Genomic DNA, 57671 nt, shown 5'->3' on the forward strand with positions numbered 1-57671 from the left:
ATGATTTAGCCATAGACTACGCCTCAAAAGCACAAAGCGTACAAAAATAAAAGTGAAACTCATCTCATAACAAAAAGATTAATGGGTGAATTATTGAGGTTTGAATAAGCCAAAGAAAAAGCCACTCAAATGAGTGGCTTAACAATATTAGAAATTAAAGCTTAAGCGCGACGACGCCAACCTAACAGTGCCAATAACATGAGCGCCCAGTAAGAGACACTACCGCCGCTATCAGAGCTTTCGAAGCTCACACTGTTAACTGAAGCAACCACCGAGACATTCACTGACCCTGTCGCAGTGCCACCATTACCGTCAGACACGGTGTACTGCAGTTGTACATTTGTCACACCCTCTTCAGGGGCTTGGTAAAGAACCTTGCCGTTAACCACACTGGCAGTACCCACGCCAGATGGATTGTTCACCGACTGAAGTGTTAGAGAGTCGTTGTTGAAGTCATAATCATTCGATAATACATCAATGGTGATGCTCTTCCCTTCCTCCACGCTTGCCACATCTTGAGTGGTGATTGGGGCGGTATTGACCACTTCGACGTCCACATTAGCGGTTGAAGACAAACCGCTTGGGTCTTTGACCGTGACTTGGAATGTCAGAACCTCACCAGCTTTGGTGCCCTGTGCAACCGTAAAGCTCGCCTCTGCGGTGTTTGCGTCAGAAAGCGTCGCATCCGTACCTGCGGTTTGCTGCCAAGCGTATTCAAGCGCATCACCATCAGGGTCAGTGCTTGATGCCGCAGACAGGCTTCCTTGGCCATTGGTACTCATGCTGCTCGTGTCAGCTTCCACACTTGCGGTTGGTGCGTCGTTTTGTCCATTCACCGTCACTTGAACCGTAACAGGTTGAGACGAGAGAGAGCCATCCGAAGACACCAAACGATACTGGAAGCTATCACTGCCTACGAAGTTAGTTTTAGGCACATATTGATCATCATTGATGGTGCCATGTGTCGGTTTTTGCGTGTACTCAACGCTAAACTGATAGCCTGGTGCGATAAAGTCGTTGGACATCAGGTTAAGCTCGGCAGCCACGTTCTTGTCGGTTTCAATCGCATCCGATTTTGCTTCAACAATGCTGCTGGCATCGATATCAAACAGTGCCGCGAAAGGAACAAAAGAGAACCCTTGTCGTGATAAGCCAGAAGAGTAAATATCACTGCTACTGCCAGCCCACATGGTTGGCAGAGGTGAAATCTCCGTCGCTAGCTCACTGTCAAAGTTGAAGTTGGTTTCGAAGATACCGCCCTCAATTTCAACGAGAAGAAGGTGTTTACCCGCACTTAACTGACTTGGCTGATCAAAGATAATGCGTGAAGCCGAATCGAACGTCCCCTCTTGCAGCAATTGAGCGTCGCTTTCTTGTAACGACAAACGGTAATTTTCAAATGCAGGCGCAGGGAAACGCCATACTTTGTAGCTCATCGTATTGCTCCAAATATTGGTTGAAGCAAATAGCTGTAAACCATCCAGTTCTGAGTCAACGCCAAGGTCGACAGTAATCGCTAATGCATCATCAGAGCCCGGGTAGATAAAACCACGGGAAAATGAGTTCTTCCATGCCGATTTATTTGGCTCGCTTGGCATCTCTAAAGAGAAAGCCGCATCGGTGGCATTACTTACAAAGTTCAAAATGGCTACATCAGTATTGAAACCAGCAATGTCATAAAAACCCGGATTAGTGCTGTCTGTAATGAACATGCCTCCGTTCGGATACAAGTCACCACTCTCACTGGTTCCCCAACGGCTTTCTAGCTCACCATAGCCATCTGCCTGCATGATTTGAACTTGCATCTCGCCCGTGTCATTGAAGCGGTTCATGATGTTGACAGATGTAACCAACATACCTTCGCCAGCAAGCGCTCGGTCGTAACCAGAATAAGTTCGGTTCTCAAGATAAACTCGAGGGCCGTGCTCTTTTAAATATGGGTCGAGATAAACCAGCTTCACTTCGCCATTTTTGATCGATGAAAAAGGTTCGTTACCATGAGCCACCTGAGGAACAACAAAGCCAGCCGCATGTTTGCTCCAAGCACTCATGTTTACAGGCGTATCACCCGCGTAGCTATCACCAGGCTTCATTGCCCATGAACCGCCGCCCATGACACCCCATTCGCCAATAGAGCCTGAGCCACTGTATGAATACAAGTCAGGTAGTCCCAGCATTAAGTGGCCAAGCTCGTGCACTATCACACCCAGTGTCGATTGGTGCGTTAGCTGAAAATCAGCAAATACGCAGTAGTCTCTGATGACAGTGCCATCAATCGTCACGTCATCATGGGAAAACTTATGCGGCCAAATAGAAGGACGATCGACTTGGTTAGCGGCTAAATCACCACCTGCAAAAATAAACATCACTGACAGCTCTGTTGGATCAACACTACCGCTGTTGTTCGTGTCGTATTGCGCCAAGTTGATGTATTGATCGAGCTTTTGATATGCCTCGGCAAAAACTGCGTTGGTTTTTACGTCACACGCGTCACCACGACTATTACTGTTACAGTCCGGGTGGTTTTGATTCACAGTAACGCTAATCACACCATCATTTGTCGTACCGTAGTTCTCGTTTGCTGGCACAACTCGGTACTGACCTTTTGAGTTTTTATCGTAGAAATCCACGACACTTTGGCGGTTCTCGCCAAATACAAGCTGTTGAAAATCATGCACCATTCTCTGGTCATTGAAAGAGACTTCAACCACCAACAGAGGTTGCTCTGTCACGCCTGACGAGCTCATTGCTCGGTAACCTTGGGCTTGTTGACGCATCAGGTTTGCACGCGCTCTTGGCTCAATCGTTCTCAACGAAGACAAAGCAGGCTTAACCAACACACTCGGACGAAGCTGTGAAGCTTCTGGTGCTGACGTTGATTGTGTTTTCTCTACACCCGTTGAAACCAAAATTGGAGAATCGGATTCACGTTTAATCTCGGCAAAGAACCAATGTCCATCTTTTTTGATCAGGGCATTGCCTTGCTTGTCTTCATGCCAGTGAAATGCAGCGGTTCCGCGTAAAATAATATCACTGGATGTTCCATCGCTGAGGGTAACGGGTTGCCAAACAGGAGAAGGGGGTGTGGTTGCCATGCTTTGACCAGAGATGACAGTGGCCAGCATGGTGAGTGCTAGAGTCTTGAACTTCAAACTACGGCTCCATGAGTTCGATGCGCGATTACGCATTCCATACGCAAGTAAATTACCACCTTCTAAAGAAGGTGGCTTTGTGTGAGCCCCCTAAAAGGGGGCCTTTGTTTAATCCAACGCCAACTGGTGCTGCTCTACTCGCTCTTGCTTCTCTTGATGTCTTACATATCGGCGTATGATTTCTTCATTGATTCCAACACTATCGACAAAATAGCCTCTTTGCCAAAAGTGATTACCCCAAAGCCTGTTCTTCCTAAGATGAGGGAACTTACTAAATAGCTTTAAGGCTATTTTGCCTTTCAATACCCCCATCAACTTGGATATCGATAGCTTTGGTGGAATCTTTACTACTAAATGCACGTGGTCAACTTGTATGTTTAACTCTACTACTTCACATCCAAGTTGATTACAGTAAACATAAATACATCGATAAACTTCTTTACCTATATTGTTCTTCAAGATCCTAAATCGATACTTTGGAGTCCACACTATATGGTATTGACATCGCCAAAATACGTGGGAAGCTTGATTGTATCTACTCATGTTATTTGTCCTCTTTGACTTCTGGAAAAATCAAAGACGCATTTAGCATGAGTAGTTTTACAGGCAAAGCCGAAACGGATGATAACCACCTACTGAAGTAGGTGGTTTAGGGCTGAAAATAAAAACAACAAGTTGTATATGAAAGAACTATGGGATAGTACAGAAATCGTTAAAGATTGAAATACTGCGATCGCAAATAAATCGAAATTATTCTCATTTTGCTGATGTATTTATAAAAAACGCGAGCAGCGGTTTAACCGTCATACTCGCGTAATCGTTTGCTGATAATAGATCTATTATTAGCCAGTTAAGACATTGTCTTCTGGGTACTTGATCAACGTTGGTTCAGGACGCGCTAGCATATACGCCAACGTCAAAGGCCCGATACGTCCGATGATCATCACCACAATCATGATGTATTTACCCGGCTCAGACAGTTCTGCCGTCAGACCCGCAGTCAAGCCTACAGTTGCAAAAGCAGAGATGGTTTCAAACATCACCTTATCAAAGGCCGCTTTCTCAGTGATCATCAGTAAGAACATCGCGGTCGTTAAGATAGCGCCACTGACCACAATGATCGCCAACGATTTAGTCACCGTCTGCCAATTCACAGTGCGTTTGAAGATCACCACATGTTTCTTCTGACGCAAGAATGCCCACGTTGCCATGAATGCCACAGCAAAGGTCGAAACCTTAATACCACCACCGGTTGAGGTAGAACCCGCACCGATAAGCATCAATACAATCATCACGAGTAACGCTGGTTGAGTGAACTGTGCCAAATCGACACTATTGAAACCCGCTGTACGCGCACTCGCTGATTGGAAGAAGGCGGCGAGCCACTGCCCTGCAACTGGTAGAGACTCCATCGTATTCGGATTATGTCTTTCCAATAGCCAGAACATGATTGTGCCCACAGCGAGCAATGCAGGTGTGGCAATCAGCATGATTTTGGTGTGCAGGTGCAAGAAGTGGAAACCTCTGCGCCAATGCAACCATAAATCACCGATGACCGTAAAACCCAAACCGCCGAAGATGAACAAGCCCGCTAGTGTAAAGATAACCACTGGATCATTCACAAAACTCATCATGCTATCGGAGAAGAGCGCAAAACCCGCGTTGTTGAAGGCTGAGATAGAGTGGAACAGCGCATAGAACATACCTGTTTGCCAACCCATTTCAGGAACCCAACGGAACGATAGGAAGATAAAGCCAATTGCCTCTGCAATCAGGGCGAAGATGACAATTTTCTTCACCAGTTTACGCAAGTTCACTTGGCGATCTTGGCCTAATGCATCCTTCGCGAGTGCTTGTTGGCGCAGACTTAACCGCACACCAAACATGTACAGCAAAACGGCTGAAAGGGTCATTTGCCCTAACCCACCGACTTGCATCAAAAACATCAACAGGATTTTACCCGCCAATGTGAAGTGTTGGCCCGTATCGACCACGCCAAGCCCCGTCACACTGATGGCAGACGTTGCAGTAAACAACGCATCCGTCAGTGATAAGCCAGTAACAGAAAATACAGGCAAAGTAAGCAGTACAGCAGAAGGCAATAACACACCGAGAAAGCTCAGCAATATAATGCGCGGCTCACCGCCTTTCGCTTTATCTCGTTTGCCATCTGGGACGTAAAAAACGCCTCTCTGATGAAATTGCTTCATAGTGATTTCAACTTGCTCGCAAGTTTGTCTTGAGGACCAACGACAATGATGAGGTCGCCGATTTCTAGCGTTGAATTGAGATCAGGTGCTTTAGTGATTTCCGGGCCGCGCTTAAAGCCAAGCACCTGTACGCCTTCGACTTTACACAAAGCCAAATCGCCCAAGGTTTTTCCCATCCAACGAGAGCCGATAACAAACTCTGTCATCGCTAAGCCGCTGCCTAGTGGGTGAAACTCAAGAACACGTTTATCGAGCATCTTACGTGCAACACGAATACCCATATCACGCTCAGGCATGATGATGTGGTCTGCACCGATTTTTTGCAGCACTCGGGCTTGGAAGCGATCGTTCGCTTTTACCCAAACCGATTTCACACCCGCCTCTTTTGCGATCAGCGTTGCGAGGATGCTGGCATTCACATCGGCACCAATGGCGATCATGACCATGTCATAATCGTCGAGTTTTAATTCAGCTACCGTATCTTCTTGAGTACAGTTCGCCACGATGGCTTGGCTAACAAATCCTGCCGCTTCTTTCACACGGTCTTCATTAACGTCTACCGCCAAAACTTGTGAACCGGAATCCTGCAGTTCTTTACAAACGGCTAAGCCAAAACGACCCAAGCCAATTACAGCAAATTGCTTATCACCAGTTTTCATTCGTGCCTCATTTATGCGTTGAATAGCAGGCGCGAAAGTCTGCGCCTATTCCTCATCATCTGCAAACAAGACGACAAAAAATTGACAAAACCCTAACTCAAACCTTCGCGTACGATCTGTGTAAAGCGTAAGACACATCTCTCAAGTTTTCCTGATTATTGGCAATTAAATCAAAAGAATAGCCACGGACTTCACACTTCACCTATAGACAAATTTATCGATGCATTTTTTTGACAAATGATTTGTACAGCTTGCTTATCCACACCAAAAATTATTTCGTGTTCTTTGCTTTTTATATGCATAAAAACTGACATTACTGATCTATTAATCAGCAAATTAGCCATTTAATCTGAGTTTTGTTATAGTGCGCGCCGACAAATTAGTTTGTACTCTAAGTAGTTTGAGAGGGATGATGTCTACAACTAAGGATAAGTACAGTATCGAGAATACTGACTATACGGTCGGCCAAGACAACGTACAGAAATGGGGATTTGATGTTCACAACCCTGTTTTTGGTACTAGCGCGGGTCTGATCATCGTTTTTTTAATCGCACTTCTTTTAGTCGATCCTGCCACAGCAAAAGCCGCTCTTGATGGCGTCAAATGGCAGATCATCGGTTCTTTTGATGATCTCTTCATGTGGGCTGGCAATATCTTTCTGATCTTCTGTATCGGCCTTGTTTTTTCTCCTTTTGGTAAGATCCGTATTGGCGGTGAAGATGCCAAACCTGAGCACTCGAACATCTCGTGGATTGCGATGTTGTTTGCCGCGGGCATGGGTATCGGTTTGATGTTTTGGGGCGTCGCAGAACCAGTAGCCTACTTCACTGGTTGGTATGAAACGCCACTTGGTGTAACGCCATTTACCGAAGAAGCCAAACAAGTCGCGTTAGGCGCAACCATGTTCCACTGGGGTCTACACCCTTGGGCAATTTACGCAGTAGTTGCACTTTCTATGGCCTTCTTCGCCTTTAACAAAGGTTTGCCGCTGTCTATTCGCTCTGTGTTCTACCCTATTTTAGGCGATCGCACTTGGGGTTGGTTTGGTCACGTGATCGATGTGTTGGCCGTACTAGCAACCTTGTTCGGCCTTGCGACTTCTCTTGGTCTGGGTGCACAGCAAGCAGCAAGTGGTTTAGGCCATGTATTTGGTATCGAAAGTGGCTTGGGTATGCAGTTGGCGGTCATTGCCTTCGTAACCACTCTGGCAATTTTCTCTGTTGTGCGCGGAATTGATGGCGGCGTGAAGGTATTGAGTAACATCAACCTCACTGTTGCATTTGCTCTGCTTGTGTTCGTGATTCTGGCTGGCCTTGCCGCAGCGTTGAGCACGATCCCAACCACATTGATGGGATACGTAGAAAACATTCTTCCACTGAGTAACCCTTACGGTCGTGAAGACGAAGCTTGGATGCACGGCTGGACGGTATTCTACTGGGCATGGTGGATTTCATGGTCACCATGTGTCGGTATGTTTATTGCGCGCGTATCTAAAGGTCGTACCGTTCGCGAGTTCATTACCGCAGTTATCTTGATTCCAACCACTATTACTCTGATTTGGATGTCAGCATTTGGCGGCATCGCGATTGAGCAAGTCATGAATAAAGTCGGTGAGCTTGGCACAAACGGCCTAACGGACATTACGCTGTCTCTGTTCTACGCATACGAAGCGATGCCAATGAGCACTGTGCTGTCGGTTATCTCTATCGTTTTGATCATGGTGTTCTTTATCACGTCTTCAGATTCAGCATCACTGGTTGTTGATAGTATTACCGCTGGCGGTAAAGTCGATGCACCCGTTCCACAACGTATTTTCTGGGCAAGCGTAGAAGGTGCAATTGCAGCGGTTCTACTCTGGATTGGCGGGACAGAAGCGATTCAAGCTCTGCAAGCAGGTACAATTTCAACCGGCTTACCTTTCACCATCATTCTATTAGTGATGTGTGTGAGCTTGGTGATGGGCATGCGCACTGAGCCTCAATATGTTCAGCAACGTTTAGCCAAAGCTAAGGCGAGTTAAACTGAACTGCACTAAATACTAAAGCGAAAAACAAAGAAGCCGCATTCAAATGCGGCTTCTTTTTTATTCAAGTTTATACGTCAGGGTTCACACGTAATTACTTCGCGTTGCGCTTATCACCGGCGTCATGACGAGGACGCTGATCTTGCGGTTTACGCTTGTTCTTCGGCACGTAGTTCAAGATAGAAATTGGCACTGGTTTTCTTGGTGCGAAACCTTCAATCTCTACACGCTCTAACAAATGACCAAGACGGCTTTCAATCATGCATAGGTTTTTGAAGTCATCTTTCGATACCAATGAGATCGCTTCACCCTGCGCGCCAGCACGGCCAGTACGGCCAATGCGGTGTACATATTCATCTGCTGGGAACGGCAAATCGTAGTTGATAACTACTGGCAAGTTGTCGATATCGATACCGCGTGCCGCAACACCCGTGGCAACCAAATATTGGATTTCACCCGCTTTAAACTGTTCAATCAGTTCTTGGCGAACGCGTTGGTTACGACCACTGTGGAACGCTTCTGCCACAATGCCGCGCTTCTCTAACTGAGTAACCAGCTTCGCTGCGCCGTGCTTGGTTTCGATGAAGACCAACACTTGTGACCAGTCGTTCTCGTTCAGCATGTGGCTTAATAGTGAAGACTTCATGTCTTTATCGACTGTAGTGATCCACTGCTTGATGTTTGATTTCGATGCACTGTGTTTCGCGATCGAAATTTCTTCAGGATCGACAATCGCGTTCTTCGCCAAATCACGCACTGGGTTAGATAGCGTTGCAGAGAACAACAAGCTTTGAATGTCTTCTGGCATGCAATCGACGATCTTATCGATTGAATCGATGAAGCCCATATCCAACATTTTGTCGGCTTCGTCCAGAACCAGCATTTCTACTTCATCAAAATGGATCGCGCGTTGGCCGTATAGGTCAATCAAACGTCCTGGTGTGCTCACCACAATGTCGACACCTTCGATCAACGCTTGTTTTTGCGGTGCGTAATCCACACCACCAAACATCGCCATTGAACGCAAAGGCAAGTTCTTACCGTAAGCTTCAATGCTTTGGTGTACTTGAAGTGCAAGCTCGCGTGTTGGCGTTAGGATGATCGCACGTGCACGCTTTTTACGTTGCGTTTCACCTTGGCTCAGTTTTTCTAAGATTGGCAATACAAAGCTGGCAGTTTTACCCGTACCGGTTTGTGCTGCGGCAATTAGGTTGCTACCACGCAGAACAATTGGAATGGCTTTTTGTTGGATAGAAGTCGGTTTTTCATAACCCAGCGCCTTCACAGCATCTGTGATAGGAGCGCTTAAACCAAGCTTAGAAAATGGCATAGAAACGTCTCAACGAAGAAATGGGCGCGTAGTGTATCAGAATCCGCCCTAAGTAACAGAATCAATCATCGCGCAAGCAACAGCGGGTTCGATAATCAAATTCTATCCTTTTCATCACGCATTTCATTGTTACAGCGTGATGAATTATTCGCCACTTCACGTTTCTCTCCTGCAAAGCTCGTTATGCTGCTAGCGTGTGCATCACTGGAAAACTTCATGGACATTTTATTACTGGTTGGATTAATCGCTCTCAATGGCGTGTTTGCTATGTCTGAGATTGCGTTAGTCACCGCCAAAAGCGGCCGACTGAAAAAGTTTGCCGAACACAGCGCTTCTGCCCGCCTCGCTCTACAACTGAAAAACAATCCCACGCAATTCCTCTCAACTATTCAAATCGGCATCACAGTGATCGGTATCCTTAGCGGTATCTTTGGTGAAGCTACGCTTTCGGTTCCGTTTGAACACTGGCTCGTGACTCAAGGTATTGAGCGCGAAGTTGCCACCGCACTCGCCACCGCGATTGTCGTTGTCGTCATCACCTACTTCGCCATTGTGATAGGCGAATTGGTTCCAAAACGCTTTGCTCAAAATAATGCCGAGCGCATTGCCGTTATCGTTGCCTACCCTATTCATTGGTTAGCCAAACTGACCACGCCGTTTGTTCTACTGCTGACCTTATCGACCGATGCTTTACTCAAGCTATTGCGTCAGAACAACACAGGGGAAGTCGTCACAGAGGAAGACATTTTTGCCGTGATGAGCGAAGGGTCTGAATGCGGTGCTATCGAACCGCAAGAACAGCTGATGATTCGTAATTTACTGCACCTTAATGATCGCCTTGCGCTTTCGCTGATGACGCCTCGCTGCGATATGCATTACCTCGACCTCGATTTACCCCTTGAAGAAACGCTCAGAAACTTGCGCCAAACGCAGCATTCCGTTTGGCCAGTGTGTAAAGGCGGGCTGGATAACATCATCGGTACGATTTCTTCCAAGGTCTTGTTGGATGAATATGACGAGCTGTCGATTTCTCGCTTGGCCAAGTTGCTCAAACGTTCACGCTTTGTACCAGAGTCGATGAAAGGCTTACCGCTGCTCAATTACATGCAGCAAACCAGCACTGAGATGGTCTTCATTGTCGATGAATATGGTGATGTACAAGGCTTGGTGACACACCACGATTTACTCAAATCCATCGCTGGTGAATTAGGTATGGCTCCTCAGCATGTCTGGGCGAAAAAGCAAAAAGATAACAGTTGGTTGATGGATGCGCTTATCCCGCTTAACGAGCTGAAATACAAACTTGAACTCAACACCATTGAAGGCGAAGAGAGCGAAGGTTTTCAAACCTTAAACGGCTTTTTGACGTGGTTAATCGGACGGGTGCCAACTCAAGGCGAAACTGTTGAGTATCAGCATTGGCGATTCGAAATACTACATGTGAAGAGCAATCGTATCGTTCAGGTCAAAGTAACCGAAATGGCCACTGCACTCGAAGCCGAGTGCTAGAGGTCATTCGCTAGAAACGAAAAAATAGCCTCTATACGGAGGCTATTTTTAACTCATTACATTTAAGAGCTCAGTTAGAACAGGTACGTTGCACTTACGTAAGCGCTGCGACCTTTCTCTGAGTATCCGTAGTAATCGTCTTCGTCATCCAATTCAACATCAAAGATATTGTTCAAACCCGCTTTCAGGTTTAGCTGTTGGAAGTCATAAGCCACACCCAGACCGACTAGCGTGTAACCATCGACTGTTACGTTTTCACGGCTTTGGTTCGTGATCACCTGTTCGCCAATGTAGTTTACGCGAGCAAAGGTGGTGAATGAATCAAACACTTCCCAGTTAACATCAAGATTCGCCAAATGCTCTGGAGTTTGCGTTAGCGTATCACCCGTGCTCTTGTCTTTTGCATCTGTGTAGGTGTAGTTACCTTTTAGATTGATGCTATCGGTAATATCGTACCAACCTTCTAGCTCAATACCTTTAATTTCTGCTTTACCGATGTTTTGGTAAGTGAAGATAGGCATTGGGCCATCCATACCAACAACCTGAGTTAGGTCACGTTCGATCTTGTTCTTCAAGTCTGTGTAGTAGTACATCAAACCCAAGCCCATAGACGTCGATTCGTACGCGAGGCCAGCTTCGTAGCTTTCTGACTCTTCCGGTTTCAAATCATCATTACCGGTTAACCAACAACGGTTACCACAGCTGATCACGCGAACTTGGTCACTGCTTTCCATCATGCCCGGAGCACGGAAACCGCCACCAGCACCGCCTTTCAAGACAAACTCATCAGTAAAGCTGTAAACCGCGTAAGCACGTGGGCTGAAGTGGCTACCATACACTTCATGGAAGTCTTGACGACCACCCAGTGTCAACGCCAACTTATCTAGGTCAAACTCCCCTTGAACGAACACCGCACCTTGGTAGTTATCGATGTCGCCAGAAGGCACGTCACGACTGTTTTTAAGTTCTGATGTACGGTATTCACCACCGAATACCCACTCGTGCGAGTCACGCCACAAACCAGAAAGTTTAAAATCAAGTGTGTTATTTTGTAGCTCAACGTCTGCTGCGCCGTTGGTATACGCCGTACTTGCGTCATCCAGCTGCATGTTTTCGCCGTATAGACGCACTTGTGAATCAACCGTATCCCAAGCACCTTCATGAGTCAGGCCGTAATTCCAACGAGTTGAGTCTTGAGTGTTCGTTTGTGGGCCTGAACGAGGGTGAACCCAATCCGCTTCACGCTCATCGTTGGTGTAAATCACATCCGCGATCAGACGTTGTTCTTCTGTCAGTTGCCAAGCAAGCTCACCAAAAACATTGGTGGTGTCTTTCTGCTCTAATGCATCGAAATCTGGGTTAGTGTCGGTACGCCAAGGGTCACGCGCAGAGCTTTCAACAATGATGCTGCCTTCGACATTTTCCGTCAGCGTGCCACTTGCGTAGGCGTGACCTTTCAAACCATCACCGCCATCACCTTCAAGAATGCTTTCGTATTCAAGGCCAACCGAGCCGGATAGCTCTTCGGTTGGTGACTTCAGAATCACGTTCACCACGCCACCCATCGCTTCTGAACCATACAGAGACGATACCGGGCCACGCACGACTTCAATACGTTGAATCGCGGTAAGAGGAATACTCGATAGATCGAAATCGTTACCTCGGATCAGCGCATCTTGAGAGTTGATACGGCGACCATTAATGAGAACCAAGGTGTGCTTAGAATCCAGACCACGAATACGAATGGTGTTACGGCCATAAGCGGTGCTGCTCAATACACTGACACCCGTCGCACTACGTACCGCTTCTGAGATGTCTTTTACTGGCATCTTCGCAATATCTTCTGCGGTAATGACCGACACCGATGCGGGTGCAGTCAACTCCGAGTGTTGAGTAAGAGACGCGGTTACCACCATGCGCTCCATTGCTACGACTTCTTCTTTGTCGTCTGCAATTGCCTGACCGCTAAGCGCTGTCAAAAGTGCACCTGTCAGCACAGAGGGCATAAACGTGGGCTTGTTAACTAAACTTTTCACTGCATTTCCTTATATCTATTTTATAAATAATTTGAGCTCGCAAACTGTAAAGAATGAATATATAAATAACAATTATTATTATTCGCATTAACATTCAATTTTGAGCTAAGTTATATTTTTGAACTGCAACTCATTGCAAAGTGACGCCATTGAAAAACAAAGAGCTAGGTAATTCCCTTCCCCCTGTCTGTCTTCACTTAGAAGGTCTAAGTCCAAAGGTTTACATCGTGAAAGCCACTGCGGACATGTATTGCCAAAACGGCTTTCCCGAGGAAGAAAAACTCATCCAAAAGGCGGTAACGAAACGCCAACAAGAATTCAGAGCAGGTCGCCATGCTGCCCGCTCCGCGATCAAGAAACTCATCCCATCAACCAGCAATGATGCGAATGTGCCGATTTTGTCTGGCAATGCCAGAGAGCCTCTATTTCCCGCGACCATCAGTGGTAGCATCAGTCACACGGATAACATTTGCCTTGCGGCTTGCGCGCTAAGAAGCAACATCGCGAGCTTGGGCATCGATATTGAAACCAACAAGCCGCTTGCCACTCACCTTTTTTCAACGGTCTACACCCGTGATGAGCAACAATTGCTTGCAAGCACGAGCAACATCCCCGATACGCTTATCTTCAGCATCAAAGAAAGCCTTTTTAAGTGTTGCTATCCTTTTGTTCAGATGTACTTCGACTTTCTTGATGCACAAATTACGTTAGAGCCAGCGACCGAATATTCGGGGCAATTTCGTTTTGAGCTGATTGGCCGCAACCAAGCCGCATTACGCGAAAAATTACCGAATCTCGGGTTTCATGGTTACTACTGCTTTGACCAGCAGTACGTTTTCTCGCTGTGCTACTTTTCCTGATGAATCTTTTTATGTTTTTTGTTCGATGACCTTTTTGATCACCATCTGCTGCCGCTCGTTGACCAGCGGCAGTCGCTGTTCCAAGCGTGATTTCCACATTTGCGGCACACTCACACCTTGTGCATCGAGCTGACGGCTTTGTGGTCCTAAATACCAATAAGCATCCACCAGTTTATCCAGTGAGATAAATGCGTAAGGATTGACTGGTGGCTTCTTAGGAATCAAATCAAGGAACGATTTTTTACTCAGTTGCGGTTGAGTGGTGACATAGATTCCATGCTCCGTCTCATCGAGGTCAGTCGGTAAAATGTGGGGCCACACGGACACGTAGCGATCTGCGAACTTCTGTTTCGCCATGTCACCAAATGTCTTGTGTTTAGACATAAAACCTAACGTAGGAGACCGCTTTAGGATGTGTCTCGCACCAACTAAAACCACAACTCCCTGCTCGTTCTTAGCAAACTGCTTTTCGACCCCTTCGACTAACGCTTGATCACGCTGTGCATTGAGCTTGACCAACTCTCCGGCATGGGTAATGTCTTGCCAGTGGAAAGAACGCTCCGTCAACACGACTTTGATCGGGACTTTACGTTGTGCGTTCGCCACTCTTAACCGTTTGAAGAAATCACCGTAACAAGGATGCATCCAAGCTGGGAACGCAACAGAATCCAGCCAGACAGCGGCCAACTCAGCGTCGGTCACCGCTTCCCCCATCAAATAATTGTTGAGTAATGCCTGATGCTTCGCATTGCCAAACTCAATGAATAAGTGGGAGAAGACTCCGTCTAACTCTGGATTGAGCAGAGTGTTGGTCATTTGTTCGAACAGCTCGGCGTACCAATGCGCCTCACCAATCGCTACAACGCAGCCAGAGGCCAGCTTGGTTTTAAGGAAAGTCAGAGGGGAAATCATCCCCTCCAACTGAGTGTTCGATTTAGCTTGAGTGGATGAATCAAACATCGAATCTCTCTCTTAACTCTTCAACCATGTGAGTGCCAATCAGACGAAGCATATCCGGGCGCATCATGTCGCGGTGAATACAGGCCACATCCACTACTTTGAGATCGCCATCCATGTATTTGAACCAACCATTGCGGTCAAGGAAGGCCTCTTCCGGCGGCTTCTCTGCATTGAAGAACAACACGTCACCTTGGTATTGGTAATCCACAGCATCGCGCACACGCTGGTTGTTGTTGATCACAACCTCGATCATAGCCGTAATGGTCTCGGTACTCAGGTGCGCCATGGACGAACCCGCATCTTGCAGGATATCGATCACCTCTGGCTTGGTGATGCTTGAATGCGCAGCTTCATCAAACTCAACACCAGCCATACGTATAAGTGCACCGAGCGCTTGCTCTTCTCCCGGTGGATGGATGGTTTGCCATTGCTCAGCAGGGTAAGAATCCAGCAGCGTCACTAGACCTACTTCTTGGCCTTGCTCTTGTAAGATGCCCGCCATCAAGTGAACAATCATGCCGCCAATCGACCAACCTAGAAGATGGTAAGGACCGAAGGGTTGCTCTTCACGAATGGCAGCCACGTAGTCTTCTGCCATTTCTTTCATGCTCTTCGGCAGTGGTGTAGAAGGGTCGCCAAGATTACGAGCCTGCACACCATAGAGCGGAACATTGGATGGGATGATTGGCGTCAGCGCCGCATAACACCAACTTAGACCACCAGCAGGGTGAACACAGAAGATCGCCGCTTTACCTTCACGCTTGCGCAGCGGTAACAGAATGCTCAGTGCATCATCACTCTCACTGCCGTTTAACTTGGCAGCAATGCCAGAAACGGTTGGCGACTCAAACACTGCGGCCAGTGACAGTTCAACACCCATGCTCTCTTTCACATGCGCAATCAACTGAGCAGCTAACAATGAGTGGCCACCGAGTTCAAAGAAGTTGTCTTCTACACCAACGGCAGGCAGTTCCAGCAACTGGCAGAACAGCTTACATAAGCGCTCTTCCACCAAGTTGCTTGGCCCTTTCGTACCGACTTGGCCAGATAAATCAGGCTTAGGCAGCGCATTACGATCCAACTTGCCGTTCGGCGTTAGCGGGAAGGTTTCAAGCTCAACAAAGTAACTCGGCACCATGTACTCTGGCAGTGGTTCTGCAAGGTATTTTTGTAGAGCGTTACTATCAATACCCTGCTCTGCATCCTCTGCGGCAACGTAAGCGACCAGACGCTTGTCGCCATCACTGTATTCCTGAGCCAGTACGGCAACTTGGGCAACACTTGGATGGTTGGCTAAGGCGTTCTCGATCTCTTCCAGTTCAATACGGAAGCCTCGGATCTTGACCTGAAAATCGCTTCGACCGCAGTATTCAATCGCCCCATCTTCGCGCCAACGAGCCAAATCACCCGATAGATACATACGACTGCCTTGCGGACCAAATGGATTGTCGATAAAGCGCTCTGCCGTTAGCGCTTCTTGCCCGTGGTAGCCTTGTGCTAACTGTCGACCCGCAATGTATAGGTGCCCTACCACACCCGGTGGTACTGGGTTAAGCGCATCATCAAGAATATAGATTTGTGTGTTCCATACCGGACGACCGATAGGTATCGAGTTACCTTCGGTATTGGCTTCACTCGGCCAGTAAGTCACATCCACGGCGGCTTCTGTTGGGCCATACAAGTTATGTAGCGGAGCGTTGAATTCTTGGTAATAGTGGTTCACTAACTCAATAGGCAGTGCTTCACCACTACAGAAAACTTGGCGCAAACTCTGGCACAAATTGGCGTCTGCTTGCTGAACAAATATTTGCAGCATAGACGGAACAAAGTGCAGCGTGGTGATCTTCTCGCGTTGGATAAGATCTTGTAGATAAATTGGATCTTTATGCCCATCTGGTTTGGCAACCACTAAACAAGAACCTACGATCATCGGCCAGAAGAACTCCCACACAGACACATCAAAGCCTGCTGGCGTTTTCTGCAAGACGCGGTCTTTTCCATCAATTGGGTATTGGTCATGCATCCACAACAGTCGGTTGACGATAGCGTCATGGGTAACCACAACCCCTTTTGGTTTACCAGTGGAGCCAGAGGTGTAAATCATATAAGCCGGAGAGTGAGGCTCTGGCTGTACTTGAGGTGGTAACGGCTCCACGACTTTGTAAATGGTAGGCAGCGTTTCATCATCAACGATCTTCACCTCAACATCTTCTGGCAACTTGTCTTGCAGTGCCGTGGTAGAAAAGACGAACTTAGGTACAGAAGACGCCAGCATATAGTGGATACGGCCTTCTGGATAATCTGGATCGATTGGCACATAAACCGCGCCTGCTGCCAGAATGGCCTGTTGCACAACGATTAGCTCTTCGCTTCTTGGCACACACACCGCAATGCGATCACCCAATTCAACGCCTTGAGCTGTCAGCCAGTTAGTCAACGAGTAGACTTTCTTTGCTAACTGCTCATAGCTCAGCGTTTGACCTTCAAAAATCAATGCAGGTGAATGAGGGGTAAGAATTCGCTGTCTAGCCATTAGTGCCGCTAGCGTCGTTTCAGGGACGTCGTGCGCTGTATCATTCCAAGTTTCGATGACCTTTTCTTTTTCCCCGGAGAGAAGAATATTCACGTCACTGATTTGGCATAACGATGGGTCTTGAGCTTGCGCGCTTGCAAAGAAGTCGCTCATAAAGTGGAACAAGCGCTGTTGGTGCTCGTGAATGTCTTTCTCGGAATACAGCTCCGGGTTAGCATCCATATCGATATGAAGCTGGCCGCCGAGTTCATAACAGTAGAACGAAATGTCATCTACCGGACCTGCTGACAAGTTGTGCGCCTTTGACGTTAGCTCACCAAATTTATGCTCATACTCAAACGGCATAATGTTGACCAGCGGACCGAAAAGGTTACGGTTGTCTTTTACCAAGTTGAGCTCTCGGTGCAGTTCTTCATAACGGTAGCTCTGATGACGACGTACTGAGGAAAACTCTTGGTTAACCTGTTTCACGAGCGTCTTGATATCCAATCCTTGTTCAAAGCTCACGCGCACAGGCAAAATGTTTACGCGCATTGCTGGGGTTTGAATCGCTACAGAACCTAAACGCCCCATCAACGGCACACCAAGTACCACTTCATTAGAACGAGTCATACGGTGAACATAAGCGGCAATGGATGCGATAAGCACACTATACCAGTGGGTACGACACTGTTTTGCCAGTGATTCCATTCGTTGGAAATCACTCACTTCCATCGCACCTTTTAAGCGCAAGAAATGATCAGACGTGACGGTCGGTTTGCCTGCGAGATTCACCGTGTCTGAGTGATCGGCGTAACGTTGCAGATAGAACGCGCGGTCTTTTTGGTATTTTTTTGAAGCTTTGTAGTCGTCGTCTTCCTTCAGTAAGGCTTGTTGGTCGACAAATTCGATCTTGTCGAAGTGCTCGCCCTTAGCCAGTTGGCCGTAGATATGTGCCACACGTCCCGCGACTAGCGACATGCTGTAGCCATCAATAGCGATGTGATGGAGTGATAAGAACCAGACAAACTGGTCTTCTGAAAGCTTAAGTAAAGCCATGATGAACAACGGGCCTTGCTCTAAATCAACCGGTTGTTTTAGCTCTGCTTTCATCCATTCAACTGCTGCATCTAGAGGCGCATTAGAATTCGAGAAATCGACTCGTTCTACTTGCCAGTTTTGTCTATCAATCACCATGCGAGGACCTTCGGTGGTAGTAACAAACTTAGCGTGTAATGAGTCAACTTCATCAATAGCGGTTTTTACGGCTTCAACAAAGCAAGGTTCGTCTACCTTGCCATCAATCACTAGGTATTCGCCTGTCTTGTAAATTGGGTTTTCTGGGTCACGCAGTTGGGCAAACCAAATCCCTGCTTGGGCATCCGTCAACGGCAGCAATTGCTCCGCTGTATAAGGTAAATCGTACATGTCCATTCCTTTGTCACTCTTCCTCTTGGGCTGTTAAGTCAGCTTCTTCTCGATCAGTTGCCACCAATCTTGCAAACTGGGTTTGGCGGCAAGTTCCATAAAACTCACATCCAGTCCCGCTTGTTGCCAATCGCCCACCAGCGACATCATGCGCACCGAATCCAAACCAAAATCGAGCAAGCTGTCATCAGGCGTCATTTCATCAACCGGAACTTCCAGTAGCGCGGCCAATTGCTGGGTAAGGTGCTGTTGAGATTGAGGAATGCTGTAATCACCAGCGGCGAATTCGTTGGCGCTCTCGACTTGAGAAAGCAATTGCTGCTTATCCAGAACATAACCACATCGACCTGCAACGTAGTTGAGTGCCATTTCGTGGTCGCTTTCAGAGAAATCCGCCACCGCATCAGACACCATGAAGGCTTGGATATCGGTCATGAAAGCTTCTGCAGCGGTTTGCAAGCAGCCAATGTGCGCATAAATACCAACGATGATCAGTTGATCACGACCTGTTTCATCCATCATGGCTTTGAGTGGTGTGCGCTGGAATGCACTGTAGCGCCACTTGGTGTAAACAATGTCTTGCTCGGTTGGTGCAAGTGCAGGAAAGATGCGTGTAATGCTGTCATCCGCTTTTAAACCAGGTCCCCAGAAGTCGGTCAACAACGCGCGATCTTCTTGTTTTTGGTCACCGGGCTGCGCGGTGTAAACCACGGGGATACCGGCATCAATACACGTCTGTTTGATGGTTTGAATATTGCGAGTCAGCGTTTGGATCAGCTCGCTTTCCACATCGTAGAAGTTAAGGAAGTATTGCTGCATGTCATGAATCAACAACACAGCGCGTTGTGGGTCTACAGACCAGTTAACGCGGTTTTCTGGAATCGCTTTGGATAACGGATAACCAGAGATAGATGGAATGGCCATTGGGCTTCTCTCCAAAATATTCAAAAATAGCTCGGCACGCCAAAACGTTGTTGACGACGCAGAGTCAGTTAAACGAGTTCTAGAAGTTTGTTTTTATTGATTTTGCCAACTGGCGTTTTGGGCAACACATCAACAAAAATCACTCGATCGGGGATCTTGAAATCGGCAAGCCCGCGTCCTCTTAGAAAGCGTTTGATTTCAATCGGCTTGGGTTTTTGTTCTGGGCAAACCAAGGCTGCACAACTGCGCTCACCAAGGTAATCATCGGGAATCGCAATCACCGCGGCATCGTGCACCGAATCGTGTGCAAGTAAGTGGTTCTCTACCTCTTCAGCAGCAATCTTTTCTCCGCCACGATTGATCTGGTCTTTGTCGCGCCCAACCACCTGTAAGTTGCCCAGTTCTGTCAGCACAACAATATCGCCAGTGCGGTAGTAGCCCTGCTCGTTGAATGAACGTTGATTGTGTTCTGGCGCTTGGTAATAACCTTGAATGGTGTAAGGCCCACGAACAAACAAGATGCCTTCTGTTCCTTGTGGAACTGCATTACCCATTTCATCAAGGATTAACAACTCGTCTGCAGAAGACATCGGACGGCCTTGAGTAGAAATAATTTCAGACTCTGGATCATCTAAACGGGTGTAGTTCACTAGCCCTTCTGCCATGCCAAACACTTGCTGCAACGTACAACCAAGTTCCGGCTTGACGTGTTTTGCGGCCTCTTCACTAAAGCGCGCCCCGCCCACTTGCAAAACTTCCAGCGAACGAATGTCATGCTGAGTGCGACCCACTTCATCAAGCCACAACAAAGCTAACGGTGGGACTAAAGCCGCTACAGTGATTTGATGTTTCTCAATCAATGCAAACGCGGTTTGAGGCGTAGCATCCGGCGCGAGAACCACTGTGCCACCAGCCATTAAGCAACCTAACGCACCTGGCGAACTAAGCGGGAAGTTGTGCGCGGCTGGCAAGATACAAAGATACCGAGTTTGATCAGAGAACTGACAAACCTCGTTACTGGCGCGAACGCTGTAGAGGTAATCGGTGTGAGTGCGAGGGATTAGTTTTGGCGTTCCCGTCGTTCCACCCGATAGTTGGAAGAACGCGAAGTCTTCACCCTGCTTCTCGCTCAGCTCTGCATCCGTTAAAAACAAGCTTTTTAAGTCTTGACCACCAATAGGCATTAAGCTCGTTTCGCCGGCCCAAACGATATGCTTTAAGCTCGGTAGTTCAGCCGCAACTTTCTGAGCAATCTCTGCTGTATTGACACCCATTTGAGGAGCGGTAATCAGCGCTTTTGTCTCAGTAAAATGACAAAAGTATCGAATCTCCGAGTAACGGTGCGCGGGCAGTGCCAGAATAGGCTGAACACCAATTTTGAGTAACGCGAAGAAACTCAGATAGAATTCGCCGATATTGGGTAAATGCAATACCGCTTTATCACCTGACTTGAGATTTAGGTTGGATTGGAATCCTGCAGCAAGCTGATCGACTTGTTCAACTAGAGATTGATACGTCCACTGACGTTCACCTTCGACTAACGCTGTCTGATCTGGAAATTGGTTTGCACTCGCTTGCAGCATTTGTGGAATGGTTTGCTCTGTCCAAAAACCGGCTTGACGATATTGCTCTGCTCGCGCTTCTGGCCAAGGCGTAAATCCTGACGCTTTCATAGCTTGGCGGCTCATTGCACCACCTCCATGTTTTCACGGATCTCAATACCTAACGCATTAAGCACAGTGCGCATCTTGTTACCCGTTTCTTCAAGCTCACTTTGCGGCTCAGATCCGGCAACAATGCCTGCTCCGGCATAAACTCGGAGACGTTTTTTCTCTACCTCGGCACAACGGATAACCACTACCCATTCGCCATTGCCGCGAGCATCGACCCAACCGACAAGTCCGGTGAAGTAACCTCGGTCAAAGGGCTCAACATTGCTGATGAAATCGTAAGCTTGGGCAGTAGGATAGCCGCACACGGCTGGGGTTGGGTGGAGTGCACTTGCCAACTTGAGCACACTCGTGTTGGCATCAGACACAGTGCCTTCGATTCGAGTTGATAAGTGCAACATGGCTTTGGTTTCAATCACTGACGGCACCATTGGCACGTACAAGTTATGACACCAAGGTTGTAGCGCTTTTTCGACGGCATCCACCACCACAGCGTGCTCATGAAGATCTTTTGCACTCTCCATCATCAACTCGCCTTGCTGTTGATTCATTGAAGCATTTTCGCTGCGTCGGCGAGACCCTGCCAAAGGATTAGAACAAACATGTGGCCCCTTACGAGAGACAAGAAGCTCAGGGCTCGATCCCATCAAGTAAGCGTCAGACTGACTGCCACCAACGCGGGTTGAAAATGTGTAACCACCGGGGTTCTGCTTCAGTAAGGTTTTCAAGAAGCGCGCGCGGTCAATCTCTTCTTCCGTATCCACTTGCATGGTGCGTGATAACACTACTTTGTCGAGTTCAACATCTTCTCGTTGGCATTGCTTTGCTGCCAGTTCGACACTGCGTTTGTACTCGCTTGGTTCTGGAATGGGTTGAATGGATGATGGAGGACAATCGGCAAAGCCATCGACATCAGAGATTTTATCCGGCCTGATCGGTGACGTCGTGATGAGACGCTCTGGGACAATAAAGTGCACCGGATTGTGTTCAGAAAATGGGATCACACCAACGGCAATCGGGTTCTCATTCCCCTCTTCCTTCGCCGATTCAAGTAATTGGCTGATGTGAGTATCTAACTCTGAGAATCTGACTTGTTGGGTAAATTCTGCGGTAATGCCTTGAGTAAGCAACGTCACAGTGGGTGAGCTAAAGAAGAACGAAGCATCATCCGTATGAGCGTTAAGAAACTCTGTGAGCATAGCGCCGCTTCCCATTGAGTTACGAAGCATAATCATCTCTCAAACTGTATTAAACATAGCGTTACAAATGAGATTCCTTCTCATTTGAAGAGTGAGACTACACATACAGATTTAATTTATCAAATACTTTTGATAATAATTATCATTCGTATTATTTATAATTTTATAAATTAACTCCTTAGTATTAATACGGTAAAAAGCAAATAATTACTTATAGTTAGCGTTGAATTCACCGTTAAAATTGGTGGACAAAAAATGGCCAACCCATTGTAGGGTCAGCCATCATTCACTCTTTTCATCAATCTAACAGCACAACAAAGCAGAGTTTAGCTGTTGTCGCTAAAGCCGTACTTTTCGTCACTTTGAGATCGGATTTCGTTAAAACGATCTTGCATCTTGCCACCAATCAAATCGACGCGCCTTTGCATCTCATTCACCCAATCTCGGTCTGCCATCACGTCACGAGGAAATACCGTTGTGCGTTGGTTGTCTCCAAGGTAAAGAAACGCATCAAATAACTCCCCCACCTGCGCATCCATCTTGTCCATCGCCGCAAGCTTGTATCGTGCTTTTGGTAGAAGATCGATAAACCTTAACTCCGCGATCGGGCTCTGCGCGACTTCAAGCAAAGCTGGTGCCTGCACACTGTGAAAAGTTTCCACGACTTCCGGTTCAGTCATTGGCCAAATTAAATACGTGCTGTCTGGATACGCTTGCTCCAAACGCGTCGCGAGTGGCCAAGCACTGTCCTGCGTTTTAGCAACATAGTCTTTCGGTGCATTCACCAGATGAAAAGCGCCAAAAATCAACAACGCTTTTTCTTTTTTCGCCATCCGCTCCGCCGCAATTTGATAGAAATGATCGGTCTTATTTTTTGCAGCCTGCTTCCACACTTTCTCGTCTTGGACACCTTGCCAATCAAATGCTGCTTCCGCTAAATGCACCTGAATCTTTTTCCCTTCTGGTAATGCTTCGTTACGCACTCTGATCGTTTTGAAGAAATTAATGTACGCGTCTGGCATCCAAGCCATAAAATAGATCGAACCGCGCAACACTTGATTCAACTGCGCTTCACTGACATCGCCTCCCGCGAGATATTCATCTAAGACAGACTGATATTTCGCGTTGCCAAATTCCACTACGATGTGTGTCACTTGGTCAGAGAACGCCTCGCTAGAAACCAATTCCGTGGCGTAACGCAGAAAAGCATCATTCCAGTGATAATCACCTATCCCAACAAAATTGTGTTGCTTAAATGCGTCAAGAATGGCCGCATCAGCAGGCTTAGCTTGCGCAACCACTTGTTCGATTTTTTGCTCCGGCAAATCCACCTCAGCAAAGTGTGGTAAATACTCACACCCTGCCATTCCAACGAGCCCTACAGCGAGAAGCAATGGCTTGATTTTCCAGCCTAATTTATTCATCAATTTCATGACCTCCTTGTTATCACCATGACAACGATAACAAAAATCATTATCATCTATCCAACTTTGATTTGATATTTGTATCGCGAAAGGAGATGGGGATGAGTGAAAACCGCTCAGAATTCGACAGCAAATTGTGTCTCGTCACGGGTGCTGGACAAGGGATTGGCCTAGCATGTGCCAAAAGCTTATTAGCTCAAAACGCACGTGTTATCGCTTGCGATGTGACCCAAAAGGCACTCGATGCCCTGCAACAATCTTTGCCAAGCGATCAACAACAGCGAACCACATTGCTCCCTTTCGATTTGGCCGATTCCACTGCTATTCAAAATGCCTGCCGAAAGCTAGAACAAGACCAACTGATCCCCGATTACATTGTCACTTGTGCCGGCACGTTGCATCTTGAATCCGTATTAGATATGCCTTTAGAGGCCCTAAACAAAACCTTGGACGTCAATTTAAAAGGCACGATGCTGCTCACCCAGCAACTGGCAAAAATGCTGGTGAAACACAGTAAACAAGGCGCAATCGTGGCCGTCGGTTCCAATGCGGCCGATACACCACGCGTGAAGATGTCCGCCTACTGCACCTCCAAAGCTGGCCTGCACATGTGGATGCAATGTTTGGGGTTAGAACTGGCAGAGCATGGCATTCGCTGCAACATCGTTAGCCCCGGCTCGACCAGAACGCCAATGCAAGAGCAGATGTGGAATGAATCTTATGGCGAGCGAGAAACGATTCAAGGCAACTTAGCATCCCATCGCATGGGTATTCCGTTAAACAAGATTGCCGAAACCAAAGACATCACTAACGCGATTGAATTTTTGCTCAGTGACAAATCAGGCCATATCACCATGCATGATTTGAGAGTGGATGGCGGAGCAACGTTCTGATCCTCCGCCAAAGGAAGGATTAGCCGTGAAAGTTAGGGTGCATGCCCTTCTCTAGTTTGCGTCGCACCTTGTAAGAAACATCACCCAAAGTAATCCTGCCCGTCTTCTTACGGTCGATCCCCGCGTTCTGGCGATAGGCGATCGACCCTTGTTTGAACAATACATGCGAAGATGGCTTTCCAATTGCCGCCGGATAGAGGATCGCCATATAAACATCCTCTAAACAAGCCATACGATTTCGGTAAGGCATAAAGTACGCTTTGACATAATCGAGCTGCTCAATAGCACTCATTTTGGCCAGTTTCTTAGTGCTGGTTCCCAGCGCCTCTGCCGTTGATGGCATAAACTGAATTAGCCCTGTCGCCCCACTCCCAGAGCCATTTTTGATGCTCGGGCTAAATGTCTCTGCCGTTTCAAACGCCATGCAAGCCATCAAGTGGTTTGGATCAATATTGAGCTCTTGAGAAATGTCGTTCACTTTACTTTTGAACTCAGGCGAAACGCGATTTCCCCAAGCGAGAGCATCGACAGAAGAGGGCGAAAAAGATGAATGAGAAACATCACTTTTCTTAAGGGATAAAGACGAAGGTGAGAAAATTTTCAGGAATTTCTGATTCTTACGTATCAGGCTGTTAGAAAAGGAAAAAACCTTATCTTTTTTGTGCTTAAGCTTTGTTATTTTTAGTAGCTTATACAAGCGCTTAGAAACCGTTTTCACGATACAACCACATTTGGAAAACATTTCCCAAACTGTAATCCATTTCTTACTTTTTTAATATCAGTATCAATTGTGAAGCACAAAAGTGTGAGATAGATCTATGAGCTTTATAGAAAACATCACATCAATAAATGGAGTTGTTGGAAAAGTATACTCAGCGTTTTTCTGTACGTTGAAAACAATGAGAGATTTGTTGTGTGTTCTCGCTAGGTTGGATGGTAAACCACTGAGTGACAATACGGCCTTGATCTTGTCGGAGCTGCACTAATACTGCATCACGTTCATAAACTTGAACACCATGGATGTTGGTTAAGTTGCCATTTGAATAGGACTCAAACAACACATCTAATGCGGGCCACCGCCGTTACGAATCCGATTGTGCTAATTATCATACTCTCTCACTTCTCTGGCTAAACATGAGAGAGTATTTCAACCCAACGATCGCTGCACTTAACAATAATAAAACTTCGAGTGATACCCAGTTACCACTCTGCAATACAAAGACGGCTTTTCACACCACGAATCTGCAATCCCATCGCCTCAAATACATGCTCAAAGTCTTGGCAAGAAGCAGGAATATTCGGTAAAGACAACGACGCTTCTGTAAAGAATGATTGGCTGAGTGTTTCTGACTCTCCCCACGCCAATTCCCACCAATCCAAAATACGTTGTTTTGATGCGTTTAATCGATAAACCGCAGGCAGTCGATCGCGCTTATTTAAGTTTTCGGTTTTGGATGTTGGCAGCAAGTTCCATTTATCGTTGTTCGGCCAATAAGCAAAAGGTAAGCAGTGGTCTACATGGTATTCGTTACGTAGCTTGCTTCCACTCCAAACACTGATGATCTCAGAGTGATTCGAACGTAACTGCTCTACCCGCTTGCGTACCGCGCGAGTGTCGTGGTCTCTATCAATCCAAACTAAACAATCGTGGTATGTTTGTAGCGCGATACCTCGTTCTTGGTTTGCGCTAAACCGCTGCATTTCAAGAATCCATTGATTGACCACTAGAGGTTCAATCCAAGAGTGATAAAGCCTAAAGCAGTCCCACAAACTCTCATCCAGAATAAATTGGCCATAGCTTTCAAGGAATGCTCCATCAACAACAATAGTGCCTTTGTGCTTTTTCGATGAACGTACCATTTCAAAATATGGATTCGATTTGTCACCTTGGTATGTGTAGGTAACTGGGCCATCTTTGATGGTTTTCAAACTGTCTTTAATCGCTTTATCTAAAGCAGCCGCATCATCACCAATAAACATGGTACCAATCGCTAAATCATCAGGGCTTAAATGAGATAGCTTGCCCCAACCATCAGGCTTAATGAAGCCGAGCCCTTTTGATGCATTAGAGTTCTGCTGGATGTTTTCTTTATCGATAAGGCGTTTGAACTGACGAATCCAATACAGGCCAACTAAACCAAGAGGGATCGCGACTTTGCCGTCTGTACGATCAATAACGGCTCCAGAATGTGCATCTGCAATTCGCAATAAGGTTCGTAGCAATGCCAGTTTGTAAGTTGCTGATTTAGAGTCGTTTACAATGATATGACGAACCTTGTTGAGATCACCGGAGCCATCATCGGGAAGTGACATGACAACCGTCTGCCAATGAACGTCATCACGCTTGAGTTGGTCGTCACTGTCGGAGACATGCCTAACCATAAACGCACTGTTCTTTGCCAGCTGTTCTAACTCTTGAACAGAGACAGGGTAAGCTTTGCGTCCATCGGTGAACTCACCATGGCGAAGACTTATGACCAATCGGCCATTTGGTGCCAGCAGATTAGAGAGCTTGCGGAAGGCACGCTCACGATGAGACGTCGCAAGGTGCATCCAAACCGCACTCACTAAAATAAGATCAAAGCGAAGCCCTAAGTTGGTGGTTTTCTCAAGCGCAGGCAAGGCATCGTCAAGCCAAGTAACCGAATCACCTGTCTTAACTTTCCCAAGCTCTAGTAGAGATGCAGCAGGCTCAAGAGCAATCACCTCACTGCCTTGTTCTGACATCCATTTTGCATCTCTCCCAGACCCCGCTCCCACATCCAATACCCGATCGCCAGCATGAGGCCAAAAAGCCTGCCAGCTCGCGTGAACGTTCTCAAACGTCGTCGAGTTATATTGCTCCGCTAATGAGCTCGCATTTTGGTTATAGAAATTGGTGGTTGAGGACATAAAGGTAAGGCTGCAATTGAACTGAACACATAGTAAGTGCTATTGATTGCAAAGACTAGAAGGTAGTGCAAAAGTTGTAGGAAACGTTGCGTTAGAAGTGCTGTCGCCTAAAACGACAAAACCCCGATAACTAGAGGAGCTATCGGAGTTTTTGGTTATCCTCAGTTTCGGTTCTGAGCCTTACAGCTCTTCGCCTCTTACCAGTTCCGCTAATGTAGATAACCGTTGCTCGCTTTGTTTGACGTATGGGTTAGCTTCATCCCATGCGTAACCCGCCAGAATCGCGCTAATCATTTGTTTGATGCGTGGGTTCGGTTCTTGGTAGAAGATAACATCTTGCAGCATGCCGTTGTACCAACCTTCCACGTAAGTACGGAAAGTATTGACGCCCACCATTAGGCGATCAGCATAATCAGACTGCCAATCGACCGTTTCACCATTTAGCTGACGTTCAATGCAGTCTGCTGCAAATTGTGCTGACTTCATGGCAATAGTCACGCCTGAAGAGAAGACTGGATCAAGAAACTCACCAGCATTACCAAGCAACGCGTAGTGTGGTGTCGCTAAGTGTTTTACGTTCGCTGAATAGCCACCCAGCTCACCAGCAGGATTTGGGTACTTAGCTTGGTTAAGGAGCTGCGCAAGCCCTGGTTCTTCACTTGCTAGCTGCTTAAGAGCGGCAATCTTATCCTCGGGATAGTTTTCAAAGAACGTCGGTTCGCCAACCACACCAAATGAGCAAGTACCATTTGAGAACGGGATCAACCAATACCACACATCATGATTTTCAGGACGCACAGAGATCAAGATCTTGTTGCGATCGTATTCAATCCCTTCTGCCGTAATGTTGTCTTCAATGTGCGTAAAAATTGCTTTTCTCGGTGGCAAGCATGAAGGCTCTTCTAGGGCGAGCAAACGAGGAAGAACGCGACCAAAACCACTAGCGTCTAGCACGTAATCGGCTTCAATTTGGTAAGCCTGTTTGTCAGCGTCAAGCACATTAAGAATCGACTTGGCACCTTCAAAGTCGATGCTTGTCAGTTCGTGCTGGTAACGAATTTCAACACCTTGCTCCACTGCACTGTCTGCCAGTACTTTATCGAAGTTACCGCGTTGAACTTGGTAAGTGGTACCCGGTCCTGCAGTGAATTTGTCGGTGAAATCAAATTGGGTATAAACGCCATTGCGACGAAACGCAGCACCATCTTTGTACTGGAATCCATATTGATTCACCGCTTCTAACATACCGGCTTGCTCTACCACATCCATGCATGCTGGAAGCAAGCTTTCACCGATAGAGAAACGTGGGAAGATGGCTTTTTCAATAACAACGACATTAATTCCGCGCATATTGAGCAATGCTGAAACGGTAGAACCTGACGGTCCTGCACCAACGACGACGACTTGCTTTTGTTCTATTATCATTCTGCTTTCTAGTTTGCTTTTAGTTTTAATAATGTATGACCGAGACCAATGTTGTCAGTTCTTTCTGTCACGACTAAACCTGCCGCTTCGACAATTTCCAGAAAATCATCGCTGCGGTAGAAACGACTGTTGCCGTTTGCTAAACAGGTAAAGTAAAGCGAGGTCGCGTTCAAGCTATAAGAAGCACCCGCGTATTTTTGTGCATCCCAGAACAGTTCTAAGATGTATACCGTGTCGCCTTCTCGAAGCTGCGCTTTCACTTTCTTAAGAATATTGAGAATTTCGATTGGTGAGAAGCAATCAAGGAATTGACTCATCCACCAGATATCAGCGTGCTCAGGTAACACTTGAGCTTTATCCAGCATGTTGGCTGGGAATGGAGTGATGCGCTCACTCAGTTGATTTTCCTTGGCATTTGCCATCGCAACTTCTAGCTGCTGAGGAAGATCAACAATCGTAATGTTCACATCTTGATCATGGTTGCAGCACTGCATTGCCCACTTACCTGTATTGCCACCAATGTCCACAATGTGACTTGGTTTATTAGCAAATACTTCTTTAAGTAATAGTGGGAAGGAGCGATCAGAGTAAAAGTGGTCAAACTTGAACCAGCTTTGTTTCGCTTGCTCTGGCAATGTTGATAACCCTTGGTAAATGGTTTCCCAATCACCAAGTTCTTTAAGGCCTGACGGTTTGCCTTCTTTGATCGCATCCGTTAAGTGCATCATCGCGGCATAACAAACATCGGCAGTGAAATCCATGTTTGCTTGCGTCATGCCATCATAAAGTAAGTAGAAGCCTAGGTTAGCCAAGGAATAGTTAGGTTTTTCCCACAAAACAATGTGCGCACTAATGGCCATATCCAACAACACTTTGACGCCATATTCAGATACGCCTGTTTTCTCTGCGATCTCTATGGCATTCATGCCTTTTGAACCCGCACTGTCGAGCGCAGCTAAAACGCCAAGATCTCGAAGTGTTCTCGCGGTCTGGAAAACAATAGGGGCGAAAGATAATTTTTGAGCTTCTGTTTTAGCTTCAAAAGCGTTGAAAGGATCAATATTTTGATTTAACACGAAAAAACCTAACTTCAATTAATATAATTATTACTGGGACTCTGCGCCTAAAAGAGCAAGCGCGCGTTGAATATCAACATTTAAGTTGTTCACCCAACGGTTGTAATTACGATGGATTTTGCCATCACTTGCTTTTAGATTTACTGAGTTGAGATAAATAATTGAATAATATTTGTTGCTATATGGAATTTCTACTTCCGCAAAGTGACTACGAACGTTGATTTTTGCAATTAATAAACCTGGGCTTGTTTCTTCAATCGTCCAACCGCGATTAGTTGCTGATTGAACAATCGCCGCTTTTACTTGTTTATTTTGAAGATCATAAGCAACTGGAGTATCCTCCACATTCATTACAGGTTGAACTCGACCACAACCGACAAGAAGCAAAGTCAATAGCACTGATATAAACAGCTTTAAACGTAACATGATAATTTCCTTTATTATGGTTTCTGCTGAAGCTTAAATTGTATCGAGCGGTAAAATAAAGCAATTTAATAAAATATGCCAAATTCCAAGATCAAAATTTCGTTTAATATCGACGCTTGGTCAGCTAACTCTCAAGGGCTTAGTCAAGTCGATGAGTGGAAACAATGGACCTCTATCGGTCAGTGGCCAGAAGAAGGCAAACTGAACGTATCTGATATCCCACCTATGATGCGCAGACGTATGAGCCAACTGAGTAAGTTAGCGGTTCAAACGGCGATTGAGTTGCTCAAGCAGCACGATGTTGACTACCTTGTTTTCTCTAGCCGTCACGGTGAACTTCATCGCAGTGTGGCGTTGGTAGAAGACATCCTTAAGGGTGAAGAAGCATCACCAATGGCATTCTCTCAGTCCGTGCATAATACCGCAGCTGGGCTTTCGACCATCGCAACTAAACAGCCGATCCCTCTCACCTCTATCGCAGCTGCTGAAAATACCTTCCAAAGTGCATTAATCGAAGCGTGGCTATTCCTGTACGATAACCCTGACAAGAAAGTTCTGATTGTCGATTTTGATGAGCCACTCCCAGAGTCATATTCTGAGTTTGAAACGCACGCTTACCATGGATATGGTTTAGGTCTGGTGCTTTCTCATGGCGATACTTTTAGCGTACAAGCAACAATCAAGAAAACAGACGAAAATGCCTTTCCGCAAGGGCTTAGCTTTATTCAGCACTTTTTATCATCAGCAAACAATTGGACGATTCATTCGCCTCAACAATCATGGGAATGGCGTCGTCAATGAGGATGTTGAATCAATATTGGCGAGTATTCGCGACAGGATTTTGTTTCTCGGTTTTTGGTTTAGGTGGCTTGGTACTTAGCTTTATCGTCATTCCATTTATTCACCTAACCACATCGGATATAAAACAGAGAGAATATAAAGTTCAAGGGGCGATTCAATATTCTTTCAACACTTTTTGTAACTTGATGAAGCTTTGCGGCGCAATTGATTACCAAATCATTGGGGCTGACATTCTTCAACAAGATAAAAACTGCCTTATCGTTGCGAACCACCCCAGTTTAATTGATTACGTTTTGATCGCATCCCAATTAAAACGCTGCGACTGTTTAGTTAAGTCCGCAATTTGGGCAAACCCATTTATGAAGCACATTGTTAAGGCTGCAGGCTATATCCCCAACGAAGCACCTGATGATTTATTATCAATGTGTGAAGAAAGATTTGACGATGGTAACGTTTTGCTTATTTTTCCTGAAGGCACAAGAACCACTCCAGGTGTAAAATCAAAATTACAAAGAGGCGCAGCGCAAATAGCGGTTAGAACCGAGCGAGATTTGCGTGTCGTACATATTACGGTCACGCCAAGCTTCCTGACAAAAGAGAAAAAATGGTATCAAGTTCCAAAGACAAAACCATTTTTCAAGGTTGAAGTTAAGGATAAAGTTGAGATTGAGCCTTTTATAAAGCAAACTACGTCCCCAACGATAGCGGCTCGTCGCTTACAACAGCATTTGGCTGAAACTATATTTCCAGAAAATTCGTAATTATAAGCAGGTCCCAGTGGAACAATTACACAACGATATCAAGCAACTTATTATTGACGCTCTAAACCTAGAAGATTTGACCGTCGACGATATTGAAACAGAAGCACCACTTTTTGGTGATGGTCTTGGCTTGGATTCTATCGATGCTCTTGAACTTGGATTAGCAATTAAAAAGCAATACAACATTGTCATTGATGCAGATGATTCGAACACTCGTGAGCACTTCGCTTCTGTAGCTAACCTTGCGAAGTACATTTCTTCTCAAACCTCTTCTCAAGATAATGAATAGTTTTTAGGTATATTCATGACAGACGTAAATAAAGATCAAGTATTTGAACAAGTTAAAGATGCGCTTGTGGAGCTATTCGAGATCGAAGCTGAAGACATTCAGCCAGAAGCCCACCTTTACACCGATCTAGACCTAGACAGCATTGATGCCGTAGACCTTGTTGTACACCTACAAAATGTCACTGGCAAAAAGATCAAACCAGCGGAATTCAGCACAGTTCGTACTGTCGATGACGTGGTTAATGCAGTAACTGAACTTCTCAAGGAAAGTTAATGCGCCAATTGCTGACGGTTTTGTCTGCAATTGTATTATTTGCCTACCCCTTCGCGGTTTACTTCGGTATCGACCGATTTGGTTTAAATCTGGTTGGTGGCTTATTGGTTGCAGCGTTGCTTTTGCGGTTACTCGCTGCAAACAAAACACCACTCAAAGAGTTTAAGTTCCTTGCGATCACCACGGGCGCTGTGGGTATTGTCTTAGTCACCTTAGGTGTTGTTTTTAAGCAGCACGGGTGGCTAAAGTTCTACCCTGCTGTCGTCAACCTTTGCATGCTTGGCGTGTTCTCACTGAGCTTGAAGCAACCGCAAACCATCATCGAGAGACTGGCTCGCCTTCAAGAGCCTGAACTTCCTCAAAGTGGCGTGATCTACACACGAAAAGTTACGTTCGTGTGGTGTGGATTCTTTATCTTGAATGCATCGGTAGCACTGTATACCTGTTTTCAACCTATCGAAACCTGGACGCTGTACAACGGCTTAATCAGTTATTTACTCGCTGGTAGCTTGTTCGCTGGTGAATGGATAGTGCGTCAATTTGTACGAAAGGAACATTAAATCGTATGAACACAAGTTCGTTAAACTTCTCCTCTATTGCGACCTTAATGACAGCCAATAGAGAGGCACAATCCACGATTGCGTATGACAGAAACCAAACCATGACGTGGGAGTCTTTTCAGCACAACGTCGCCAGTTTACGAGCCACGTTAGACACGTTTGATGCCCAACGAATCGCGCTCTGTTTTGGCAACAGCTACCTTTTTGCGCTCAGTTTCTTTGCTTGTTGTCATGCTGGAAAATCCATCGTCCTTCCCGGCAATTACCAACCTGAAGCTTTAAAAGAGCTCGATGAGCACTTCGATCTGGTATTGCACGACACTGAAGTGATGATTCCAACAGGGCTCTCAGCTTTGCACGTGAATACAAGTTTTGATTCTCTCATTTGTGAATGGCAAGCCTTGCCACTTGCGAATATCAGCGTCACGCTGTTTACCTCAGGCTCAAGCGGTAAACCAAAAGCGATCAGAAAAACACTCAAACAACTGGATGTGGAAGTCGCCATTCTTGACGGCTTATGGGGCGACAAACTGGAAGGCTCTCATATCGAGAGCACGGTGTCTCACCAACATATCTACGGGTTGCTATTCCGCGTTCTCTGGCCATTGTGCTCTGGGCGCCCTTTTGCCGCTCATAACTTAGAATTTCCAGAGCAGATTGTGCATTTTGCCTCTACTGAGACAACATTGATCAGTAGCCCTGCATTACTTAAACGCCTGACAGAAGAGCATCAACCATCGGCGTTACGCTGCGTTTTTTCTTCTGGAGGTCCTTTACCTAATGACGCTTCCAATCACAGCCAGCAATTGTTTGGTGATTACCCATTAGAGGTCTTCGGCAGTACCGAAACGGGTGGTATCGCTTATCGACAGCAACTATCTGCTACCCAACCTTGGACTCTTTTCCCCGGTGTTGAAGCCGCTCTAAATCATGAAAACTGTTTAAAGCTTCGTTCTCCCCACATTGACGAAAACGCGTGGTATCAAACTGCAGATGAATGCTATTTCCATGATAGTATTTCCTTCGAACTACGCGGTCGCACCGACAGAATCGTCAAAGTTGAAGAAAAGCGCGTTTCGTTGGTCGAAGTCGAGAAGCGTTTAGAGCAATTGCCGTGGGTAAAAGAAAGCGCCGTCATCCCGATGGAAGACGCCGGACGGCTGTCTCTATTTGCAGTGATAGTCTTGACCAACGAAGGCGATCAAACACTGCAAGAACTCGGGAAAGGTAAGTTCTGGTTAGCGCTAAGAAAAGCCTTGCGTAGCTGGTTAGAGCCGATTGCTATTCCAAGAAAATTCCGCGTTTTAGACGAGATTCCGCTCAATAGCCAAGGCAAGCGCCAGATCGCTGAAATAGAAAAACTGTTCCAAGAATAAAAGAACTCATCATGGACAAAAGAAAACCAACGCTCAAACAGGTTGATATCGACAATCACATCGCGACGATTAAAATGCGTGTCGATGCCGACATCTTGGATTTCCAAGGTCACTTTACCCATTTCCCATTGTTGCCAGGCGTAACACAAATCGATTGGGCGCTGTTTTATGCGGTCGAATACTTGAACACACCAACACTGTTCAAAGGCATGGAAGTCATCAAATTCCAAGAACCTATCCTACCGGACATGTGCGTTAGCCTCACGCTTTCCTGGGATGCAGAGCGTGAAAAACTGGCATTTAAGTATACGTCGATCTCGGGCGAGCAAACCGTGGTTCACTCTTCAGGCAAAATGAAGCTAGGGAATTAACGTGACAAGCGCAAGCAACGAGAACCAATACCACCCTTGTTTTCTTATTCCATGCTACAACCATGGCAGCACGATTGCGGCTGTGGTTGAGTCGTTGTCTGTTTTTTCCCTGCCAGTTTTAGTCGTTGATGACGGCAGTAATGAAGAGACAAAACGTGCTCTAGATGCTTTAGCAAATGAAGAGAAAATCACCTTGATTCGCCTTTCAGAAAACCAAGGTAAAGGTGGCGCAGTAATGGCTGGTATTAAGCAAGCGCTGCTACAAGGGTTCTCTCATGCAATTCAGATAGATGCCGATGGGCAACACGACCTTGAGGCTGTGCCAACGTTATTGCAGGCTTCGCAGGCTAACCCAAACAGACTAATTTCTGGACAACCGGTTTACGACGAAAGCGTACCTAAATCACGTCTCTACGGACGATACGCGACCCATGTTTGGGTGTGGATTGAGACGCTATCGCTTTCTATCAAAGACAGCATGTGTGGCTTTCGAGCTTACCCTCTTACCCAAACTGTGGACGTGCTCCACAAGTACGACATTGGTAAGCGCATGGACTTCGACATTGAGATCTTAGTTCGTATGTATTGGGAAGGCACCGATATTGATTTCGTACCAACACGCGTGATTTACCCTGAAGGTGGCATTTCTCATTTTGATGCACTTTGGGACAACGTAAAAATCAGTTGGATGCACACACGTTTGTTCTTTGGCATGTTGCCTCGCATCCCTTCATTGCTGGCTCGTAAGCACAAGCGTGCAAACGAATCCAAGCAAGCAACATCTCGCGACGCTCATTGGTCAAAGCGAAAAGAACAAGGCACCGTGTTGGGGATCAAAACCCTATTAGCCGTTTATCGAGTATTTGGACGCAAAGTTTTTGACCTCATTTTGAAGCTCGTAATGCGTTACTACCACCTAACAGGTAAGTCTGCTCGACAAGCTTCTGAGATCTACTTAGATCAATTGCAACAACACGCGAAACAACAGAACATCACCCTACCTCAACCTTTGGACAGCTATCAGCACCTGCTGTCATTTGGGCGAACCATGCTTGATAAGTTGGCAGCTTGGCAAGGTGATTTCAGTGTGGACAATCTTACCATTCATGGTCAGCACCACTTCGAAGAGATGGCTGAGAAACAACAAGGCGTGGTCATTCTTGGTTCCCACCTTGGTAACATCGAATTGTGTAGAGCGCTTGGTCGCCGACATTCACACGTGAAAATCAATGCATTGGTGTTCACCGAGCACGCCGAGCAATTTAATGCCGTGATGAAGGCCGTTAACCCAAGCTCCGAGCTTAACCTTATCCAAGTGAGTTCGATGGGACCTGATACCGCCATTTTGCTTCAACAAAAAATAGAGCAAGGTGAATGGGTGGTGATTGTTGGCGATCGCACTTCCACCAGCGTTGAAAGCCGCGTCGTTTGGGCGGACTTTTTAGGCAAGCCAGCGCCCTTCCCACAGGGACCATTTATGTTGGCTTCAGTGTTGAAAGCTCCAGTTTATCTGCTGTTTGGTCTACGAGACGATAACGCCGAAACGCCGCACTTTAACGTATATTTTGAACATTTTAGTGATCAAATCGTCTTACCACGTAAGAGTCGCCAAGAAGCGCTGGACAACGTGGTGCAGCAATATGCGCAACGATTAGAACATCACACACTGCAAGCTCCATTGCAGTGGTACAACTTTTTTAATTTCTGGACTTTAAGTAATCAGCAACATGACAATGAACAATAATCAAAGCATCACCTTTGGTGCAGAACGCCTTTCGATTGAAGATGTCGTCGCGATTGCACATGGTGCAAAAGCAAACATGAATGCGTCACCGGAATTCACATCGAAGATTGATCGCGGTGTGGCATTCCTAGAAGAATTACTTAAAGAAGAAGGCGTAATTTACGGCGTAACTACTGGGTATGGCGACTCTTGCACTGTTGCAATCCCACCAGCATTGGTCGATGAATTACCCCTTCACCTCACTCGCTTTCATGGTTGTGGTTTAGGCGAGATCTTGTCTCATGAGCAAGCAAGAGCCGTGCTGGCAACTCGCCTATGTTCTCTATCACAAGGGGTTTCTGGTGTTTCGCATGATCTATTGAACCAAATCGTCAACCTGATCAACCACGACATTGCACCACGCATCCCGCAGGAAGGCTCGGTAGGCGCCAGTGGCGACTTAACACCACTGTCTTACCTTGCTGCGGCGCTTATTGGTGAGCGCGATGTGCTTTACAAAGGTGAAGTACGCCCAACTCTTGATGTATTTACTGAACTTGGCATTACTCCAATTACGCTCAAACCAAAAGAAGGTTTGGCGCTGATGAATGGCACATCCGTGATGACTGCTCTGGCGTGTATTGCTTACAAACGCGCAGAATACCTTGCTCAGTTGTGCACTAAGATCACGGCGATGGTATCGGTAGGTATGCAGGGCAATGATTTCCACTTTGATGAAGCCCTCTTCGCAGTGAAACCTCACCCGGGTCAACAACAAGTTGCGGCATGGCTACGTAACGACCTTAAAGCGGAACGCCCACCACGCAACAGTGACCGCCTGCAAGATCGTTACTCTCTGCGTTGTGCTCCACACGTGATCGGCATGGTTCAAGATTCTCTTCCTTGGTTGCGTCAATTGATCGAGAACGAGCTTAACAGCGCAAACGATAACCCAATCATCGATGGCGACAACGAACGCGTGCTGCATGGTGGACACTTCTACGGCGGTCATATTGCAATGGCGATGGACACACTGAAAACAAACATCGCGAACCTAGCGGATCTACTGGATCGTCAGATGGCTCAGTTAATGGACTACAAGTTCAACAATGGTCTGCCATTCAACCTGACGGGTGCGGAAGGCGAACGTAAGCCAATCAACCATGGCTTTAAAGCGGTGCAAATTGGTATTTCAGCTTGGACAGCAGAAGCGCTAAAACACACCATGCCCGCAAGCGTGTTCTCACGCTCAACAGAGTGTCATAACCAAGACAAAGTGAGCATGGGTACGATTGCAGCTCGCGACTGTATGCGCGTTCTTGAGCTGACAGAACAAGTCGCAGCGGCATCTTTGCTGGCGAGTGTTCAAGCGGTAGAGATTCGTCGCCGCCATAATGAGCTAGACGAACACCACATGAGCAGTAACTTGAAGATGATTCGCGATGCGGTATTGGAAGAGTTCGAGTTTGTTGTCGAAGACCGTCCACTAGAGCACGATCTACGTAACTTCATCGCTAAAATCCAACAACGTCACTGGTTGTTGTACGCGGAGGCGTAATGCAAGAACAAGTCCTTTACCCGCTAGAAACCGAGGTGACAATGGTCACCTCATTTCAGGATGCTGATCCGATGGGCGTCATCTATCACGGTAACTTCTTTCGTTACTTCGAAGAAGCACGCCGAGTGCTAATGGAGAAGATTGAGTACAGCTACCGTGATATGCAAGCGTCGGGCTACATGTGGCCAATCATCGACACCCGCGTGAAGTATGTAAAGGCAATCCCATTCAACCACGAGATTCGCATTACCGCGACGCTCACTGAGTGGGAAAACCGCTTGCGCGTAGACTACGTGATTTATGATGCCAAAACCGATCAGCGCATGTGTAAAGCTCATACCACACAAGTGGCAGTTTCTATCGAAAAACAAGAAATGTGCTTTGTTTCTCCTGCCGCTTTTCTAGATAAAGTAGAGCAGTGGCATAAATGTGGGAGCCTATCTTAATGCACAAATCCTTGTTCTCTTTATTTGTGTCTATGGCTCTGCTCGTATCATTCTCGACTCCGAGCTGGGCTAAAGTGGTGGATCTCGACTCATTGCAGGCGCAGCTGTCACAAAACGAAGTAGTCCGCGGCGATTTTAAACAAAGCCGTCACCTAGAGATGTTTAATCAACCGCTTACTTCAACAGGCATTTTTACTCTCAGCAAATCGCACGGTTTACTTTGGCAACAGCAGATCCCATTTGCCGTAAACTTGGTTTTAACTCAAGACAAGTTACGCCAGACCTTTGCTAACCAAGCGCCAAAAACCATCACCGCACAAGAAAACCCAATGGCATTCTATTTTAGCCATGTATTTCTATCGGTTTTCCATGGTGATACCGCAGCATTGAAAGAACAGTTTACGCTGGACTTTTCTGCTCAAGATAGTGGTCAATGGCAATTAGTTCTCACTCCAAAACAAGCGCCACTTAACGCGGTGTTTAAAGCCATCACGCTCTCTGGTAACACTCATATTGACCAATTAATGCTAGAAGAACTGCGCGGAGACAAAACAGAGATTGAGTTTACTCAACAAGCGTCTTTGCCAAAGGAATTAACGGATGCAGAAAAGGCTCAATTTGATTTCTAAATTCCGTCTAGGTTCATACGCATTGGCTTGGCTTTGGTTAAGCTTAGTTGTGATCGCAAGCGCTCTGCTATTAAAACAATGGGTGGGGAGCGAACACTCGCCGATTGAAACCAACATCCTAAAACTGCTGCCTGAAAATCAGCAAAATCCAATCGCAGAGCAAGCGTTTGAAGCAGTCTCCACCAGCATGAGTGATCAAGTCATCTTTGTGCTGACCACTGCCGACAAAACACAATTGCTAAAAGCCGCTGGCGCATTTGAAAAAGGGTTAAGAGAAACCCAACAGTTTACCAACGTCATCGGGAAAATATCACCTGACGCTCAACAAGCTTGGGCAAGCTACTACTTCAATCATCGTTTCCAGCAACTGACTCAAGCACAACGAGAGCGACTAAGCCAAGACCCACAAGCTCAAGTGCAATATGTGGTTCAATCCCTTTACAACCCGTTCTCGGGCGTAACAGGTCAAGAGCTACAAAACGATCCGTTCTTACTGTTTCGTAATTACTTAAGCCAAGTCACGCAGCAAACATCAGCGTTTAGACTCGATAATGGCTACTTGTCTGTCGAAAAAGATGGTCAACAATACCTCTTAATCACTGCGACAATCAGTGGTTCTCCATACGCTCTATCGACTCAAAGTGTCGTTCCAAAAATCGAACAGCTAGAGCAATCCATCGCCGCACAGTTTGGTGCTAAAACTGCGCATACCGGCGTGCTGTTTTACGCAGACTTTGGCACTCAGAGTGCGAAATCAGAAATCAGCACTATTGGCGTGTTCTCTTTATTGGGCATCGTCGTGTTGTTCTTGGTTGTGTTCCGAAGTTTAATGCCGCTCTCTTTAGCGCTGTTATCCATTTCGGTTGGTTTGCTGATTGCTCTTAGCGTCACCACTTGGGTATTTGGCAAAGTCCATCTATTCAGTTTGGTCTTCGGTGCAAGCTTGATTGGCGTTTCAATAGACTACGCCTTCCATTATCTGACGGAACGTTTATCTGAAGGCAGCCAGTGGGACAGTCGAAAAGGTCTCAAACATATTTTTGCTGCCATCACTTTAGGTCTTATCACCAGTTTGATTGGCTATTTAGGCATGTTGATTGCGCCTTTCCCAGGCTTGCAGCAACTTGCCCTCTTCTCCTCTATCGGACTGATTGCCGCTTACGCAACCGTAGTGGCTTGGTACCCGATTCTCGCAGTGAAACCTTCTCGCAATGCGGTGAAAGTACCGGGTCATCGGCTGTTGTCTGCATGGTTATCTGTGTGGCAACATCCTAGTGTGAAAGTTGGGCTGCCGCTTATCTGTCTTATCATCAGTGGCTATTTTCTCACTCAGTTGAAGTACGACGATGACATTCGCCAATTGCAAGCCATGCCAGAAACGCTAAAACAGCAAGAAGCTTTGATTACAAAAGTCAGTGGAATGCGGGCTTCTCAGCAAATGCTTGTGGTCACCGCCGACACGGATCAATCTCTACTTCAACGACTAGAGCAACTTGACCCTACGCTACAGCAATGGCAACAAACCAACATCATTGAAGGCTATCAAAGTTTGAGTAAGTATCTGGGCTCAACCGAACGCCAACAAAGTGATTTTGCTCTGATAGCGAATCTGTACCAAACGCAAGCTTCTGCTTTAGCATCAGGCTTACAACTGGCACACAAGCCAAAACTGACAAACACCCTTGTGCCAGTCAGTTTGCCAGACTATCTAAACAATCCGGTGTCCGAACCAATTCGCTTCCTCTACTTGGGAGAAATCGAAGGTCAATCGGCAGCGGTCATCACGTTAAACAAGTTGAACGACCCAGAAATTGTAAAAGCATTTGCGCAGTCTCAACCAGATATCAGTTACTTAAATAAAGCCGAAGAGATCTCGACATTATTTGGCGAGTACCGCATTAAAATCATGGAGCTGTTATTTGCTGCTGCCGCGATTATTTTTGCCGTTCTAGTCAAACGCTACGGCTTTCACCACGGTTGGCGTATTTTACTCCCTTCAGCAATTGCTTGTATTGGAGGTCTCGCTGCCGCGGTTGCTGCTGGCTCGACACTCAACTTATTTAACTTGTTAGGCTTGATCCTGATCTTGGGAATCGGTATCGACTACACCCTATTTTTTGCTGAGAAAGCACGCAGTTTGAGCACTCTTCTCGCGATTACGCTCTCTGCCATCACAACGGTATTGTCTTTTGGGTTACTCTCTCTAAGTCAAACCCATGCGATTCATAGCTTTGGTGTGACCGTTTTAAGTGGCATTTTCATCGCCTGGCTACTCTCGCCGATTGCTATTATGACTAAGGAAAAATCACAATGAGCACTTCCACGGCCGTGCGTATTTTCATCACAATGATTTTTGTAACTTTGCTCAGTGCTTGCAGCTTAGTACCCAAACAATCAACGCCTAGCGTCGAAATAGAAAAAGGCGTCTCTGTCGCGCTCCCTGCCCCGAACGATCTCGGTTATCACCTCACAGCAAGCCAGTTGATTACTGCGACTTGGACCGCAGAAGGAAAAGAGAGACAAGAACAACTGCCAGTGCAATTACAAGTGAACAGCAACGATGTCACACTAGCTGGCTTTTCCTCTTGGGGTACCCGAATTTTATCCCTCAACTACAATGGTGAGCAGATAAATACAGAAGTTTTAGCCGGTCTCGATGGCACGTTGCCAGAACCGGAGCAAGTACTATTCAACCTAATGATCACGCTGTGGCCGAGTTCTGCTTGGGAAGCGCCGCTAAATAAGGTAAGGTGGCGAATGATTGATGATGAATATTCTAGAGCCGTGTTTAATAGCGACGGTGAAAAGATCATAGACATCCGCTATGAGAATCGCGACAAACTGAAAGGTAAGATTAGCTTTAATCACCTTCAACATCCGTTTTCGATTTCTATTCAAACACTGCAGTATCAATTAAATTAAGAACGATCCTAATACAACACTATGTCTACTCGCTCTCCTCAACCTTTGTATATTCAGGCCTGCGGCTTTCATTCCGCGATGGGTAACGATGATACAAGCATTCATCAATGTCTATCAGGTTCTAAGCCATCAAACATGGTCGTGGATAAAACCATTCTGAATAACGATCGAGAAACCGTTATTGGACGCGTCTTAGAACCATTACCAACGCTTCCGCAGGCGCTGCATTCGTTTGATTCTAGAAACAACCGACTCGCACTCTCTGCCATTTTGCAGATCGAACCCAAAGTCCGCGAAGCCATTGGCCAATATGGCTCAGACCGCATTGCCGTGGTGATCGGGACCAGCACCTCCGGCATTGCAGATGGTGAAATTGCCTTTGCAGAAAAGCTCTCAGATGGTGCGTTCCCAAACGATTACCATTACCGTAAGCAAGAGCTTGGTCATTGCAGTGACTTTGTCGCCGCGTATTTTGGATTGACAGGTCCTCATTACGCTGTATCGACAGCTTGCTCTTCCAGTGGACGCGTATTTATCACCGCTCAACGTCTTTTAAAATCGGGGCTAGTCGATGCCGTGATTGTTGGTGGTGTCGACACAATATGTCGCCTGACCTTAAATGGCTTTAGTGGTCTAGAAGCCCTGTCAGACAAACACTGCTTACCATTCGATGCAGATCGTTCGGGTATTAATATCGGAGAAGCCGCGTCCATCATGCTATTGAGCCACACGCCAGCCAAAGTGGCGTTGTTAGGCGCAGGAGACAGCTCTGACGCACACCATATCTCTGCACCACACCCAGAGGGACTAGGTGCAGAAGAGGCCATGAACAAAGCCCTTTCAAACGCTGGCTTAACGGCTGAAGATATTGGTTACATCAATGCGCATGGAACCGCGACCCCATTGAACGATTCGATGGAAAGCAAAGCCATTTTCCGCTGCTTTGGCGATGCTGTATCAGTGAGCTCAACCAAACCGTTAACCGGTCATACTCTAGGTGCCGCCAGCGCAACTGAAGCGGCAATCGCATGGCATATTTTGAATTACGATCTCGCCCTCCCCGTCCAGCATTGCGCGAACAAAGCGGATGATATCGAAATCTCCCTCGTTGAAGCACCATCAAAACTTGGTGGAAAAGCGATTTTAAGCAACTCTTTTGCTTTCGGCGGTAATAACGTTAGTCTTATTTTTGGTTACGCTCATGACTAAACTTCCCCCAATTGAACAACTGCTTCCGCACGATAGACCAATGATCTTGGTTGATCGTGCTATCGATATTCAACAAGACACCATCCATTGTCAGGTTGATATTGGCGAGCATAACCCTTTTTTCAACCGTGATACTCAAACGGTTCCGGCGTATGTCGGTATAGAGTTTATGGCACAGTCTGTTGCCGCTTGGTCTGGCTACCATGCCCTTATTCAAGGACAGGAGCCACCGATTGGGTTCTTATTAGGCAGTCGACGTTACTCTTCTGAGTGCGATGCCTTTACTCAAGGTCAACAGCTCGACGTGTATGCCGAGAAAATGATGGAAGACAATGGCATGGCGGTGTTTTCTGCTCGCATGGAGTGGCAAGAAAAAACCATCGCTACCTGTCAGTTGAACGTATACGTTCCATCAGAAGAAAAATTAAAAGAAATGAAAATCAGGAGTCAACAATGACCCGACAAGTCCTCGTAACTGGTGCCAGTAAAGGCATTGGTAAAGCCATCGCCGTTCAACTTGCCAAAGACGGTTTCCACGTCGTCGTGCATTACATGGGCGATCAACAAGGCGCACAAAACACTTTAGAGACCATTGAACAACATGGTGGCTCGGGTCGTCTGATCCAGTTTGATATCAGCAACCGCGAAGAATGCCGTACTAAACTAGAAGCCGACATCGCAGAGCATGGTGCTTACTACGGTGTCGTCAACAATGCTGGCATCACTCGCGACACTGCTTTCCCAGCTATGACGGAAGAAGAATGGGATGGCGTGATTCATACCAACCTAGATAGTTTCTACAACGTACTGCACCCTTGCGTAATGCCAATGGTACAAAAACGCAAAGGCGGTCGTATTGTGACTCTCGCGTCGGTGTCTGGTCTGATGGGCAACCGTGGTCAAACCAACTACAGCGCGGCAAAAGCTGGCGTGATTGGTGCAACGAAATCTCTCGCGCTTGAACTCGCAAAACGTAAGATCACCGTGAACTGTGTGGCACCAGGTCTTATTGATACTGGCATGGTGGATGAGCACGTAAAAGAGCACGCGATGCCGCAAATCCCTCTTCGTCGCATGGGTGAACCAGAGGAAGTGGCTGGTCTAGTAAGCTACTTGATGTCTGATATTGCAGGTTATGTTACCCGCCAAGTTATCTCAGTAAATGGAGGCTTAGTATGAGTCGTCGAGTCGTTGTGACAGGTATGTCCGGTGTTACCGCCTTTGGTAACGATTGGTCAGCAGTAGAGCCTAAACTGCGCGACTGCCAGAACGCCACTCAATACATGCCCTCTTATGAGCAATATGATGGTTTGAACACCAAGCTTGCTGCACCTGTAACTGACTTCGAACTACCGAAGCATTACAAACGCAAACAAGTCCGCGGTATGGGTCGTGTCTCTAAGCTTGCGACTGTCGCAACAGAAAACGCGCTAAGCCAAGCCGGTCTGATTGGCAATGATGTTCTCACTAACGGTCAAACCGGTATCGCTTACGGCTCATCTACAGGCAGTACCGATGCCATTGGCGCATTTGGTGTAATGCTAAATGGCAAAACCACCAAAGCGATTACCGCGACAACTTACGTACAAATGATGCCACACACGACTGCGGTTAACGTTGGTCTGTTCTTTGGCTTAAAAGGTCGCGTGATTCCAACCAGTAGCGCATGTACTTCCGGCAGCCAAGCGATTGGTTACGCCTACGAAGCCATTAAGCACGGCTACCAAACCGTGATGGTTGCAGGTGGCGCTGAAGAGCTTTGCCCAACAGAATCGGCTGTGTTTGATACCCTTTTCGCGACCAGTTTGAAAAACGACGCACCGAAAAGTACCCCAAGACCCTACGATACTGAGCGCGATGGCTTAGTAATTGGCGAAGGCGCAGGTACATTGGTTTTAGAAGAGTACGAACACGCAGTGGCTCGCGGCGCAAAAATCTATGCCGAGATCATTGGCTTTGCAAGCAACTGCGATGCTGCGCACGTAACACAACCTCAAATGGAAACCATGCAAATCTGTATGGAGATGGCGCTACAGAACGCAGGCATTTCGGCAGATCAAATCGATTATGTATCGGCGCACGGTACGGCGACTGACCGCGGCGACATTGCAGAAAGCAACGCCACGGCAAATGCACTCGGTAAAGTGCCAATCAGCTCATTGAAGAGCTACTTTGGTCATACCCTAGGTGCTTGTGGTGCTATCGAGGCGTGGCTAAGCCTAGAGATGATGCACGGAGGTTGGTTTAACCCGACCCTTAACCTAGAGAACCTAGACCCACAGTGTGGCGACCTAGATTACATCTCAGAACAAGGTCGCGAGCTCAATGTTGAATACCTAATGAGCAATAACTTTGCGTTTGGCGGTATCAACACCTCACTCATCTTTAAAAAGATCTAAACCCCTTTTAAACAAAAAGCGCTAGCTTCTTAGCTAGCGCTTTTTTGTTCTATTCGTAAGCTACAGAGCGGTGCTTACAGCGATAAATATCTGCTGAAACTGACGTTGGATTTTGTCCATCGGTTTCTATCACCTTCACCACGTGATATCGGTTACCACCCGCCATATAAACTTGGTTTGCAAGTTCCTCAAATAAGGAACCTTTTTGTTGCTCAGACACAACTTGGTTACCGATGACTTTACACTCATTGTTTTCCACCTCTGCAAATGAGATTGGCTGCACCTCATTGGCACCAGGCAGTAACATGGTTTTGGTTGCTTTAGCCACACTTACGCTCGGTGCCGATGGACAGTTATACAACTCAGCAACCACACTGGAAGGACGACCACGACTGGTATCAAGCACCTTAGTAATATGGTATCGATTTCCACCAGAAGCATAAGTCTGGTTCTTTAGCATTCGTTCGACATTGTTAGGGTGTGCATCTTCAATGATGTAAGAGTCCACCATTTGACAATTAAGATTTTTAATTGCTACGTCAGTAATCGGAGAAATATTGACAGCTTGTGGAAGCACACGAACTTTACGCGTGACACATCCACTTAAGATAGAAAGCACAACTGCGGTTAGAATTATTTTTTCATGATTTACTAAATGGAATAGAAGAGAACCAAATTCTATGAAATGAGTCATTTTGGACAATCCAAACGACAAAACCCCGATAACTCTAAGAGCTATCGGGGTTTCTAAATAAATGGCACGCCCTATAGGATTCGAACCTATGACCACATCCTTAGAAGGGACGTGCTCTATCCAGCTGAGCTAAGGGCGCGCTACAGGGACAGGATTATACGAGTTCAAGCGCTTAAATCAACGGGTTTTCATAACATTCTGATCTGAATGCCTAAAAAAAGGGCACCAAAACGATAAATGTTCAAAAACACCACAAAGCAAACGTTTGCGTATGGATGTTAAATAGATTTTCTGCGACAATGCGCCGCAAATAATTTGCCTTCTCAATTTAAAAAGGAAAGTCATGACTGCTCAAAATATAGATGGAACTCTCATTTCCCAAACTGTTCGATCCGAAGTTGCAGCACGTGTGAAAGCTCGCGTTGAGGCTGGCCTTCGTGCTCCAGGTCTTGCAGTTGTTCTAGTTGGTGAAGATCCAGCTTCTCAAGTTTACGTTGGCAGTAAGCGCCGTGCGTGTGAAGAAGTTGGCTTTGTCTCTAAGTCTTTTGACCTTCCTGCGACAACGTCGGAAGAAGAATTGCTGGCTCTAATTGATGAGTTGAACAGCGACGTAGAAATTGACGGTATTCTTGTTCAGTTACCTCTTCCTGCTGGCATCGATGCAACGCACGTTCTTGAGCGCATTCACCCAGAGAAAGACGTGGATGGCTTCCACCCTTACAACGTGGGTCGTCTAGCGCAGCGCATTCCTAAGCTTCGTTCTTGTACACCAAAAGGCATTATTACGCTTCTTGACCGTTACAACATAGAACTACGTGGCAAACACGCAGTTGTGGTTGGTGCATCAAACATAGTTGGTCGCCCGATGACACTTGAGCTGCTTCTTGCTGGTTGTACGACAACAACTTGTCACCGCTTTACTAAAGATCTAGAAGGTCACGTTCGCCAAGCAGACCTTGTTGTAGTTGCGGTTGGTAAGCCGAACTTCATTCCTGGAGAGTGGATTAAGAAAGGCGCGGTTGTGGTTGATGTGGGTATCAACCGTCTTGAGTCAGGCAAACTAGTGGGTGACGTGGAATACGATAAAGCGCGTGAAAACGCGAGCTTCATTACCCCTGTACCAGGCGGCGTTGGCCCAATGACAGTAGCAAGCCTAATTGAGAACACAATGCTGGCTTGCGAACAGTTCCATACTAAGAAGTAAAGAATTACGATACTGAAAGGGCTCCGCAAGGAGCCCTTTTTGTTTGGAGTAATAACCCCCTCTAATTCCCTCTTGAAAAGGGGGAGGACCGGGCGGAGTTTACTTTTGTTTCCCTGACCAATCCAAATACCGAAGCTGGATATGGTTTGGAGCAACAACCCCCTCTAACTCCCCCTTGAAAAGGGGGAGAACCGGACAGAGTTCGCTTTTTGTTTTCTGACTTATTCAAATACCGAAACTGGATTTAGTTCGGAGTAACAACCCTCCCTCTAGCCTGTCTCTTGATCACAAGTCTAGTGATCAAGAGACATTGCGAGCTCGTAGCCTTCAAGGATGGTTTGCAGTTTAAACCATCCTTCCCATAGTGCCTTTATTGAAGCTCTGCCCGTCCTCTTGGTATCTTTCCAACCGCCTAATTTAGCAAGATTTCTGTACGCCCAGCTCATATCGGGTACTTCTTTAGGTAATGTCTTGCTTTCTAGTTTCAACCACAGCAGCTTCCAAGCTTTTGTGCCCAAGGCCTTTTCACAACTTTCTGTTGATAGCTCATCAACTTCTTTAATGAAACGTAACGCCAATAAACGAGTCGCAACAAAGGCATAGATGACACTTAACTCTCTAAGTTACCTTTACTTTGGAGTCTTAGTGACTCCACATCCGTACCTTCACTTTTCCAGACTTTATGGAAGTCTTCAATCAGCCATCGACGCTCGTAATAACCGATAATTCTCATGGCGTCTTCAACGTTGTTTATTGGCTCCGACGTCAAGAGGTGCCATGCTAACTTGTCTTTTGATGCCCCTTGCTCAAGGCAACCAACATAATAAACAGGTATGCCTGCGTGCTCTTTTTGTTTGCCGGAGCCTTTAATGTCACCTGACCATATTTAACGTCAAGCTTTACATCTCTCGCTTTTCTCCCTCCTTTTTGGGGGATGGTAAGCTCCTTTGTCTCGACACTTGGTAACGCTTGCGCATAGTCGTAAAGCTTTTGAGCGTGTTCTTCTAGACAACGACTTTGCATTGAGCGAACGACAAAGCGCTGCTGATGTTGACGTTTATAAGTTAAGTATTCGAATAGGTCTGCTTCTCGGTCACAGACCGAGATAACATCTAACATCTTATCCCCTAGGCGCTCAACGACACGGCGAGAAGCTTGCTCCCATTTGTAACTCTCTTTCTCCTCGTAAGGACGAGTCGCGTGTTGGTGCTTTTGCCCACGCTTAGTAATATCTCGGCTCCATCGTTGTTGCTCTATAAGACCAACAATGGTCTGACTTTGTGGTGCAAAAAGTAACGTCGAATGTACATGGAGAGCTCGAATTCTGTCGCCTTGATTCGTGTGCCCGAGTTCATCTTTTATACTTCGATGAGGAAAACAGAGCGTTGTTGTATCTTCAAGCGCGAGTAATTCCTCATGCTCGTTAGCTCGAGATACCGTTGATTGAAAACCTGCTTCAGCGATGTCTTTTGCATCGATGTTTTCATTGCGGATAAAGCGATATGCCCCTTCCATATCGGCGGGAGAAAAAGGAAGTTTAGCCACGGAGACTCTGGTTGATTAGCAATGGAAGTCGCTAAACTGATGAGGCGTTGTGTTCTTCGAGGATCTTTAAGTTGTGCTTGTCCAAATTGTTCTTGCGCCCAAAGTTTAGCGTCTGAGTGTGTCATCTTAGTGTTTCAGTAAGGATTCTTAAGTGATCAGATCGCACACACTTGAAAGAGTTCAAAAAAAAATCCCTAAGCTACAAGCTTAGGGATTTGTGTATAAGAGACAGCCCTCTAGCTCCCCCTTGAGAATGGGGAGGACTGGACTGAGCTCACTTTTAGTTCGCTGACTTATTCAAAACACTGAAACCGGATTTAGTTCAGAGCAACAACCCCCTCTTGCTCCCCCTTGAAAATGGGGAGGACTGGACTGAGCTCACTTTTAGTTCGCTGACTTATTCAAAACACCGAAACCGGATTTAGTTCAGAGCAACAACCCCCTCTAGCTCCCCCTTGAAAATGGGGAGGACTGGACTGAGTTCGCTTTTGGTTCGCTGACTTATTCAAATATCGAAACCGGATTTAGTTTGGAGTAATAAGCCCCTCTAACTCCCCTTGAAAATGGGGAGGGCTGGGCTGAGATCGCTTTTACCTATGAAATCACAGCGCACATCATATTAATTGTCAGCTGGTGCTTCACACTAAGCGCACTCCGATCTAGTCCCCTCCCCTTTCTAAGGGGAGGGTTAGGGAGGGGTTAAGAACGCAAAGGAAGCACCAGTGCCGCAACGAACTTTTAACTTAAAGTACCAAAAGCAAATCAGGAGTCAGTTACGTACAAATATGCCAAAACCTGAAGAGGTACTCTGGCAAAGAATCAGACGTAAACAGCTTGGCGTGAAGTTTCGGCGGCAACATGGCATTGGTCGCTATATTGTCGACTTCTATTGCACTGAGTTGAACTTGGTAATTGAAATTGATGGCAATAGCCACTTCTCTGATGAGGGAAAAGAGAAAGATGCAATGAGGGATGCATTTCTGGAAGCATTGGGGATTAAGGTTCTGAGATTTACCAACGAAGAAGTGATGAAGCAAACCGAGTCTGTTTTGGAAAGGTTATTCAATTTAGTTCGGAGCAGTAACCCCCTCTAACTCCCCCTTAAAAATGGGGAGGACCGGACTGAGATCGCTTTTAGTCTGTTGACTTATTCAAATACCTAAACCGGATTTAGTTCAGAGCAACAACCCCCTCTAGCCTCCCTTGAAAATGGAGAGGACAAGAAAGAGGCCTATTCAACTCATGCAATCGCTGCGGACATTATATTAACTGTCAATTGGCGCTTCACAACCAGCGCACTCATGCCTAGTCCCCTCCCCTTTTTAAGGGGAGGGTTAGGGAGGGGTTCTGTTACAAACTCAGAATCACGCCAGCGATTGATGCACTCATCAGGTTAGCCATTACACCAGCTGCGATTGCGCGGAAGCCGTATTTCGAGATGAATGAGCGCTTCTCTGGTACGAGTGAGCCTAGACCGCCAATTAGCATCGCCATGGTTGAGATGTTCGCGAAACCACACAGTGCGAAGGTTACGATAGCTTGTGAGTGCGCGCTTAGCTGAGACTTCACTTCCATCAGTTGGATAAAGGCTACGAACTCGTTTACCACAATCTTGTTACCGATCAGTGAGCCAGCCACAATAGCTTCATTCCAAGGAATACCTAGCAACCATGCGATTGGTGCGAATAGGTAGCCAAGTACTAGCTCGAAGCTCAGTTCCATACCGAATAGACCACCGAACCAGCCTAGAATGCCGTTTAGCATGGCGATAACGCTCACGAACGCCAATAGGGTTGCACCTACCGCCACTGCGATACGTAGACCAGACATTGCGCCGTCTGCCATTGCTTCAACCACGTTGGTTGCGCGTGGCATTTCTACTTGGTCTAAGTCGATATCTGGAGTTGTGGTGTCTGTCTCTGGCATCATAATTTTTGCCATCAGAAGACCCGCAGGCGCAGACATAAATGCCGCTGCGATTAGGAAGTTAAGATCCACACCCAGTGATGCGTAACCTACTAGCGTGCCACCAGCAACCGATGCCAAACCACCAGTCATTACTGCGAAAAACTGAGAATCACTCATGTGCTTTAGGTATGGCTTTACTACAAGCGGCGCTTCAATCATACCAACGAAGATGTTCGCTGTTGCAGATAGCGATTCTGCACGACCTGTACCTAGCAAACGCTGAAGACCACCACCGATTAGGTTGATCACTTTTGGCATTAGACCAATGTGGTACAAACCCGAAATCAGTGCCGAGAAGAAGATGATGATACCAAGTACATTAATCGCGAAGGTAAAGCCACCTGTTGCTAGGTTGCCAAATAGGAACGCGATGCCCTCTTGACCGTAGTTGATTAGGTTAGAAACCGCGCCAGTTACTGCGTTAAGCGCTTCTTTACCCGCTGGTACGTAAAGTACCAATAGCGCGAAGATTACTTGTAGAGCAAAAGCCAAAGACACCGTTCGTAGACGAATGTTCTTACGGTTAGTCGAAAGCAGCCATGCTACGAATAGGATGGCTACGATACCAAGAATTGAGTTCATAAAATGAATCCGACAAAAGGGGGAACAGGAAAGGCGTCGGATTGTATAGAGTGAAAGAAATGCTGCAAGTTGGGGATGTTAACAGGCTGAGAATCTCGACTGCTCACTCTTTAACCAGCAAAATAACTCATTGAATTAAATAAAGATAAACGTTTGCCTAAAGTTATTATTTCCAAATGGAAAAGATGTTTCTGGATTTGGAAAAATTTTGTGATTCAAATCACCTTATGTATTCCCTACTTAGGAATCGAAATATACGGCGCTAATCGCTGATCCCAATGGCAAGGCGAACCGATCTTCTGTTTGATGAATTCGATCACTGCTGAGATCTTTTTCGGCATATGTTGACGACTTGGGTACACCGCATAAAACGGCATGGATTGGCTGGCTCTCCAATATGGTAGAAGCTGGATCAATTTGCCTGAGCGGAATTCATCCCCTAGCAAATAAGTGGCTAAGTAAGCAATCCCCCACCCTGCGATTGCGGCATCACGCACCGCTTCTGCTAAATCGACCGAGTAGTTGCCAGAGACTTTCACATTAAGCTCTTGTTCGCGATTGGTGAACGCCCAACTGGTGTAGTCACGCTCCCAACTGCGGTAAATAAGGCAGTTATGCTGTGACAAGTCATTCGGTTCAGTTGGCGTATCGTGCTTAAGTAGATAATCAGGCGATGCCGCAACCACGAATTGGCAATCTGCTAAGCGCTGAGCGATGTAGCCTTCTGGTAAGTGTTCATTATTGGTGATCCACAAATCCAAACCTTCTTCGAGCATATCGACTTTGTAATCGAACAAATGCACTTCGACTTGCAGTTGCGGGTATTTCTCACGAAGTTCTTGAATGGCAGGAATGATGTGCAACGTACCAAAAGACTGCGACAACCCAAGACGAACCAAACCGGCGACTTCATCGCGTTGGCTTTCCATCTCTAACGTTGCACTGCTAACGGCTTGTACCACTTGTTCACAGTGGTGATAGAAGGTTTGCCCGGCTTCGGTTGGCGTGAAGCTACGCGTGGTGCGTTGCACAAGCTTGATGCCTAGTGACGCTTCCAACTGGCTGAGCTGTTTACTGACGTGAGAAACAGACACACCTAGGCTCTTTGCCGCGGCGGTAAAGTTCTTATGTTTGATCAACGCCGAGAAGATCACCATTTGTGCAGCACGTTCAGATAACACGCAAACCTCGTTTCAAATAGAGAAAACAAAGGGCTCCGAAGAGCCCCTTTTTATTCGTTTATACATTCAACCTAGAATGTGATGCGGTCAGCTAAGTGACTTACCGCCAGTGCGAAGTAGTAAGAGCGGTTCCACTTCATCAACACATTGTAGTTGTTGTACACCAAGTAAGTACGGCCGTTCTCATCGTCTGGCATGATCAGCCAAGCTTTGATGTCTTCGTCCAGTTTAGGAAGTGGGCTGCCATCGTATTTGGTGATGCCAAGCTTGCTCCACTCTTGCAGGTACTTACCTTTTTCCGCTTCGCGACCTTGCAGGTTGTGGTCTATGCCGTGTGGCACTTTAACCTGACGACCCCAGGTGAACTTATCATCCCAGCCAGATTTGCTTAGGTAGTTCGCAGTAGAAGCAAACACGTCCGCTTCTGATTGCCAGATGTCTTTCTTGCCGTCGCCGTTACCATCCGCGGCAAAGCGTAGGAATGAACTTGGCATAAACTGACATTGACCCATCGCGCCTGCCCAAGAACCTTTGAAGTTCTCTAGCTCGATATGACCTTCATCTAGGATTTGTAGCGCCGCCATGGTTTCTTTCCGGAAGAACTCTTCACGACGACCTTCAAATGCCATGGTCGATAACGCGTCGATCACGCGGAAGTTACCAGTGAACTTACCGAAGTTACTTTCTACGCCCCAAAGTGCAACGATAAAGCGCGGCTGCACGCCAAACTCATCGCCAATGCGTTTAAGTTCAGCGTAGTGCTCTTTATACAGTTGCTTCGCTTGTTTTACCTTCCACTCAGGTACCGCGCGCGGAATGTATTCATCTAACGTCAGTTTCTTCTCAGGTTGGTTACGGTCAGCTTTTACCGCGCGTGGTTTGTATTCCACATCAGCAAAAGCGGCACTGATCACCTGTTCGGAAATGCCTTTATCACGCGCTTCTGCACGCAATTTATTTAGGTATTCATCAAAGCCATCGCTGCTTGCAAAGGCTGAAGTGCACATACCAACGCTGAGCATTGCTGCCAGTATCTTTTTCATATCGCCCTCCTTGAGCGAGGCAGAATTCCCAGATGAAAAGCGGTGACGTTATTCGCCTTTCTGCTGGGCTTTTTGTTCTTTGTATTTTTCTAGTAGGTTTTCCGGCGGAGGCGGAACCTGTAGGAAGAAACCATCATTAATTAATGACGCTTTCACTTTCTCGACATCAACTTGTGCCAAAGTACGACCATCAAGTTTGATTGTCATCACCGGCATAGGCTTACCGAACATCTGCATTAGCGTGTCAGGAACCTGTGAGAAATCATCCTTTTTCGGAATATAGAGATAAGTGCCTTCTTTTCTGGAACTTTTATAAATAGAACAAAGCATGACGAGCCTTTTGTGCTGATTTACCCGCTTTGAATGCGGATTTTGTTGAAAACGTAAAATTCTCGCAAACTTGATAGCAAATTTGAGATTAATTCACTTATTTGCCCGCTTGAGAACTTGCTGCGCTAAAGGATGAAATATAACATGACAGACCTAGTTTAAGGCAACGCTCTTTCAATAAAGGCAAGAAGTCCACGATGACCCATTCACCTGACCTTAAAGGTAGCAGTTTTACATTGTCAGTTTTACACCTTTCTGACAACGAGATCGCTAAGACTGTCGAATTTTTGCAAGAAAAGGTTTCTCAAGCACCCTCTTTCTTCGCATCCGCACCTCTGGTTATCAATATAGCAAAAGTAGAAGGCGATATTGATTTCACCGCACTTAAACAAGGCATCGCCGATGCAGGGTTTATTCCGGTTGGTGTGACTGGCTGTAAAGATAAGCGTGTTCAAAACCTTGCCTCAGAAGCGGGCTTCGCCATCATGTCTGCGAGCAAATCTCCAACTCAAGCACCAGCGAAAATGGCGCCGACCAAAATCGTTCGTACGCCTGTACGTTCTGGTCAGCAGATTTACGCCAAAGACGGTGACTTGGTTGTACTAGCACACGTAAGCGCTGGTGCAGAAGTGATTGCTGATGGATCTATCCACATTCATGGCACCCTACGCGGACGCGCCATTGCTGGGGCGAGCGGCCAACAAGAAGCACGAATTATTTGTCACGATTTACAAGCTGAACTGGTTTCCATTGCAGGAGATTACTGGTTGAGCGATCAAATTGAGAGTGAGTATTGGCAAAAGAAAGTAATGATCAGTAAAGCCGAAGAATCATTACATCTAGAAACACTCACGATTTAGTCTAAAAAGGAAATAAAATGGCACGCATTATTGTAGTAACGTCTGGTAAAGGTGGCGTTGGTAAAACCACTTCAAGCGCAGCCATCGCCTCTGGTCTGGCTCTTAAGGGCAAAAAGACTGCGGTGATCGATTTTGATATCGGCTTGCGTAACCTCGATCTTATCATGGGCTGTGAACGCCGCGTGGTGTATGACTTTGTTAACGTCATCAACGGTGAAGCAACGCTTAACCAAGCGATGATCAAAGACAAGCGCACAGATAACCTATTCATTCTTCCAGCGTCTCAAACACGTGATAAAGACGCGCTAACCAAAGATGGCGTGCAACGTGTGTTCACTGAATTGGATGAAATGGGCTTCGACTTCATCATCTGTGACTCTCCAGCAGGTATCGAGCAAGGTGCTCTGATGGCGCTGTACTACGCAGATGAAGCGATTGTAACGACGAACCCAGAAGTGTCTTCGGTTCGTGACTCTGACCGCATCCTAGGTATTTTGGATTCTAAGTCTCTACGTGCTGAGCAAGGTCTTGAGCCTGTTAAGCAGCACCTATTGCTGACGCGTTACAACCCATCTCGCGTAACACAAGGTGAGATGCTAAGCGTTGAAGACGTAGAAGAGATCCTACACATTTCTCTACTGGGCGTGATTCCAGAAAGCCAAGCGGTACTGAATGCATCAAACAAAGGTGTGCCAGTGATCTTTGACGAGAACACAGACGCAGGCATGGCTTACTCTGATACGGTAGACCGCCTACTGGGCAACCAGGTTGAATTTCGTTTCCTTACTGAGGAGAAGAAAGGACTCTTTAAACGACTATTCGGAGGCTAGACATGTCACTACTAGAATTTTTCCGCCCACAAAAGAAAACTTCTGCGAATCTAGCCAAAGAGCGTTTGCAGATCATCGTTGCTGAGCGTCGTAGCCAGAACGATCCTGCGCCTTCTTACTTGCCTCAATTGAAAGAGGACATCTTGAAGGTGATCAGCAAATACGTTGCGATTGATCCAAACATGGTGGATTTGACATTTGAACACAAGGACGATGATATTTCGGTTCTTGAGCTAAACGTGAAGTTGCCAGAAGACGAGAAGTAATTACTTTTCGACTTTGCTTGAGAGTCTTCCTCTTCGTCATTCTGGGCAGCGAGGTACGAGCGTGATTCAGAATCTATTACCAGAGTATTGGTGAAAGAAGGTTTTGGCTTCAAAGCGGACTGTCAGTAGATTCCTAGTCTCACCTAGGTTCGCTGGAATGACCCAGTGGATTAGCCCTGCTAAAATGGGGACTCCAAGTAAAATACAAATGCGTGTTACAAAAAAGGTTGGCGATAGTGCCAACCTTTTTTTATTTGGTACTTACTTCAGTACCTTATTCATCTTCTCGCCGAGTAACTCAAGACGCCAGCCTTGCATCACATCCGGTAGACGCGCTGGGTCGCGGTCTTTCTTCCATACCCAACTGATGATTTGGTTGATCTGCTTTTTAGACGCCAAGAACTCGGTCGCCAAGCCTGATTTTTGCGATGCTACCTTCACCACATCTTTCATGTTCTTGAAGATTTGCTTGTAGCCTGGGTAATCCATCAAACGCTCGATTTTAGCTGGGTAATCATCGGCAGGTGTTTGCTTTGCACTTTTCACGATAGCCGCAATTCGTGCGCCGTGGCGGTTAATCGCACGAATGTCGATGCCTTCCGCTTCCATCTTCTTAAAGCCAGTCAAACCAAGGCGAGCCACTGTCAGCAAATCACCTTCTTTGAAGATAAAGTTCAGTGCTAGGTCACGCTTAATCGCTTCGCGGTAGCGCCAAGTAGCCAAAGGCTTAAGAATCGCTAGTTCAGCCGGTCTTAGCTGCCATGCACCTTTGATGTCTAGGTAGACGGTTTCTTCATTTAAGTTACGAATACGCTTTGATACAAGCAGGTCACTCTCTTGCTGAACCGCTTCCCACCAGCCTGCTTCGTTCACTTTATCTAATAGCTTCTCGTAAAGAGGCATTAGGTAGTGCACGTCAGCCGCGGCGTAATCAAGCTGCTTTTGAGTCAGTGGACGCGCCATCCAGTCGGTGCGAGATTCGCTCTTGTCTAGCTCTACGCCTAGGTATTCTTCCACTAGCGTAGCAAAGCCTGTCGACAGGCCGTGACCCAAGAATGCTGCCATCAACTGAGTATCCACCATCGGGAATGGTGTGCAGCCAAAGGCATTTTGGAAGACTTCTAAATCTTCACCACACGCGTGCAGCACTTTTAGCACTGAGGTGTCTTTTAGCAACTCGACGAACGACGTCATGTCAGTCAGTTCAGTTGGGTCGATAAGGGAAAGTTGTTTGCCATCGAAA

At 46.6% G+C, this 57671-nt stretch carries 49 protein-coding genes, 1 tRNA gene and 1 pseudogene (1 of these 51 only partly in view); 26 read left to right on the plus strand and 25 right to left on the minus strand.

Annotated features, from left to right (window positions below):
* Positions 1-161: 161 nt before the first annotated feature.
* The 4 genes from KJB05_RS13275 to KJB05_RS13290 form a co-directional block, all read right to left on the minus strand.
* Positions 162-3152, minus strand: a complete 2991-nt coding sequence (locus tag KJB05_RS13275) for a M6 family metalloprotease domain-containing protein (RefSeq protein ID WP_208446100.1) — start codon at positions 3150-3152, stop codon at positions 162-164.
* 108 nt (positions 3153-3260) lie between these two features.
* Positions 3261-3695 (minus strand): IS200/IS605 family transposase, encoded by a 435-nt coding sequence (gene tnpA, locus KJB05_RS13280; RefSeq protein WP_033007908.1) that lies wholly within the window; start codon positions 3693-3695, stop codon positions 3261-3263.
* A 299-nt stretch (positions 3696-3994) separates the two neighbouring features.
* A complete protein-coding gene (locus tag KJB05_RS13285; protein WP_005437625.1) occupies positions 3995-5362 on the minus strand; it encodes a TrkH family potassium uptake protein in 1368 nt (455 codons plus the stop codon).
* Positions 5359-6021 carry a TrkA family potassium uptake protein gene (locus KJB05_RS13290; protein WP_005437626.1) on the minus strand — a complete coding sequence of 221 codons (663 nt, stop codon included), beginning with the start codon at positions 6019-6021 and terminating at the stop codon, positions 5359-5361. Before KJB05_RS13290 ends, KJB05_RS13285 begins: the two co-directional genes overlap by 4 nt.
* Before the next feature lie 412 nt (positions 6022-6433).
* On the opposite strand from KJB05_RS13290, the gene KJB05_RS13295 reads away from it, so the two are divergent.
* Complete coding sequence (locus KJB05_RS13295) at positions 6434-8041, plus strand: BCCT family transporter (protein ID WP_009707179.1); 1608 nt, start codon at positions 6434-6436, stop codon at positions 8039-8041.
* A gap of 97 nt (positions 8042-8138) precedes the next feature.
* Here the strand turns inward: KJB05_RS13295 and KJB05_RS13300 are convergent, their stop codons facing one another.
* Positions 8139-9374, minus strand: a complete 1236-nt coding sequence (locus tag KJB05_RS13300; RefSeq protein ID WP_005437630.1) for a DEAD/DEAH box helicase — start codon at positions 9372-9374, stop codon at positions 8139-8141.
* A gap of 183 nt (positions 9375-9557) precedes the next feature.
* On the opposite strand from KJB05_RS13300, the gene KJB05_RS13305 reads away from it, so the two are divergent.
* A complete protein-coding gene (locus KJB05_RS13305) occupies positions 9558-10883 on the plus strand; it encodes a hemolysin family protein (protein ID WP_208445662.1) in 1326 nt (441 codons plus the stop codon).
* A 74-nt stretch (positions 10884-10957) separates the two neighbouring features.
* Here the strand turns inward: KJB05_RS13305 and KJB05_RS13310 are convergent, their stop codons facing one another.
* On the minus strand, positions 10958-12919 hold the full coding sequence (locus tag KJB05_RS13310) for a TonB-dependent receptor (RefSeq protein WP_208445661.1): 1962 nt from the start codon (positions 12917-12919) through the stop codon (positions 10958-10960).
* A gap of 227 nt (positions 12920-13146) precedes the next feature.
* Here KJB05_RS13310 and KJB05_RS13315 point away from each other — a divergent pair, with 227 nt between their 5' ends.
* The gene (locus KJB05_RS13315; protein WP_244868308.1) at positions 13147-13779 is read left to right on the plus strand and encodes a 4'-phosphopantetheinyl transferase superfamily protein; all 633 of its coding nucleotides are present in this window, start codon (positions 13147-13149) and stop codon (positions 13777-13779) included.
* A gap of 9 nt (positions 13780-13788) precedes the next feature.
* Here the strand turns inward: KJB05_RS13315 and KJB05_RS13320 are convergent, their stop codons facing one another.
* From KJB05_RS13320 to KJB05_RS13345, 6 genes are all read right to left on the minus strand, one after another.
* Entirely contained in the window at positions 13789-14739 is a 951-nt protein-coding gene (locus tag KJB05_RS13320; RefSeq protein WP_208445659.1) for a hypothetical protein, read from the minus strand.
* On the minus strand, positions 14732-18679 hold the full coding sequence (locus tag KJB05_RS13325; RefSeq protein ID WP_208445658.1) for an enterobactin synthase subunit F: 3948 nt from the start codon (positions 18677-18679) through the stop codon (positions 14732-14734). Before KJB05_RS13325 ends, KJB05_RS13320 begins: the two co-directional genes overlap by 8 nt.
* A gap of 33 nt (positions 18680-18712) precedes the next feature.
* Positions 18713-19603, minus strand: coding sequence for an isochorismatase family protein (locus KJB05_RS13330; RefSeq protein WP_039985734.1), 891 nt, complete (start codon positions 19601-19603; stop codon positions 18713-18715).
* A gap of 68 nt (positions 19604-19671) precedes the next feature.
* Positions 19672-21291, minus strand: coding sequence for a (2,3-dihydroxybenzoyl)adenylate synthase (locus KJB05_RS13335; protein ID WP_208445657.1), 1620 nt, complete (start codon positions 21289-21291; stop codon positions 19672-19674).
* Positions 21288-22508, minus strand: coding sequence for an isochorismate synthase (locus KJB05_RS13340; RefSeq protein WP_208445656.1), 1221 nt, complete (start codon positions 22506-22508; stop codon positions 21288-21290). Before KJB05_RS13340 ends, KJB05_RS13335 begins: the two co-directional genes overlap by 4 nt.
* 290 nt (positions 22509-22798) lie before the next feature.
* A complete protein-coding gene (locus KJB05_RS13345; RefSeq protein WP_208445655.1) occupies positions 22799-23905 on the minus strand; it encodes a hypothetical protein in 1107 nt (368 codons plus the stop codon).
* A gap of 92 nt (positions 23906-23997) precedes the next feature.
* On the opposite strand from KJB05_RS13345, the gene KJB05_RS13350 reads away from it, so the two are divergent.
* Positions 23998-24789 carry a 2,3-dihydro-2,3-dihydroxybenzoate dehydrogenase gene (locus KJB05_RS13350; protein ID WP_208445654.1) on the plus strand — a complete coding sequence of 264 codons (792 nt, stop codon included), beginning with the start codon at positions 23998-24000 and terminating at the stop codon, positions 24787-24789.
* A gap of 19 nt (positions 24790-24808) precedes the next feature.
* On the opposite strand, the gene KJB05_RS13355 is transcribed toward KJB05_RS13350, so the two are convergent.
* The 5 genes from KJB05_RS13355 to KJB05_RS13375 all read right to left on the minus strand — a co-directional run bounded on the left by KJB05_RS13355 (position 24809) and on the right by KJB05_RS13375 (position 30608).
* Positions 24809-25531 carry a transglycosylase SLT domain-containing protein gene (locus KJB05_RS13355; protein ID WP_208445653.1) on the minus strand — a complete coding sequence of 241 codons (723 nt, stop codon included), beginning with the start codon at positions 25529-25531 and terminating at the stop codon, positions 24809-24811.
* A gap of 458 nt (positions 25532-25989) precedes the next feature.
* Positions 25990-27681: a class I SAM-dependent methyltransferase gene (locus tag KJB05_RS13360; RefSeq protein WP_208445652.1), complete on the minus strand. Its 1692-nt coding sequence runs from the start codon at positions 27679-27681 to the stop codon at positions 25990-25992.
* A 180-nt stretch (positions 27682-27861) separates the two neighbouring features.
* Positions 27862-29106 carry an NAD(P)/FAD-dependent oxidoreductase gene (locus KJB05_RS13365; RefSeq protein WP_213053081.1) on the minus strand — a complete coding sequence of 415 codons (1245 nt, stop codon included), beginning with the start codon at positions 29104-29106 and terminating at the stop codon, positions 27862-27864.
* An 8-nt stretch (positions 29107-29114) separates the two neighbouring features.
* Positions 29115-30182, minus strand: coding sequence for a class I SAM-dependent methyltransferase (locus KJB05_RS13370; RefSeq protein WP_208445651.1), 1068 nt, complete (start codon positions 30180-30182; stop codon positions 29115-29117).
* A gap of 30 nt (positions 30183-30212) precedes the next feature.
* Positions 30213-30608 (minus strand): hypothetical protein, encoded by a 396-nt coding sequence (locus KJB05_RS13375; protein ID WP_208445650.1) that lies wholly within the window; start codon positions 30606-30608, stop codon positions 30213-30215.
* Between the two features lie 75 nt (positions 30609-30683).
* Between KJB05_RS13375 and KJB05_RS13380 the strand changes: the two genes are divergently transcribed.
* Genes KJB05_RS13380 through KJB05_RS13460 form a run of 17 tightly spaced genes read left to right on the plus strand, consistent with a single transcriptional unit; the run spans position 30684 to position 45925 of the window.
* A complete protein-coding gene (locus KJB05_RS13380) occupies positions 30684-31409 on the plus strand; it encodes a beta-ketoacyl synthase chain length factor (protein WP_208445649.1) in 726 nt (241 codons plus the stop codon).
* A complete protein-coding gene (locus tag KJB05_RS13385) occupies positions 31406-32170 on the plus strand; it encodes a lysophospholipid acyltransferase family protein (protein WP_208445648.1) in 765 nt (254 codons plus the stop codon). Before KJB05_RS13380 ends, KJB05_RS13385 begins: the two co-directional genes overlap by 4 nt.
* A 16-nt stretch (positions 32171-32186) precedes the next feature.
* The gene (locus tag KJB05_RS13390) at positions 32187-32459 is read left to right on the plus strand and encodes a phosphopantetheine-binding protein (protein WP_009696047.1); all 273 of its coding nucleotides are present in this window, start codon (positions 32187-32189) and stop codon (positions 32457-32459) included.
* A 15-nt stretch (positions 32460-32474) separates the two neighbouring features.
* On the plus strand, positions 32475-32732 hold the full coding sequence (locus KJB05_RS13395; protein WP_005446488.1) for an acyl carrier protein: 258 nt from the start codon (positions 32475-32477) through the stop codon (positions 32730-32732).
* On the plus strand, positions 32732-33292 hold the full coding sequence (locus tag KJB05_RS13400; RefSeq protein WP_208445647.1) for a septation protein IspZ: 561 nt from the start codon (positions 32732-32734) through the stop codon (positions 33290-33292). Before KJB05_RS13395 ends, KJB05_RS13400 begins: the two co-directional genes overlap by 1 nt.
* A gap of 5 nt (positions 33293-33297) precedes the next feature.
* A complete protein-coding gene (locus KJB05_RS13405; RefSeq protein ID WP_208445646.1) occupies positions 33298-34668 on the plus strand; it encodes an AMP-binding protein in 1371 nt (456 codons plus the stop codon).
* 11 nt (positions 34669-34679) lie between these two features.
* A complete protein-coding gene (locus KJB05_RS13410; RefSeq protein WP_009700649.1) occupies positions 34680-35039 on the plus strand; it encodes a hypothetical protein in 360 nt (119 codons plus the stop codon).
* Between the two features lies 1 nt (position 35040).
* Complete coding sequence (locus KJB05_RS13415) at positions 35041-36783, plus strand: glycosyltransferase family 2 protein (protein WP_017818971.1); 1743 nt, start codon at positions 35041-35043, stop codon at positions 36781-36783.
* A complete protein-coding gene (locus tag KJB05_RS13420; RefSeq protein ID WP_208445645.1) occupies positions 36767-38320 on the plus strand; it encodes an aromatic amino acid ammonia-lyase in 1554 nt (517 codons plus the stop codon). The genes KJB05_RS13415 and KJB05_RS13420 overlap by 17 nt, the downstream gene beginning before the upstream one ends.
* The gene (locus KJB05_RS13425; RefSeq protein WP_005446478.1) at positions 38320-38766 is read left to right on the plus strand and encodes an acyl-CoA thioesterase; all 447 of its coding nucleotides are present in this window, start codon (positions 38320-38322) and stop codon (positions 38764-38766) included. The genes KJB05_RS13420 and KJB05_RS13425 overlap by 1 nt, the downstream gene beginning before the upstream one ends.
* Positions 38766-39395, plus strand: coding sequence for an outer membrane lipoprotein carrier protein LolA (locus tag KJB05_RS13430; RefSeq protein ID WP_208445644.1), 630 nt, complete (start codon positions 38766-38768; stop codon positions 39393-39395). Before KJB05_RS13425 ends, KJB05_RS13430 begins: the two co-directional genes overlap by 1 nt.
* The gene (locus KJB05_RS13435; protein ID WP_208445643.1) at positions 39367-41709 is read left to right on the plus strand and encodes an MMPL family transporter; all 2343 of its coding nucleotides are present in this window, start codon (positions 39367-39369) and stop codon (positions 41707-41709) included. Before KJB05_RS13430 ends, KJB05_RS13435 begins: the two co-directional genes overlap by 29 nt.
* Positions 41706-42317 carry a DUF3261 domain-containing protein gene (locus KJB05_RS13440; protein ID WP_038898590.1) on the plus strand — a complete coding sequence of 204 codons (612 nt, stop codon included), beginning with the start codon at positions 41706-41708 and terminating at the stop codon, positions 42315-42317. The genes KJB05_RS13435 and KJB05_RS13440 overlap by 4 nt, the downstream gene beginning before the upstream one ends.
* Before the next feature lie 21 nt (positions 42318-42338).
* Positions 42339-43526, plus strand: coding sequence for a beta-ketoacyl-[acyl-carrier-protein] synthase family protein (locus KJB05_RS13445; protein ID WP_208445642.1), 1188 nt, complete (start codon positions 42339-42341; stop codon positions 43524-43526).
* Entirely contained in the window at positions 43519-43983 is a 465-nt protein-coding gene (locus KJB05_RS13450; RefSeq protein WP_208445641.1) for a hotdog family protein, read from the plus strand. Before KJB05_RS13445 ends, KJB05_RS13450 begins: the two co-directional genes overlap by 8 nt.
* Entirely contained in the window at positions 43980-44705 is a 726-nt protein-coding gene (gene fabG / locus KJB05_RS13455; protein WP_029788652.1) for a 3-oxoacyl-ACP reductase FabG, read from the plus strand. The genes KJB05_RS13450 and fabG overlap by 4 nt, the downstream gene beginning before the upstream one ends.
* On the plus strand, positions 44702-45925 hold the full coding sequence (locus KJB05_RS13460; RefSeq protein ID WP_208445640.1) for a beta-ketoacyl-ACP synthase: 1224 nt from the start codon (positions 44702-44704) through the stop codon (positions 45923-45925). Before fabG ends, KJB05_RS13460 begins: the two co-directional genes overlap by 4 nt.
* A 49-nt stretch (positions 45926-45974) precedes the next feature.
* Here KJB05_RS13460 and KJB05_RS13465 read toward each other — a convergent pair whose 3' ends face one another.
* Together KJB05_RS13465 and KJB05_RS13470 are read right to left on the minus strand one after the other, a co-directional pair.
* Positions 45975-46619 carry a DUF1471 domain-containing protein gene (locus KJB05_RS13465; protein WP_213053082.1) on the minus strand — a complete coding sequence of 215 codons (645 nt, stop codon included), beginning with the start codon at positions 46617-46619 and terminating at the stop codon, positions 45975-45977.
* 62 nt (positions 46620-46681) lie between these two features.
* A tRNA-Arg gene (locus tag KJB05_RS13470) sits at positions 46682-46758 on the minus strand.
* A gap of 204 nt (positions 46759-46962) precedes the next feature.
* On the opposite strand from KJB05_RS13470, the gene folD reads away from it, so the two are divergent.
* Positions 46963-47823, plus strand: coding sequence for a bifunctional methylenetetrahydrofolate dehydrogenase/methenyltetrahydrofolate cyclohydrolase FolD (gene folD, locus KJB05_RS13475; RefSeq protein WP_208445638.1), 861 nt, complete (start codon positions 46963-46965; stop codon positions 47821-47823).
* A 293-nt stretch (positions 47824-48116) separates the two neighbouring features.
* On the opposite strand, the pseudogene KJB05_RS13480 reads toward folD, so the two are convergent.
* A pseudogene (locus KJB05_RS13480) lies at positions 48117-49493 on the minus strand (IS4 family transposase).
* A 597-nt stretch (positions 49494-50090) separates the two neighbouring features.
* Between KJB05_RS13480 and KJB05_RS13485 the strand changes: the two are divergent.
* A complete protein-coding gene (locus KJB05_RS13485; RefSeq protein ID WP_208446048.1) occupies positions 50091-50462 on the plus strand; it encodes an endonuclease domain-containing protein in 372 nt (123 codons plus the stop codon).
* Positions 50463-50718: 256 nt separating this feature from the next.
* Here KJB05_RS13485 and KJB05_RS13490 read toward each other — a convergent pair whose 3' ends face one another.
* The 4 genes from KJB05_RS13490 to KJB05_RS13505 all read right to left on the minus strand — a co-directional run bounded on the left by KJB05_RS13490 (position 50719) and on the right by KJB05_RS13505 (position 54472).
* Positions 50719-51918, minus strand: a complete 1200-nt coding sequence (locus tag KJB05_RS13490; protein WP_009707195.1) for a NupC/NupG family nucleoside CNT transporter — start codon at positions 51916-51918, stop codon at positions 50719-50721.
* A gap of 236 nt (positions 51919-52154) precedes the next feature.
* The gene (locus KJB05_RS13495; protein WP_208446047.1) at positions 52155-53099 is read right to left on the minus strand and encodes a LysR family transcriptional regulator; all 945 of its coding nucleotides are present in this window, start codon (positions 53097-53099) and stop codon (positions 52155-52157) included.
* A 71-nt stretch (positions 53100-53170) separates the two neighbouring features.
* A complete protein-coding gene (locus tag KJB05_RS13500) occupies positions 53171-54142 on the minus strand; it encodes a lytic murein transglycosylase (RefSeq protein WP_005430863.1) in 972 nt (323 codons plus the stop codon).
* A gap of 48 nt (positions 54143-54190) precedes the next feature.
* Complete coding sequence (locus tag KJB05_RS13505) at positions 54191-54472, minus strand: YcgL domain-containing protein (protein ID WP_012127285.1); 282 nt, start codon at positions 54470-54472, stop codon at positions 54191-54193.
* Between the two features lie 197 nt (positions 54473-54669).
* Between KJB05_RS13505 and minC the strand changes: the two genes are divergently transcribed.
* The 3 genes from minC to minE are packed head-to-tail and all read left to right on the plus strand — an operon-like array spanning position 54670 to position 56428.
* Positions 54670-55332 carry a septum site-determining protein MinC gene (gene minC, locus KJB05_RS13510; protein WP_005437686.1) on the plus strand — a complete coding sequence of 221 codons (663 nt, stop codon included), beginning with the start codon at positions 54670-54672 and terminating at the stop codon, positions 55330-55332.
* A gap of 17 nt (positions 55333-55349) precedes the next feature.
* Positions 55350-56162: a septum site-determining protein MinD gene (minD, locus tag KJB05_RS13515; RefSeq protein WP_005437688.1), complete on the plus strand. Its 813-nt coding sequence runs from the start codon at positions 55350-55352 to the stop codon at positions 56160-56162.
* A 2-nt stretch (positions 56163-56164) separates the two neighbouring features.
* Positions 56165-56428 carry a cell division topological specificity factor MinE gene (gene minE / locus KJB05_RS13520; RefSeq protein ID WP_005437690.1) on the plus strand — a complete coding sequence of 88 codons (264 nt, stop codon included), beginning with the start codon at positions 56165-56167 and terminating at the stop codon, positions 56426-56428.
* 261 nt (positions 56429-56689) lie between these two features.
* Here minE and rnd read toward each other — a convergent pair whose 3' ends face one another.
* Positions 56690-57671: the 3' portion of a ribonuclease D gene (gene rnd / locus KJB05_RS13525; RefSeq protein WP_005446447.1), read on the minus strand. 137 nt of this gene lie beyond the right edge of the window; 982 of the gene's 1119 nt are visible here — the last part of the coding sequence; its start codon lies off the right edge, out of view — the gene reads right to left on this strand; its stop codon occupies positions 56690-56692.

The organism is Vibrio sp. B1ASS3, assembly GCF_905175355.1.
Classification (GTDB): Bacteria; Pseudomonadota; Gammaproteobacteria; order Enterobacterales; family Vibrionaceae; genus Vibrio; species Vibrio owensii.

Bases quoted from the DNA above. Each gene is read 5' to 3' on its own strand.
- KJB05_RS13325 (WP_208445658.1), bottom strand. From the start codon at position 18,679: ATGTACGATTTACCTTATACAGCGGAGCAATTGCTGCCGTTGACGGAT.
- KJB05_RS13290 (WP_005437626.1), bottom strand. From the start codon at position 6,021: ATGAAAACTGGTGATAAGCAATTTGCTGTAATTGGCTTGGGTCGTTTT.
- KJB05_RS13285 (WP_005437625.1), bottom strand. From the start codon at position 5,362: ATGAAGCAATTTCATCAGAGAGGCGTTTTTTACGTCCCAGATGGCAAA.
- KJB05_RS13445 (WP_208445642.1), top strand. From the start codon at position 42,339: ATGTCTACTCGCTCTCCTCAACCTTTGTATATTCAGGCCTGCGGCTTT.
- KJB05_RS13380 (WP_208445649.1), top strand. From the start codon at position 30,684: ATGCCAAATTCCAAGATCAAAATTTCGTTTAATATCGACGCTTGGTCA.
- KJB05_RS13305 (WP_208445662.1), top strand. From the start codon at position 9,558: ATGCTGCTAGCGTGTGCATCACTGGAAAACTTCATGGACATTTTATTA.
- KJB05_RS13405 (WP_208445646.1), top strand. From the start codon at position 33,298: ATGAACACAAGTTCGTTAAACTTCTCCTCTATTGCGACCTTAATGACA.
- KJB05_RS13500 (WP_005430863.1), bottom strand. From the start codon at position 54,142: ATGAAAAAGATACTGGCAGCAATGCTCAGCGTTGGTATGTGCACTTCA.
- KJB05_RS13440 (WP_038898590.1), top strand. From the start codon at position 41,706: ATGAGCACTTCCACGGCCGTGCGTATTTTCATCACAATGATTTTTGTA.
- KJB05_RS13490 (WP_009707195.1), bottom strand. From the start codon at position 51,918: ATGAACTCAATTCTTGGTATCGTAGCCATCCTATTCGTAGCATGGCTG.
- KJB05_RS13460 (WP_208445640.1), top strand. From the start codon at position 44,702: ATGAGTCGTCGAGTCGTTGTGACAGGTATGTCCGGTGTTACCGCCTTT.
- KJB05_RS13375 (WP_208445650.1), bottom strand. From the start codon at position 30,608: ATGTTACGTTTAAAGCTGTTTATATCAGTGCTATTGACTTTGCTTCTT.
- minE (WP_005437690.1), top strand. From the start codon at position 56,165: ATGTCACTACTAGAATTTTTCCGCCCACAAAAGAAAACTTCTGCGAAT.
- KJB05_RS13420 (WP_208445645.1), top strand. From the start codon at position 36,767: ATGACAATGAACAATAATCAAAGCATCACCTTTGGTGCAGAACGCCTT.
- fabG (WP_029788652.1), top strand. From the start codon at position 43,980: ATGACCCGACAAGTCCTCGTAACTGGTGCCAGTAAAGGCATTGGTAAA.
- tnpA (WP_033007908.1), bottom strand. From the start codon at position 3,695: ATGAGTAGATACAATCAAGCTTCCCACGTATTTTGGCGATGTCAATAC.
- minC (WP_005437686.1), top strand. From the start codon at position 54,670: ATGACCCATTCACCTGACCTTAAAGGTAGCAGTTTTACATTGTCAGTT.
- KJB05_RS13345 (WP_208445655.1), bottom strand. From the start codon at position 23,905: ATGAAATTGATGAATAAATTAGGCTGGAAAATCAAGCCATTGCTTCTC.
- KJB05_RS13425 (WP_005446478.1), top strand. From the start codon at position 38,320: ATGCAAGAACAAGTCCTTTACCCGCTAGAAACCGAGGTGACAATGGTC.
- KJB05_RS13350 (WP_208445654.1), top strand. From the start codon at position 23,998: ATGAGTGAAAACCGCTCAGAATTCGACAGCAAATTGTGTCTCGTCACG.
- KJB05_RS13430 (WP_208445644.1), top strand. From the start codon at position 38,766: ATGCACAAATCCTTGTTCTCTTTATTTGTGTCTATGGCTCTGCTCGTA.
- KJB05_RS13410 (WP_009700649.1), top strand. From the start codon at position 34,680: ATGGACAAAAGAAAACCAACGCTCAAACAGGTTGATATCGACAATCAC.
- KJB05_RS13395 (WP_005446488.1), top strand. From the start codon at position 32,475: ATGACAGACGTAAATAAAGATCAAGTATTTGAACAAGTTAAAGATGCG.
- KJB05_RS13320 (WP_208445659.1), bottom strand. From the start codon at position 14,739: ATGTTTGATTCATCCACTCAAGCTAAATCGAACACTCAGTTGGAGGGG.
- KJB05_RS13355 (WP_208445653.1), bottom strand. From the start codon at position 25,531: ATGTTTTCCAAATGTGGTTGTATCGTGAAAACGGTTTCTAAGCGCTTG.
- KJB05_RS13295 (WP_009707179.1), top strand. From the start codon at position 6,434: ATGTCTACAACTAAGGATAAGTACAGTATCGAGAATACTGACTATACG.
- KJB05_RS13465 (WP_213053082.1), bottom strand. From the start codon at position 46,619: ATGACTCATTTCATAGAATTTGGTTCTCTTCTATTCCATTTAGTAAAT.
- KJB05_RS13385 (WP_208445648.1), top strand. From the start codon at position 31,406: ATGAGGATGTTGAATCAATATTGGCGAGTATTCGCGACAGGATTTTGT.
- KJB05_RS13400 (WP_208445647.1), top strand. From the start codon at position 32,732: ATGCGCCAATTGCTGACGGTTTTGTCTGCAATTGTATTATTTGCCTAC.
- KJB05_RS13300 (WP_005437630.1), bottom strand. From the start codon at position 9,374: ATGCCATTTTCTAAGCTTGGTTTAAGCGCTCCTATCACAGATGCTGTG.
- KJB05_RS13505 (WP_012127285.1), bottom strand. From the start codon at position 54,472: ATGCTTTGTTCTATTTATAAAAGTTCCAGAAAAGAAGGCACTTATCTC.
- minD (WP_005437688.1), top strand. From the start codon at position 55,350: ATGGCACGCATTATTGTAGTAACGTCTGGTAAAGGTGGCGTTGGTAAA.
- KJB05_RS13330 (WP_039985734.1), bottom strand. From the start codon at position 19,603: ATGGCCATTCCATCTATCTCTGGTTATCCGTTATCCAAAGCGATTCCA.
- KJB05_RS13340 (WP_208445656.1), bottom strand. From the start codon at position 22,508: ATGATTATGCTTCGTAACTCAATGGGAAGCGGCGCTATGCTCACAGAG.
- KJB05_RS13450 (WP_208445641.1), top strand. From the start codon at position 43,519: ATGACTAAACTTCCCCCAATTGAACAACTGCTTCCGCACGATAGACCA.
- folD (WP_208445638.1), top strand. From the start codon at position 46,963: ATGACTGCTCAAAATATAGATGGAACTCTCATTTCCCAAACTGTTCGA.
- KJB05_RS13335 (WP_208445657.1), bottom strand. From the start codon at position 21,291: ATGAGCCGCCAAGCTATGAAAGCGTCAGGATTTACGCCTTGGCCAGAA.
- KJB05_RS13360 (WP_208445652.1), bottom strand. From the start codon at position 27,681: ATGTCCTCAACCACCAATTTCTATAACCAAAATGCGAGCTCATTAGCG.
- KJB05_RS13435 (WP_208445643.1), top strand. From the start codon at position 39,367: ATGCAGAAAAGGCTCAATTTGATTTCTAAATTCCGTCTAGGTTCATAC.
- KJB05_RS13365 (WP_213053081.1), bottom strand. From the start codon at position 29,106: ATGATAATAGAACAAAAGCAAGTCGTCGTCGTTGGTGCAGGACCGTCA.